This is a genomic window from Mesorhizobium sp. J18 (assembly GCF_007829525.1).
Classification (GTDB): domain Bacteria; phylum Pseudomonadota; class Alphaproteobacteria; order Rhizobiales; family Rhizobiaceae; genus VLJP01.
The window spans coordinates 82,867-138,857 of sequence record NZ_VLJP01000056.1; the positions used below are offsets into that span (position 1 = coordinate 82,867).

Genomic DNA, 55,991 nt, shown 5'->3' on the forward strand with positions numbered 1-55,991 from the left:
GGCTCGCGCGCCAGCCGGATTACGGGCACCTGTCCGTCCGGTTCGATCTCGTGGCGATACTACCGCGCCGCTGGCCCGTACATGTGGAGAACATCTTCTATGGCCGTTCGTAGAGGGGCCTCAGAACATATTTCATATGAAATCAAATTAGCGCCGTGAAACGGTCATAGGAATGCCGCCTTCCGGCTGCGTGGTCAGTTTCTGCACCGGCCACGGCCGGGTTTCCGGCAGCGCATCGAAGCGAAACCGCGAAAACAGGACCGCCAGCGCGATAATGGCCTCCTGCATGGCGAAGCTGGCGCCTATGCAGACCCGCGGGCCTGCGCCGAAAGGCAGATATTGGAAACGGTCGATCCTGTCCCGGTTTTCCGGGTGGAAGCGTTCCGGCATGAAGGCTTCCGGCTGCGGCCAGAGCTTGCGATGCCGGTGAACGGTCCAGGGCATGACAAGGACCTGTGTGCCCTTCGGGATCTTCTGGTCCTTGTAGATGTCGTCTTCAACCGCCTCGCGATTGATGGACGGCGCGGGCGGGTAAAGCCGCAGCGCCTCCTCGAAGGCGGCACGCGTCAAAGGCATCGCATCCGTCCATTTCACCGGATCGGGCTCGGTAGCCAGAACGCGATCGATCTCCGCCTCGATGCGTTCGCGCTCCCACGGTGCCTGTGAAAGGCAATAGAGCATCCAACCGAGAGCGCGCGCAGTGGTCTCATGGCCAGCGCCGATGAAGGTGATGATGTTGTCCTCGATCTCGGCCCGCTTCAGGCCCTCCGGTCCCTCGGCGCGCATGAGCAGGGTCAGGAAATCCTCAGGCACGTCGGTACCCTGTTCCATCTTCCCGCGCCGCATCTCCATGGTGCGGGCGACGATGTCTCGGAAGAAAGCCAGCGAATTGCGGCCGAGCAGCCGGGTGATGCGCGGCAGCCAGTCGGGCGCACCCAGCAAGTCCAGCGGATCGACACGCCCCATGGTCTCGAACAGACGATCCACCTGATGAGCGAAGCTGCCAGGCTCACCAGCGACCTCTCCCGAAAACAACGTCTCTGCGAGGATATCGAAAGTGAGAAGCGTCATATCGCGCGAGACATCGACCGGTCCATTCGCATTTTCGTATTTTTCGACGAAAGCCTGGCTGCGCTTCAGCATTGGCTGGGCGAAACCGGCGATATGGCGTGGTGTGAAGACTGGAGCCATGGCTTTGCGCGAGCGCTTCCAGACCTCGCCCTCGGCCGTCAGCAACCCGTCGCGCAGGATCGGTCGCAGGATCTTCTGACGCACGCGCGCCATCTTGTAGTTCCTGGCATTGTCTATCAGCACATGGCGGATAAGCCCTGGATCGTTGACTATCAGGAGCGGACCGCCGATCCCGTTCACGGAAATCCATGGCTCATTATAGGAGGGTTCGCCCCACAGCTCGAGCGGATTGCGATAGACAATGCGGATCATCTGAAGCGCCGAAGGCGGGCTGCTTCGCGGTTTCGGCGCGGGCGGGACGAAAGGGCTCGGCTTGGTGTCCATGACGGCTCCTTGTAGGCCCGAATTTAGGCCTGCAAGAGTCCATCTTCAAATGAACCTTTCGCAATCAGTCCGCTGGAACAGATGGTCTCTTCAAAAGTTGGGCGGATATGGCGTGTGGTCGCCAGACAGAAACAGGAGATGGACATGAACTGGAATCAGATCGAAGGAAATTGGGAGCAGTTCAAAGGCCAAGTCCAGCAGCAATGGGGCAAGCTGACGGACGACGATCTGGAGATCATCAAGGGCAATCGACGCGAACTCGCCGGCCGTATCCAGGAACGCTATGGCCGGGCCGAGGACGAAGCCGATCGGGAAATCGACAATTGGTTAGCGCGCCATTGATGGATTACCCGACAGGCTGAGCTTTTCGAGCGCCTCCGCGCATGCGCGGAGGTATTTCATCTCAATATGCCGGGCGTTCCCATGAAGGGAAGGGGTCGGCCAGATGCTTCCATTGCTCGGGCAGAAAAGCCGGTGCATCGAGAAGACAACTGTCAAGCTCGGCGCAGATGCGCACCTCATTCATCGGGTGGCAGCCAATAAAGACGATCTCTTGCCGGCGGTCGCCCCACATCGGATCAAAGTATGGTTCCATGGCCTGCCGCCATTCCCGGTCGCGCGGCCATCGCGTTTCCGGTATGGAGGACCACCACGAACCGCGGCGGCTCGTGCGCACCAGTGCCCCGGCCTGGCTGATTTCACCAACATGGTCGGGGCGAGTCGCCAGCCAGAAGAAGCCTTTTGCGCGCAACACGCCGGGCCACTCCTTGCCGATAAAGCGCTGGAAGCGGGCAGGATCGAACGGTTTGCGCTGGCGGTAGACGAAAGAATGGACGCCATATTCTTCCGTCTCGGGAATATGGTCCTTGAAGCCATGCAGTTCCTTGAGCCAGAGCGGATGCATGGAAGCGCGCTCGAAATCGAAGCGACGCGTATCGAGGATGCGATCGACCGGCACTTTCGCGAAATCCGTCTCGATGATCTCGGCGTCGGCATTCAGGGCCCGCACGATCAGGCGGGCATGACGAAGATCCTCACTGCGCGCCGAAGAAACCTTGTTAAGGATGATGACGTCTGCGAACTCGATCTGCTCCACGAGGAGATCGACAAGCGTGCGTTGATCCTCCGCACCGAGCGATTCGCCTCGTTCGCGCAGGAAAGCCTGGGAAGAATAATCCTTGAGCAGATTCGCGGCATCGACCACCGTCACCATGGCATCGAGACGCGCCACATCCGAAAGGCTCCGGCCCCATTCGTCGCGGAAGGCGAAGGTGGAGGCAACCGGCAAGGGCTCCGAAATGCCAGTCGATTCAATCAGCAGACAATCGAAGCGGCCTTGGCCGGCCAAGGCGGCGACCTCCTTCAGGAGATCGTCACGCAAGGTGCAGCAGATGCAGCCGTTCGTCATTTCGACGAGCTGTTCTTCGGTGCGCGAGAGATCCGCCCCGCCATCACGAACCAGCGAAGCGTCAATGTTGACCTCGCTCATGTCATTGACGATCACCGCTACCTTGCGGCCCTCTCGATTGTTGAGAACGTGATTCAACAGAGTGGTCTTCCCGGCCCCAAGGAAGCCAGATAATACCGTAACGGGAAGGCGGCTATTCATCGCACACTCCTTTAGAAATGTTATTACATAACAATCTTCGCCGTGAAAAAAGGGCGCAATTCCGCCCCTTTTTAAGCTCGGCGAGAGAGCGCCGCCCCTCTCAGCTCGCCTCCGAAAGGCAGCTCTTAAGCGATTTTGTGAGATTGCGGATGAGCTGGAAATAGAGGTCCGGCCCGTCCGTCAGTTCAGCACCGAGCGGATCGAGGACGCCAGCCTTCGCATCCGTTCCTTCCGCCACCACATCGACCAGCTTGGGCTCGAATTGCGGCTCGGCGAAGATGCATGCCGCGCCGAGTTCCTTCACCTTTGCCTGTATCTCGGAAACACGCTGCGCGCCGGGCAAGACTTCCGGGCTGACGGTGATCGAGCCCACCGCTCGTACTCCAAAGCGGTTTTCATAATACTGATAGGCATCGTGGAAGACGATGAAGGGCTTGTCCTTGACGGAAGCCAGTTCGCGCTCCGTCTCGGCCACCAGCGCGTCCAGTTGCGCCTTCATTTCCTCTGCGTTGGCAGAGTATTTTTCCGCATTGTCAGGATCGGCCTTGGCCAGGGCTTCCTCTATTTCATGCACCATCGCCTTGGCATTGAGGGGGTCGAGCCAGAGGTGCATGTCGGTCTCGCCATGGGCATGTTCCTCATGACTATGCTCTTCATGTGCATCCTCATCCTCATGCTCATGGCCTTCGGCGGCATGGGCATGATCTTCATGACCATCTTCCTCATGCTCGTGCGAATGCGCCTCGAAGGGCCCGCCTTCGCGGAACTTCAACCGGGTAAGGCCATGCGCTTCGCCAAGCTCCACGATGGTGGCATTGGCGGCAAGACTCTCCAGCGGCTTTTCGAGAAAAGCCTCGAGGTCATGTCCGACCCAGAAGACGAGCTTGGCATTTTCCAACGCGCTCGCCTGCGAGGGGCGCATGGAATAAGCATGCGGCGAGCCGGCACCCTCCACGATCAGATCCGGTGTGCCAACCCCCTCCATCACCGCAGACACCAGCGAGTGAACCGGCTTGATGGAGGCTACCACGCCATCAGCCGCACCAGCTGTCCCCGTGCCGGCTGCAATCGCCAGCAGGGAGGCCAGCAGAATCTTCCGAGTTGCCGTCATCTATAGTCCTTTCCGCAGATAAGGAATGCAATAAGAATGTTATGATATTACATCAATTGCGTAACGCTATAACGTGTGCGATAAGGCGTGGCAAGCTGGAATCGGAAATGTTGAAGTCACATCAACCACGGAAGCGCATCCTTGTTGAAATGCGTGGGGCCGGCGTCTTCCGCGGCGGGCGCTGGCTCGTGCGAGGCGTGGACCTGACCGTAAGCGCCGCCGAGATCGTCACTTTGATCGGACCCAACGGTTCCGGCAAGAGCACGACCGCCAAGACCGCGATTGGTGTTCTGAAACCCGACGAGGGCACCGTCGAACGCGAACGGAACCTACGGGTTGCCTATGTACCGCAGAAGGTCGCCGTGGACTGGACGCTGCCGCTTAGTGTCGAACGGCTCATGACCCTGACCGGCCCGCAAAAACCGGCCGCGGTCGCCGATGCGCTCAAGGCCGTGGGCATTTCCCATCTGGCGAAGGCGGAAGTGCAGACACTTTCGGGTGGCGAGTTCCAGCGGGCCTTGTTGGCTCGCGCTCTTCTGCGTGACCCCGATCTCCTGGTGCTGGACGAGCCCGTCCAAGGGGTGGATTTCAATGGTGAAGTGGCGCTTTATGAACTCATCCGCGACATCCGCGACCGCACCGGCTGCGGCGTCTTGCTCATTTCCCATGATCTTCATGTCGTGATGGCAGCCACGGATACGGTCGTCTGTCTCAACGGGCATGTCTGCTGCCGCGGCACACCCGAAAGCGTGATCGGCAGTCCGGAATATCTGAAGCTGTTCGGTGCTCGTGCGGCAGGCACGCTGGCGATTTATCGCCATCATCACGACCATACCCATCTCGCCGACGGTCGGGTACGGCATGCCGACGGCACGATTACCGACCATTGCCATCCCGGCGATGGCCATCACCATGACCGCCACAGCCATGCGCATGACGACGCTAGGCGGCGCGATGCTTGACGACTTCTTTACCCGCGCTCTCGTGGCCGGCATAGGCATTGCGCTTACGACGGGGCCGCTCGGCTGCTTCGTCGTCTGGCGACGCATGGCCTATTTCGGCGACACCATGGCACATTCGGCACTGCTGGGCGTCGCGCTCGCCTTCCTTTTCGAGATCAATCTCATGGCCGGCGTCTTCGTGATCGCGGCCGCCGCGTCCGTGGCGCTGCTCCTGTTGCAGAGGCGCGGCGCGCTTTCAACCGACGCCCTACTCGGCATCCTGTCCCATTCGACCCTGGCGCTCGGCCTCGTCATGGTGGCCTTCATGACCTGGATCCGTATCGATCTGATGGGCTTTCTCTTTGGCGACATCCTTGCCGTTTCGCGCGCGGACATCGCCTTCATCTATGGCGGCGGCGTTCTGGTTCTTGCGCTGGTCATATGGCTCTGGCGGCCGCTTCTTGCCGCCACCGTCAATGCCGAGATCGCCGAAGCCGAAGGTTTGAGGCCGGAGCGCTCCCGCGTTGTCTTCATGCTGCTCATGGCCGGTGTGATCGCCATCGCCATGAAGATCGTCGGCATATTGCTCATCACCTCGCTTCTGATCATTCCGGCGGCCACTGCGCGCCGATTTGCTTCCACGCCGGAGCGCATGGCCGTCGGAGCCTCGCTGCTTGGGGCACTGGCCGTCACTGGCGGCCTGTTCGGATCATTAAATTTCGACACGCCCTCCGGCCCTTCGATCGTTGTGGCGGCGCTCGTCCTTTTCCTGATAAGTCTGTTGCCGCTGCCGGCGCTGCGCGGCACGGCCATACGAAGCGGGAGCCCGCAAACATGAAAGCACCGGCGGAACTGACCAAGAACCAGGCTCTCGTCCTCGACGCACTCTCACATGCGGAAGGCCCCCTCAGCGCCTATACGATCCTCGACCGGCTGCGCGACGACGGTTTCCGCGCGCCGCTGCAGGTCTATCGCGCACTGGAGAAATTGCAGGAACTGGGCCTCGTCCACCGGCTCGAAAGCATCAATGCCTTCGTTGCCTGCGCGCATCCCCATGACCATCATCAGGAACTGATTGCTTTTGCCATCTGCGAAAACTGTGGCAAGGTCGACGAGTTTTCCGACGAGATGGTGGAAGAACGGCTGGGCCGCTGGGCTAAGGCACATGACTTCCGCCCGTCCAAGACGACGATCGAAATCCGCGGCGCCTGCAGAACCTGCTCGTCGGCTTGAGGAACCCAGCCGGCGCCTCACGCCTTGAATAATTGTATCAGGTTCCCGCAGGTGTCCTCGAAGACCGCCTGATCATCCACGATCACGCTGGTCAATTGAGTTTGATCACGGCGGGTCTCCCTCACTCCGCACCAAAGCGCTTCTTGTATTCGTCTTCCAGTCGGATCACGGAAGACCAGAAGCCGCTGGCTTCCCGGCCTTCCAGCAGTGCCGCGAGCACGGCCAGATGCGCATGCCAGCCGGAGGAGACATTCGCCATTTCCGCCTTGCCGGGCAATTTGCGATGGGTGAGCACGAGAAGCACCTTGTCGCCTTCCGGAAACAATTCGAACATGACTTCGCTGGCATGGCCGTCGTCGGGCCATGTCATGGCCAGAAGCCGTGGCGGATCGAATTCGGTCACCTCGCATTGCGAATGGATGCCCTTTTCCATGAATTTGAACCGTTCCGGCGTCGGCTCGAACGTGATCTCGGAATGATGGAAGAACAGGTTCACCCTCCCGCCGGCACGCAGCTCCATCTCGCCGCCGGCAAGCCATTTTTTCCGTTTCTCCGAATCCGTCAAATAGGCCCAGACGCGTTCTATGGGACCGGGAAGGAGACGTTCCACGCGCACCGTGTCCGAGGCGGTCTGAACGCCATAGGCATTGTTGTCGATCGTGGTCATGTTTCTGTCCTCTTCGCTTCGATCGCTGGTCCTGGCCGGCGGTCATCCCTTTGGGTTTTCCCCTTCGCTTGCCGCTTGATCCTCCGCTTCCAGGAGCGCCTCGAGCGTATCGAGACGGCGGGTCCAGAACCGCTCATAGTAGCGCAGCCATGCCTGCGCCTCGGCGAGACGGGCAGCTTCGAGCCGGCAATAATGCATGCGGCCGGCGATCCGCCGCCGCACGAGGCCGGCTTTTTCCAGCACCTTCACATGCTTCGACGCGCCGGCCAGCGACATGGCGAAAGGTTCCGCCAGTTCGCTCACGCTCTGCTCGCCCTGTGCCAGCCTGTGAAGCATCGACCGTCGCGTGGAGTCGGCGAGGGCGTGGAACACGGCGTCCAGAAATGCAGGGGAATGCTCAACCATATGGTTTACAATAGAGACGCAGCCCCAATTGTCAACCACATGGTTTAATATCGAGCAAAAAGGAAACCCCGGAACCGAAGCTTCGGGGCTTTCTGGTGAATTTTATGCGCCTCAGGCTGAAGGCTGTTTGGTCTTCCTGAGATAAGGCAGGATCGTCTCGAAAGAGCCGAACCGCTTGATCGCATCCTCGTTGGAAACGGCGGCCGTTATGATCACATCCTCGCCCTGCTTCCAGTTTGCGGGCGTGGCGACCTGATGCTTGGCGGTGAGCTGTATTGAGTCGATCGCGCGTAGGATCTCGTCGAAGTTGCGGCCTGTCGTCATTGGATAGGTCAGCACGAGCTTGATTTTCTTGTCCGGGCCGATGACGTAGACGGAACGCACCGTCGCATTGTCGGCGGGGGTGCGTCCTTCAGAGCTGTCGCCGGATTCGGCCGGCAGCATGTCGTAGAGCTTGGCGACCTTGAGATCCTTATCGCCGATAAGCGGATAGTTGGGCGCAAAACCGGTAGCGGTCTTGATGTCCTCTTCCCACTTGGCATGGCTTTCAACCGGATCAACCGAAATGCCGATGATCTTCACATTGCGTTTCTTGAATTCGTCGTTGAGACCAGCCATCGTCCCAAGCTCGGTCGTGCAGACCGGTGTGAAATTCTTCGGGTGACTGAAGAGAACGGCCCAGCCGTCACCGATCCACTCATGGAAATTGATCGTGCCCTGCGTGGTTTCAGCGGTAAAATCAGGGGCGGTATCGTTGATGCGCAGTCCCATCTGGCGTCTCCTTTCCTGCAAGGTCGCGGCGAAACACTGTTCGCGGTTGATTGATTGTGGCCATCATAGCGCAAACGCCGGCCGTTGCGAGAAAGAGAAAGATGATTTTCGTGCTCAAATGGAATGAAGTCGGAAGAAACCACGCCTCCGGAGAATGTTTTTCTCCAGGCGGGGCACGGTTTTCGCACCTGGGAAAAATAATGAAAAATCAGCAGACTATATAAAAAGCAAATGTGGCCGCTCGCGATTTGTGTGACGGTGTATCTCCATAGGAGTTCCCGACATGACGATCGCTCAGAAATTCCCGGTCGCCGATCTCGTCGAAGCCCATATCCGCGCGCACTCCGCCCGCAGCATGCCGATCTCGATTGCCGGTGCGATCCGTGCCGTCAGGCTGTCTGCTCCGCATTGCGAGATGACGGATTGCGAACTTACCAATGTCATCGTCCGCATTGCGATAATGAACGGCCGCAGCATCTTCTTCGACCGGGGCGAGGAGGAATCCGAGAAGCTTCCTCCCATTCGATGACACTGCGTGGACTACGCAGCGTCTCGAACCTGATAGTCCTTGACCGAGGCAAAACGTATCTGTTTCCAGCGGTCAGCCTCGTAATTGAGGCCAAATTCATGCGGAGCGAGAAAGACCGGGTCGCCGTCGAGATCGCGCGCCATGTCCCCGCGATGCGCATCCATGAAACGCTGCAGTTCGCCCCTGTCGTCGGCGGAAATCCACCGGCACACGGAAAAGCGCGCCTGTTCGAAATCGACCGGTAGCTGATATTCATTCTTTAGCCGTTCGCGCAGGACGTCCAGCTGTAGCGCTCCGACCACGCCTACGATGGCCGGCGAGCCGTCCTCCGGCGTGAAGAGCTGAACAACACCTTCCTCGGCCATCTGCTGCAGCGCATCCTTCAGCTTTTTCGCCTTCATGGCATCGCCGAGGCGTACGCGGCGCAGGATCTCGGGCGCGAAGTTCGGCACCCCGCGAAACAGTATCTCCTCGCCTTCTGTCAGTGTATCACCGATCCTGAGCGTACCATGGTTCGGGATGCCGACCACATCGCCTGCATAGGCCTCGTCGGCGGTTATGCGCGAACGGGCGAAGAAGAATTGCGGCGCCGAAAGGCTGATCGGCTTGCCCGTGCGCACCAGCTTCGCCTTCATGCCGCGCTCCAGCTTGCCCGAGCACACGCGCACAAAGGCGATGCGGTCGCGATGATTCGGGTCCATATTTGCCTGTATCTTGAAGACGAAGGAGGTCATCTTGTCCTCCGTCGCCTCCACCTTGCGCGTGTCGGCTTCCTGAGCCCGCGGCTGTGGACCATATTGCCCTAGCGCCTCGATCAGATCCCGTACGCCGAAATTCCTCAGCGCAGAGCCGAAATAAACCGGTGTCAGATGCCCTTCGCGAAAGGCATTCAGGTCGAAGGGACGGCAGGCTTCGCGAGCCAGATCCAGTTCCTCGATGAAAGCAGGCCGCTCATTGTCGGGAAGCAGGCCTGCCACGCGGTTCGAATCCGGCCCGTTGACCTTCGTCCATTCGGTCTCGGCATCGCCGCGCCGCACCGCGTTGTCGGCCAGATGATAGGTTCCGGAGAATGTCTTGCCCCGGCCGATTGGCCAGGTGACCGGCGCGGTGTCGAGGGCCAGCTTCTCCTCGATCTCATCGAGGATTTCGAACGGGTCGCGGCTTTCGCGATCCATCTTGTTGATGAAGGTCACGATCGGAATGTCGCGCAGCCGGCAGACCTCGAAGAGCTTCAGCGTGCGCGGCTCTATACCCTTGGCCGCATCGATCACCATCACCGCGCTGTCGACTGCTGTGAGCGTCCGGTAGGTATCGTCTGCGAAATCCTCATGCCCCGGCGTGTCGAGCAGATTGAATACATGGTCGCCATACTCAAACGTCATCACGGAAGTCACGACCGATATGCCGCGCTCGCGCTCGATCTTCATCCAGTCCGAACGGGTCTGGATCCTGTCTTTCTTCGCCTTGACCTCGCCGGCAAGCTGGATCGCGCCGCCAAAAAGCAGGAGCTTTTCTGTCAGCGTCGTTTTGCCCGCGTCGGGATGCGAAATGATCGCAAAAGTGCGGCGGCGCGCTACCGCGTCGGCAATATTCTCTGCCATTTTTCCTGAAATCCTTTTGGTGGCAGGGGTTTTAGCAGCGCTTTGCTGCAGTGTCGAATGCGAATCTTTGCCCGGTACCGAACTATGCGGTGACGGACTTGCCGAAACCGGTTGATAGCTCCACGACCGTGTTGACGGTCGCGAGTGTCATGGCCATAGCATCGATCATGATCGAGCGCGCCAACCAACCGATACTCGGCATCGTGCGCCTGCCGCATTCCGAGGGACTTCCGCTGCCTGCCTATGAGAGCGAGGAGGCTGCGGGCATGGATTTGCGTGCAGCCGTGCCCGAGGATCGGCCCCTCATACTCCTGCCCGGAAAGCGGTTGCTCGTTCCGACTGGCCTCGTCTTCGAAATTCCGGCCGGTTTTGAGGGACAAGTGCGTCCGCGCTCCGGTCTTGCGCTGAAACATGGCGTCACCTGCCTTAACACGCCCGGCACCATCGACTCGGACTATCGCGGCGAGGTGAAGGTTCTGCTCGTAAATCTGAGCGACGAGGATTTCGAGATCACGCGCGGCACGCGCATCGCACAGCTTCTGATTGCGCCCGTGTCACGCGCCGTAATCGAGGAGCGTAGTCACGCCGGTGCTACGGCTCGCGGTTCCGGCGGCTTCGGCTCCACCGGGACGGCCTGAGCATCAAATTCTCCGAAAACGGATCGAGTTGGGCGGCTGCCCGTAAGGTCACAGGGTGGCAGCAGAATGGCGTGCCACGCTTGACAAGCCGTCGCATGCAGGAGCCAATCTGCCGCCATGCCCTGTTCGGCTTGTTCTTTTTGAAGGTGGCACGATGGCGAGTTCACCCGAAGCTTTCCGCGCCCTGCACGATGGTCCGGGCGCCTTCGTTATACCCAATCCCTGGGACGTCGGTACGGCGAGGCTGCTTGCCTCCTTTGGCTTCAAGGCCCTGGCCACTACCAGCGCCGGCTACGCCTTTTCGCGCGGGCTACCCGACGGAGGCGTGGGCTTCGAGGACATGATGGCCCATTGCCGCGAGATCGTCAGCGCCACAGAACTGCCGGTTTCCGCCGATCTCGAAAGAGGCAAGGGAGATGCACCAGACAGCGCCGCCGAAACGATCTTTGCCGCCGAAGCGGTTGGGCTGGCGGGCTGCTCCATCGAGGACGCCACCGGTGATCCCACCAATCCGATCTACGATTTCTCGCAGGCGGTGGAGCGTGTGGCGGCTGCCGCAGAAGCTGCCCGCTCGCTGAAGCGCGATTTCGTCTTCACGGCGCGGGCCGAGAATTTCCTCTGGGGCCGCCCAGATCTCGATGACACGATCAGGCGTTTGCAGGCCTTCGAAGAGGCGGGCGCAGATGTGCTTTACGCGCCTGGCCTGACCGACATCGGGATGGTGCGAACTCTCTGCTCTTCGGTTTCGCTCCCGGTCAATGTGCTGGCCGTCGATGGCTTCACCGTCTCCGCAGTTTCACAAGCCGGGGCCCGGCGCATTTCGCTCGGCTCCAAGCTGACAACCGCCGCTTTTGGCGTGGTCGAGCGTGCGGCGAAGGAAATCCTTGACGAAGGAAGCTTCACCTTCGCCCGCGAGGCCATGCCTTTCGCGACCCTGCAGAAAATGTTCGCAACGCAGACGAAATGATGTCCCAAGCTCTGACCGTCGTCGACATGCATACGGGCGGCGAACCCTTGCGCATCGTCMCCGGCGGCTATCCGCCGATTCCTTCCGGAACGATCCTCGAAAAGCGTGCTTTTGTGCGCGAAAATCTCGACCATCTGCGCAGGATCCTGATGTTCGAGCCGCGCGGTCATGCCGATATGTATGGCGCCCTGCTGGTCGAGCCGGATTTGCCGGGCGCCGACATGGCCGTGCTCTTCATGCACAACGAGGGTTATTCGACTATGTGCGGCCATGCCATCATCGCGCTTGGCCGCTATGCGGTCGATCAGCGATTGGTGGAACCGAGCGAACCCGTTACGACGGTCAATATCGAATGCCCCTGCGGAATGGTCGTTGCCACCGTCGAGGTCAGGCAAGGAAAGGCCGGCGCAGTCACCTTCGAAAGCGTGCCGGGCTTCCTGTTTGCCCGAGACCGGACCATCGATCTGGCAGGATACGGCCCGATACACTTCGACATCGCCTATGGCGGGGCCTTTTATGCGATCGCGGATTGCGCTCAGTTCGGCCTGGCTTTTGGCCGTGAGCCAATCCGGACTTTCATCGACGCCGCAACCTCTCTCACGGAAAAGGTGAAGGCGGAGATCCCGCTGTCCCATCCGGACCACGAGGATCTGGCCTTCCTCTACGGCACGATCCTGACCGACGGGGACCATGGAGATGGCAAGCCATCGAAGAACATCTGCGTCTTCGCCGATGCGCAGGTCGACCGTTCCCCGACCGGCTCAGGCGTTACGGCGCGGCTTGCGGCCATGCACGCCAAAGGACTGGTCGCGGCCGGAGAACCGCGCGCCTTTGAAAGCATCACCGGTTCCCGCTTCACTGGCCAGGTCAGCCGCAGTGTGAAGGCCGGGAACCTGGATGCGGTCGTAGTCGGCGTTGCCGGCCGCGCCCATTATTGCGGGCAAGCCGAGTTCGTTGTCGAGGAAGACGATCCCCTCGGCGGCGGGTTCCTGGTGCGATGAAAGCCGCACCAGATTCCCGCCGAAGTAACTATCATGCGCCGATCTTGCCGCCACCCTGTTTGGTAATCGCAACCACCGCGGGACGGACGGGCATGTCATCCCGGAAATCCGGCCAGCGGGTCGAGAGATCCTCGTAATAGGACGGACGGCCGAAACCATCCCAATCCTCGCCGCCGTCACCCGGATGCTGCACGGCCACGAAAGCCGTTTCGTCGTCCGGCGTAAAGAGGGGGCCGCAAAGCTCGGCGCCGACCGGCACCCGGAAGAAGAGCTTTGACGTACCGCGCGCCTCGCCTTCGGTATCGACAGCCCAGAGTCCGTCGGTGCGACCGGTATCCGACGGTGAGTTGCCGTCGGTTGCTACCCACAGCCGCCCAACCGAGTCGATGGCGCAATTGTCGGGCATGCCAAACCAGCCGTTCTTCGTCGTCTCCGTGGAGAAGGAGGCACCGACCTCGGCCACCGAGGGGTCGCCGCATTTCAACAGCACTTCCCAGCGGCCCTTGGTGGCGGCGAAATCGCCGCCGTCTTCCGCGATCTCGATGATATGACCGAAGGCGTTCTCCGCACGGGGGTTCGCCGCATCGACCTGGTCGTCCGTGCGCTTGGTATTGTTGGTCAGCATCACATAGACTTTGCCATTGACGCCGTTCGGCTGGACGTCTTCCGGCCGGTCCATCTTCGTGGCACCGAGAAGATCGCCTGCGCGTCGGACTTCGATGACGACATCGGCTTGGCTGTTGAATCCGTTTTCGGCCGTCAGCGGTCCCTGTCCATGGACGAGCGGCAGCCATTCCATGGTGCCGTCTTCTTCGAACTTGGCAACATACAGCGTACCCTCGTCGAGCAGGTCCATGTTGGCGGCGCGGTCGTCCGGATTATAGGTGCCGGCGGTCACGAACTTGTAGACATAGTCGAAGCGCTCGTCGTCACCCAGATAGAATACGACGCGCCCGTCCTGGGCGACGATGGACTCCGCCCCCTCATGCTTGAAGCGGCCGAGCGCAGTGCGCTTCTTCGGCGTAGAGTTCGGATCCAAGGGATCGACCTCGACAATCCAGCCGAAACGGTTCGGCTCGTTCGGCTCCTTGGAAAGATCAAAGCGATCGTGGAAATTGAACCAGGCATAGGTCTCGTCCGGCGCGCCAAGCCGTTCGTAATTCACGACTTCCGGATGCCCTTCCGGAAGCTGGCCACCGAAATAGCCGTGGAAGTTTTCTTCTGCCATGATGTATGTGCCCCAGGGCGTCACACCGCCGGCGCAATTGTTTATCGTGCCAAGCACTTTCGTGCCCGAGGGATCCGCATTGGTTTTCAGCCGATCGTGACCGGCGGCGGGACCGGTCAGCTCCATCTCGGTCGTTGCCGTGATGCGGCGGTTCATGGTGCCATCACGCACTACCTGCCATTTGCCATCGACGCGACGTATTTCCACGATCGAGCCGCCATGCGCGGCCATTTCGATGGCGACGCGCTTCTCATCGGCAGGGGCGATCTCGATCTTCCCATCCTTCACGGTAACGATGCCGGGGAACATCAGATGCTCGTTGGTATATTCGTGGTTCACGACCAGGAGGCCGTGATCGCTTGCTCCCTCCAGGGGGATGAAGCCGACATAGTCGCTGTTGTAGCCGAACTGCTTCACCTGTGCTTCCGGCGTCTGGTTGGCCGGATCGAATTCCGGCGCATCCGCGAAGATCGGGTCACCCCAACGGAGCAGCACATCGGCATCGTAGCCCTCAGCGACGTGGTGGTTCTCGTCGATGCCTGCTTCCACTTCCTTGAAGCTGAAGGCGGAAGCGCTCTGGGCACGCGCTTCGTCGGCAAGCATGAGCGCCATCGGGCTCACCGTGGCGGCGATGGCGGAAACCGCCAGTGAACCTTGCAGAAAACCGCGGCGTGAGAACCGGCGCGAGATGACCTCGCCCATGGTCGGATTTTCAGATCTGTTGGTGCCTGGGCCGTCATTCTCCTCGAGAAGACTGGTGCGGAACGGGCTTTGTGCCGGATTTGCTGTCATGGCATTGACCTCTGGCTGATATACTGGCTGGATCAGCAAGGCCCTACCCTCCATCCATTACAAAGCCATGACAGGCTCGGATTTCGATTGCCACTGGCTTATGCTGGTCCCCAGATGGGAGGATGAGCCCAGGGAGGACAGTGATGGACGGATCAGAAACCGGGAAGCCCAAAGCCGGGCGAGGACGCATCTACGGGTCAATCACAGAGACGATCGGCGACACGCCGCTGGTCAGTCTCGACAAGTTCGCGAAAGAGAAAGGCATTGTCGGCCGGCTCCTTGCCAAGCTTGAATTCTTCAATCCCGTGGCCAGCGTGAAGGACCGCATCGGCGTTGCCATGATCGAGGCGCTGGAAGCCGAGGGGCGCGCCGTGCCTGGTCGCACCGTCCTGATCGAGCCCACTTCCGGCAATACCGGCATTGCCCTCGCCTTCGCCGCAGCCGCCAAGGGCTACCGGCTGATCCTGACCATGCCCGAGACCATGTCGATCGAGCGCCGCAAGATGCTGAAGCTGCTCGGTGCCGAACTTATCCTCACTGAAGGTCCGCTGGGCATGAAAGGCGCCATCGCCAAGGCCGAGGAACTGATGGCGACGCTGCCTGATGCGGTCATCCCGCAGCAGTTCGAGAATGCCGCCAATCCCGAGATTCATCGCCGGACCACTGCCGAGGAGATATGGAACGACACGGCCGGCGCTGTGGACATCTTTGTCGCCGGGATCGGCACCGGCGGCACGATCACCGGGGTCGGCCAGCTCCTGAAAACGCGCAAACCGGATGTGCGTGTGGTCGCCGTCGAGCCAAAGGACTCACCGGTGCTTTCCGGTGGAGCGCCGGGTCCCCACAAGATACAGGGTATCGGCGCTGGCTTCGCGCCAAAGATTCTCGACACTTTCGTCTATGACGAGGTGGTTACGGTTTCGAACGACGACGCATTCGCCAATGCCCGCCTGGTTGCAAGGCTCGAGGGCATCCCCGTTGGCATATCGTCGGGGGCGGCATTGCAGGCCGCCATCGTCGTAGGCAGCAGGGCCGAAAATGAGGGCAAATCCATCGTGGTCATCATACCGTCCTTCGCCGAACGCTATCTGTCGACGGCGCTTTTCGATGGCCTCGACCAGTGAAGATGGGCCGTTATCGGACCTGTGCCTGGAAATAAACACCTTGCATTTCGGCTGCAGTCTCTGACAATGCGCGCGATTTGCGTCCGATATAAGGGAGGAACTGGATGTTGATTGTTAAAACGAAACTGATTGCTGCGGGTGCCGTGGCCCTGTCGCTCGGTCTGGGCTCGATCGCTGCCAAGGCCGATGAATTCATCAACGTGCTGACCGGCGGCACGTCCGGCGTCTACTATCCGCTCGGGGTCGCCCTCTCCAAGATATATGGCGACAACATCGAAGGGGTCCGCACCCAGGTGCAGGCCACCAAGGCTTCCGTCGAGAACCTGAACCTTCTCCAGCAGGGACGCGGAGAGATCGGTTTTGCTCTCGGCGATTCCGTGCAGGCGGCGTGGGAAGGCGTGCAGGAAGCCGGCTTCCCCCAGAAGCTCGACAAGATTCGCGCTATAGCGGCCATCTACCCGAACTATGTCCAGATCGTCGCATCGAAGGAATCCGGCATCACGGATCTCGCCAGCATGAAGGGCAAAAGCCTTTCCGTCGGTGCGCCGGCATCCGGCACCGAACTCAATGCACGGGCCATCTTCGAGGCGGCCGGGATGAGCTATGAGGATCTGTCCAAGACCGAATATTTGCCTTTTGGCGAATCGGTCGAGCTCATCAAGAACCGCCAGCTGGATGCGACCCTTCAGTCGGCCGGTCTCGGTGTCGCGTCGATCAAGGACCTGGCCGTCTCAGTGCCGACCACGGTCGTCGCCGTGCCGGCGGAAGTTGCCGAGACTCTTGGAGCACCCTTCCTTGCGGCCACCATCCCGGCCGGGACCTATGAGGGCCAGACCGAAGATGTGCCGACTGTCGCCATCACCAATATCCTCGTGACCCACGAAGGTGTTTCGGACGAAACCGCCTATCAGATGGCGAAGCAGCTTTTTGAGCATCTGGACGAGATGGTGGCGGCGCATGCGGCCGCAAAAGCCATCACGCCCGAACAGGCGGCAAAAGGCTTGCCGATCCCGCTTCATCCGGGCGCGGAGCGTTATTATAAGGAAGCCGGGCTGCTCTAGAGTCGGAGCTCCTGCCATATGTTTTGCGGCCGGCGCATGGAAGCGCCGGTCGTGTCGTATGATGATAACAAAAGACATTGCCGGAGCTGTTCATGACGGATGTCAGCAGCCAGACCGAAGCCGCCACAGCGGCCGTTCACGATCCTACCCATGGCAGCTTTCCGGATAACCGCGAAGGCCGCCTGCTTTTCTGGATAGCCGTTGCCTTTTCGCTCTATCAGATCGGCACGGCCGCCCATGTGATCAATCTGCCGAGCCAAGTCCTGCGCGCGTTTCATGTCGGTTTTCTCCTCCTTTTGACCTTTCCGCTCGTCGCGGCCATGACCAACCGTTCATTCCCGATGCGGGTGCTGGCATGGCTCCTGGCAGCGGCTGGCATTGCGGTCGCGCTCTATCAGTGGTGGGAATATGCTCCGCTCATTACGCGGGCCGGCTTTCCGTTGACACGCGACATCGTGTTCGGCTGCATCGCTCTTGCGACGGTCTTCATCGCTGCCTGGGTGATCATGGGGCCTGCCCTGCCCATCATTTCCGGGCTGTTCCTGGCCTATTCCTTGTTCGGGGAGTATCTGCCGGCGCCGCTCAACCATCGCGGCTATGATTTTGAACAGGTCATCGACCATATGGCTTATGGCACCGAAGGCATATACGGCATACCCGTCTATGTCTCGGCGACCTATATCTTCTTGTTCATTCTGTTCGGTTCGTTTCTCGAGCGGGCTGGAATGATCCGGCTCTTCACCGATGTATCGCTCGGCTTCGTTGGCCATGCCAAGGGCGGTGCGGCCAAGGTTGCGGTGATCTCCTCCGGGCTGATGGGCATGATCTCCGGGTCCGGCGTGGCCAATGTTGTCACGACCGGCCAATTCACCATTCCGCTTATGAAACGCTTCGGCTATCGGCCCGCATTCGCCGGCGGCGTCGAGGCAACCGCATCCATGGGCGGCCAAATCATGCCGCCGGTCATGGGCGCTGTCGCATTCATCATGGCCGAGACCTTGGGTATCGAATATTACGAGGTGGTCAAGGCGGCGATCATTCCGGCCATTCTGTATTTCAGTTCCGCTTTCTGGATGGTTCATCTCGAAGCAGGCAAGCGAAGCCTCCTCGGCCTGCCGAAATCGCAATTGCCGGCGCCGTTGGAGGCCTTGCGCCGGAGCTGGTACCTGATCCTGCCGCTCGCTGCGCTGGTCTATCTGCTTTTCTCGGGATACACGCCGCTTTTCGCAGGCACGATAGGCCTTTCCCTCACCGTGCTTTTGATCCTCGGTACGACGGTGGCGCTGGGCTTTCCCTCTCAAGTCCTGCGTTTCGTATTCTGGATCGGGCTGGGGCTCGTCGCAGCCAGCTTTTTCCGCTACGGCATCAATGTCATCCTTCTGGCCGCGCTGATCCTTATCCTCGCAAATATCTTCGTCGCCGGCGGCCGCGATACGCTTGCAACATGCCGTGACGCGCTTGCCGAAGGCGCCAAGACGGCGCTTCCGGTCGGCGTCGCCTGCGCGGTGGTCGGAATCATCATAGGCACGATGACCCTGACCGGTGTGGCCAACACGTTCGGGCAGTACATCGTCTCGGTCGGTAAGGCTTCGCTGTTCCTGTCGCTCGTGCTGACCATGATCACATGCCTCATTCTCGGCATGGGCATTCCGACCATCCCGAACTATATCATCACCTCCACCATTGCCGGGCCGGCACTGCTCGCGCTCGGTGTGCCGCTGCTTGTCAGCCACATGTTCGTCTTCTATTTCGGCATTCTGGCCGACCTGACGCCGCCGGTGGCACTGGCCTGCTTTGCTGCGGCGCCTATTGCGCGGGAAAGCGGGCTGCGGATCTCTTTCGAGGCGATCAAGGTCGCGGCCGCCGGTTTCGTCATACCCTTCATGGCAGTCTACACGCCGGCTCTCATGCTGCAGGATGGCGGACCACTGGCAACGGCGATCGGCTTCTGGCCGGCGGTTGCTTATATCGTTATCAAGACCGTGTTGGCGATTGGTCTGTGGGGCGCCGCGGTGATCGGCTTCCTGAAAACGAGACTGGCAATCTGGGAGCGCGTCCTTGCCGCCGCGGCTGCCTTCACGCTTGTTGCTGCGTTGCCTGTCACCGATGAGGTCGGATTCCTGCTTTCTGCTCTCATGATCGGTCAGCACTGGTACAGAACACGGACGAGTGCGCCGGAGGCCAGTCAGCCTGCATCGCCGGAGGCCGGAGGCTCTGGCGAAAGGTGAGCCTTTGTGTCGTCATTGCCGGCGGCAAGACGGTTGCCATCGCGGCGGTTGCCTTCACCCTTTCATGGACTCATTCCGTCGAGAAGGTTCGCTGGGAGGAGGAGTGGCAAGTCAAGCCTGGCGGGCTGAAAATCGTTGAGGCGCGCATCCAAGGTTCCGGCGCCGGCATGGAGCCGCCGCCCGGTTCGGTGCTTCAGGATGGCTGGTGGGTCTATGTTCCCGACTTGCCGCTTCAACCCGAGATCAGCCTTGCCACTTCGGGCGCGACCTCGTCAGCATGGTCGCTCTGTGCTGAAGGGCGTTGCATGACCTTGGGCGCCGAAGCCGGCGATCCGGTCGTGCTGCGCCCCTGCGACGGACAGGGGCGCTGATCCTGCTCAGGCGTGGGCCTGGCCGTTATTGCCACGGCGCGCGCAGGCCGGCCCCGGACCGCGCATATAGTGACGTTCCGGGTGATAGCTTGGCGCCATAAACTGGCGCAGAGCCGCGGCATAGCGAGCTATTTTCTTGAACAGCTTCATTGTTTCGTGTCCCGACTTCGGAGTCCCTTCCGAACGCGTCCACCCTACTGGACAGGTGATGAATCATCGGTGAACGTAATGTTAATCTTTCCCCTCAAACGCGCTCTTTCATGACAAAGCACCGCTGATTCGTGCGGTTGCCGCGATTCAATTCGTACTGTGGCGCCGCGGCCACAGGGGCGGGCGCACTCCTTCCCGCCCGTCGTGTCGAAAATTTTCCCGGAATCTTTGTCCAGGCTTCGGAACACCTCATCCGATCCAAAGTTAGGGGACCATCGGCGAACGGGCAGCCGTAGGGCGGATCATCGCCCGCCGTTCGGCCGAACAACAGCGAAGAAAAGAGAGGCAAGAACGATGGGTTTGTTTTCCAGGGACATCAAGACAATGGACGATCTCTTCGTGCACATGTTGCGCGATATCTATTATGCCGAGAAGCAGATAGTGAAAGCCCTGCCTAAGATGATCGAGAAGGCGACCAATCCGCAATTGAAGCAGGGGCTGGAAATGCATCTTCGTGAGACGGAGGGCCATGTGAAACGTGTCGAGCAGGTCTTCGAGATGCACGGTGCGGAAGCAAAGGCCGTCGATTGTCCGGCCATGGACGGTATCATCAAGGAAGCCAACGAACTGGCGAGCGAGGTGGATGACAAGCAGGTTCTCGATGCCGCAATCATCGCTGCTGCACAGGCCGTAGAGCACTATGAGATCACCCGTTACGGCACATTGATGGCATGGGCCAACGAGCTTGGCCGCAGCGATTGCGCCGCGGTTCTGAAGGAGAACCTCGACGAGGAGAAGGCGGCCGACGAGAAGCTGACGGGTATCGCCGAAGAAAGGGTCAATATGGCCGCGGCCGAATAGGCCCGGCCTTCCTGCTCCCGAGCGCCGGCGGCGTTGTCCGCCGGCTTTCCTTTGCACCTTATGTTTTGAGCAGGAACGCCTCTTCGAAGGCTCGCTGCCCTTTCGGACTGAAGCGCACTGCGCGGCTGCCGGATTCCCGCCTGGCCCATTTTTCGGCAATGATCCGATCGAAGATCGCTGCACCGAGCGAACCGGCAAGGTGCGAGCGCCGTACGCTCCAGTCGAGGCAACTGCGGCAGATGACTTGGCACAAAACACGAAAAAGCATCGCCAGGCACAGAAGGCCGGACGCAGCGGCATCTTCGAAAGCTATAGGGCCACGCACCGCTCATATCGTACGCGACTACGGCATTGCGAGCGGGCAGAGGCGCCGGCGGACAGTCGGGATCATCCATGGCTGACCCGGAAAGGATCAGGCGTTGCCGATGAGCACCCCGGCGCCGAAAACAAGCGCGCCACCCAGCACGACTTGGAAGGTCGCACGCAAGAAGGGCGTTTCCATGTAGCGATTCTGGATGAAGGCGATTGCCCACAGTTCCACGAACACGACCGCCACGGCCAGGGCGGTTGCGGTCCAGAAGCTGGAGATCAGATAAGGCAGGGCATGACCGAGCCCACCGATGGCTGTCATGATCCCGGAGGCAAGCCCGCGTTTGATCGGCGATCCGCGCCCGGAAAGCTTGCCGTCGTCATGGGCGGCTTCGGTGAAGCCCATGGAGATGCCCGCGCCGACCGAGGCTGAAAGGCCGACCAGGAAGGTCTGCCATGTGTCATGGGTGGCGAATGCAGCCGCGAAGATCGGCGCCAGCGTCGAGACCGAGCCATCCATCAGCCCGGCGAGCCCCGGCTGCACATAGGTCAGGATGAACTGCCGGCGTTCCCTAGCCTTCTCCTCGTCCTGCACTTCCGTAGGGGCATGGGTGGCGGTAAGCCGGCGGGCCAGCGACTCATGCGATCTCTCGGCAGCGGCAAGGTCACCCAAAAGTTTTCGTGTCGCCGCATCCGTCGCACGTTTCGCCGCCTCGACATAAAAGCGGTGCGCCTGTTCCTCCATTGCCTCGGCCTGCGTCCGCACCTTGTCGAGCCCCAGCGGCCGCACCAGCCAGTCGGGCTTGCGCTCGTAATAGCCGCGCACATGCTCGCGGCGGATCAGCGGTATGTGCTCGCCGAAGCGGCTGCGGTACAGATCGATCAGAGAGCGGCGATGGCGGTCTTCCTCCTCGGCCATCCCGTCGAAGATCTTTGCTGATTGGGGATAGTTCTCGCGCAGTCCATCGGCATAGGATTGGTAGATGCGGCCGTCATCCTCTTCAGAGGAAATGGCAAGGGCGAGGATTTCTTGTTCGGAAAGCGAATCGAAGGAGCGGCGATTGAAGCCGAAGACACGGGCAAGCATGATGAAAATGACCTAGTTTAGAATTATTCTAAACTAGGCAGGAAGGCGATCGAGGTCAAGATGCACTCCTCCCCTCTTCGTTGGGGACAAGGCGATAGACTCCGCATCTGCCCAGAGGCAAAGCCTCTCCCTCAGCCGCGCTTGTCCCGTCGCGAAGCGACAATTGCCAGAAGATTATCCCTGGTTACATCGAGCACGGCATCGGCTTCGCGCTGGCCGATATCGCGCCAGCCCATGCGCCGCTTCACCACTTCGCGGCCTATCCGGAAGTAGATGACCTGCCCGAACAGCGTAAAGACCGTCAGCTTGGTGCGGTCACTGTCAGCGGGCTCGCCCGTCGCCGCCTTCCACAGGCCGCAGAGCTTTTTGTGAAACGGCTCGAAGACGCCCTCGTAGATAGTATCGAGCGCCTGCGTCGGATGGGCCATCTCGCGCAATATGAATTGCACGATAGCACCTGCTTCCGGCCGCGAGACGATGAAGCCCACCATGCTTTCCAGCACCGGCAGCAGGAAGGCTTCGGCCTCGGCAGGGCTCATCCTGCGCGGATCCGACAGATTGACGCCCGCAAATGCATCACCGGCAATCCCCCCGATGGTCTCGACGATATAGGCCGCACAGGCTTCCCGAAGGCCTTCCTTTCCGCCGAAATGGTAGGCTATCGACCCTATATTGGCTTTGGCCACCGCCGCGATCTCCCGCGTCGACGCGGCGTCGAAGCCTTTCTCTCCGAAAAGCTTCAGCGCAGCATGCAGGAGCGCATGACGCGTATGTTCGACCGAGGTGATCCGTGCGGTTGCGGCCCGGCCTTGTACAGGGTTGGCTTTGGTGGAACCAATTTCGGACGTCGCCATTGCTACCCTCTCGGACGTGATCCTAATCAATCGAATGATTAGTATAAAATAGCCTCAACATGGCGGCTTGTCACAATGCGGCTGAAGGCTTGCAAGCAAATGCGTCGCGCGCTTCTATGGCGGCCATGGCTGAGGAGGTCGAACGGAAATTCCTGATTGCGGGAGATAGCTGGCAGGCGGAAAGCCGGCCGGAGGCCATTGCCATTCGCCAATTCTATGTAGTGGCCGAGCCGGACCGCAGCGTCCGAATCCGGATCATGAACGGTGAAAAGGCCACGCTGACTCTGAAATTCGGTGCTCAGGCGCGGGTGCGCCAGGAGTTCGAATATCCGCTTGCCCTCGATGAGGCCTTGGGATTGCAATCCTTCGCGATCGGCAATGTGATCGAGAAGACCCGCAACATTGTTCCCCATGGCGGCTTCCTCTACGAGGTGGATGTTTTCGGCGGTGCCCTTGCCGGTCTCGTCATCGCCGAGCTTGAAACGGACCAGGACGTCCCGGCCACAAGTCTGCCGCCCTGGCTTGGCCGGGAAGTCACGGGCGATAGCGCCTATTACAACGCATCTCTGGCGCTGAAGGGGTTTCCGGAGACACGCTCATGAGTTTCATGATCGATCCGTCACGGCCGCTCAATTCCGAGATAAGCCGCATCATCCGGGAAGAGTGCAATCGCGCCATCACGGAATTGTCGGACACGAAAAGCGATCGTCACGAGGCGCTGCACGAGATCCGCAAGGGCCTGAAACGGATTCGCGCGCTTCTGCGCCTCATCCGTGCAGGCGACCGGGCTTTCAGCAAGGCCGAGAATGCACGTTATCGGGAGATCGCCGCCAGACTTTCTCATGCCCGCGATGCCGGGGCCCTGGTCGAGACCGTGGATCGCCTGGCCAACGGCGATGCCGCCGGATTGGCAGCGCTTCGAGACGGTCTTGCGGAGCGCCGTGATCGCATCGTTGGAGAAGGCGACGATTCAGCGGAAATGATTGCTGGTGTGCTTGCGCGCTTTCACGTCGGGATCAAGGCAGCCGGTTCGGTGAACCTGGCCGATGACCGAAAGAAAGCGGCGCAAATACTTGCCAGCGGCCTGGAGAGAAATCTCCGCCATGCATGGAAATCCATACGGCGGGCAGAGAAGCACGGCGGCCCGGAAGATTTCCACGAGTTGCGCAAGGCGGCTAAGGATCACGCCATGCATCTCGAACTTGCCGCCCTTGTCTGGCCCGGACGGACGACCAAACGCCTCTCAGCCGCAAAAAAGCTCGGCGACAAGCTCGGCGAACTCAACGACATCGCAGTCATGCGTCATGTATTGGAAACCGAGGGAGCGGAGATCGCACCCGAAACGGAGATCCAGTCGTTGCAGCAACGTATGAAGAAGAAGCAGAAATCCCTGAGCCGGACATGCCTGGCGAATGCGAGGCGGCTTTTCGATATTTCTCCGGGGAAGGTCGCCAAAAAGGTTGCTCTCAACTATCGTCAGGCCCAGTCCCGCCCCGACAGAGCATCGTCAAATGGGCAAATGCCCTCATTGCCGCGGCTGGAGCGTTCCTTGTCGGCGACAGACCGAAAAGCCTGATGTCGCAGCAGGCCAATACCCTTCTCGACCGGATCGGCCGTATTCTCGCTGCATGGCTGCGAACGGAATCCTCCGGCTATGAGCCCTACACTCCGTCCGACTTCGAGACCCTGCACCGCACGCTCCAGCCCGGCGACATACTGCTGATTGAGGGCAATCAGCGCATATCGGCGGCGATCAAATATCTGACCCAGTCGACCTGGAGCCACGCTGCCCTCTATGTCGGCGAGGAACTGCCGGAGCCAGCCGGCGGCGGCGAACGGCCGCGTCTTGTCGAGGTCAATCTCGGCGAGGGTTGTGTCGCAGTGCCGCTTTCAAAATATCGCACCTATAACACGCGTATATGCCGCGCCAGCGGCCTGACGCCTGATGATCGGCAGGCCATCGTTCGTTTCATGACAGAGCGGCTCGGTCTGCGGTACGACATGCGCAACATCTTCGATCTCCTGCGCTATTTCCTGCCCACGCCACCGGTGCCGGTGCGCTGGCGGCGTCGCATGATCGCGCTGGGTTCCGGAGATCCGACACGGGCCATCTGCTCCACGCTCATCGCCCAGGCCTATCAGGCGGTTGGCTATCCGATCCTCCCCGAAATCCCCGCCGAGCCCGGACAGGCTTCCGCGCAGTCGGATTACTCCCGCCGCGAAATCCTCCACATCCGCCATCATTCGCTTTTCACGCCGCGTGATTTCGATCTCTCGCCCTATTTCCAGATCGTCAAACCGACCCTCGTCTACGGCTTCGACTACAAGAAAGTAAAATGGGTCGGGACCGAGGCAGATTCCGAGGCGGGCAGGCTGATCGAGGCCGCATCGCAGAAATTCGACGATCGAATGGGCCCGGCCTCGCGCAATTGATGCGGTCAGCGAGCGAGCCTATCTTCATCGCGCTGCAAAGGCAGAGCCCTCTGCGTGCCTGGCGATGAATATGTGGATAAGGATAAAACCGGCGGACAGGAAGGGACGTTGCTGTCCGCCGGTTTGAACATGGCGCGCCTAACCTGTTCAGAGTCAAGCGCGGCGGTTAACTTCCGATAGGCGGAAAGGTTCCGTCCTCAATCCATATGTGCGACCGCAGCCTCGCCCGAAGGCGCCTGTCCCGGCTTTCTCAGGAGTAGCGCAAGCGGAATGGCACACAGGGTCACGATCATCATGAATTTGAAGTCATTGATATAGGAGATCATCAGCGCCTGTTGATTGATCAGATTGTCGATCATCGAAAGCGCACCGGGATCGCCCGCTGCCGCATCTGGCGAGATTGCCGTCAGGTTCGGATTGAACGGCGAGACGTGTCCGGACAGCACCTCGTGATTGATCTGCGCGTTGCGGGTCAAAAGCACTGTCACGATCGAGATGCCGATGCTCGAGCCGATATTGCGCACCAGGCTGAACAGGCTGGTTGCATCGGTGCGAAAACGCGGATCGAGCGTCGCGAAGGCGACCGTTGACAGCGGCACGAAGACGAGGCCCAGCCCCAGCCCCTGGATGATGCCGGATTCGATGATCAGCCTGTCGTCCATCTGAGGCGAGAAGCCTGCCATCATGTGCAGTGACCAGGCCGTCAGCGAAAGACCTGCCACCACGAGCATACGAGCGTCGATGACTTTCACGAGCCTGCCAACCACGATCATCGAGATCATGGTGCCAACGCCGCGCGGCGCCATTACGAGGCCGGTCAGCGTGGTCGAATGGTTGAATAGCCGCGCCAGCATCGGCGGCAGCAGCGCCAGGCTCGCCAACAGGATCACGCCGACGACGAAGATGAAAATCAGGCCGGTGACGAAATTGCGGTCGCGGAAGATCTGCGCGTCGATGAAAGTGTCGCGGCCGGTCATCAAATGGATCATGAATATCCAGAACCCGGTGATGGAAAGGCCCAGTTCTATCCAGATCTCGGCTGCCGAGAACCAGTCGACCTCGGCTCCCCTGTCCAGCATGAGCTGCAACGCTCCGACGCCGAGGGACAGCATGGCGAAACCGAAGAAGTCGAAGCCGCGCAGCCGCCGTGCGATCCGGGGCAGGTAGGCTGCCGCGCCAAGGAAAGACAAGATGCCGACCGGCAGGTTGATGAAGAAGACCCAGCGCCAGTCGAACGATTCCGTCAACCAGCCGCCCAGCGTCGGACCGATGATCGGGCCGACCATGATACCGGCGCCCCACATCGCCATGGCCTGGCCGTGATTTTCCTTGCGGTTGATGTCGAGCAGGATGGTCTGCGACAGAGGTACGATCGCCGCGCCGAACACGCCCTGGAACAGGCGAAACACCACCATGGATTCGAGGTTCCAGGCCATGCCGCACAGCATGGAGAAAATGGTGAAGCCGACCACCGAGGCAAGGAAGAATTCGCGCCGCCCGAAGCGGTCGGAAAGCCAGCCCGTCATCGGCGTCATGATCGCCGCCGCGACGATATAGGAGGTCAGCACCCAGTTGATGGTGTCGGGCGAGGCGCCAAGGTCGCCCGTCATGGATGGCAGTGCGACATTGGCGATTGTGGTGTCGAGCACCTGCATCACCGTCGCGAGCATGATCGAAATCGTGATCAGCCCGCGATGCGGGACCGCATCGGGATCGACTTCTGGTGCCTGTGCCATTGAAAAAGCTCCGCCGGCGCTCCGTTACTCGGCCGCGTTGGCGGTGCCGAAGATGGCACCCAGACCGCGGCTGGCTTCGGTGTCGACGGTAACGGTCGCGCTCATGCCGGTTCTCAGCAGGTCCTTCGCATTCTCGTCCTCGAGCGTCAGCCGCACTGGAATGCGCTGCGTGACCTTCACCCAGTTGCCGGTGGCGTTCTGGGCCGGCAGCAGGGAGAATTCCGCGCCCGTGCCGGCGCCGATGCTTTGCACGGTGGCCTCAACCGGATGATCCGGATAGGTGTCGAAGATCACCTCTGCCTTCTGGCCGGCGCGCATATGGGTCAGTTGCGTTTCCTTGAAATTGGCCTCGACCCAGCTCTGCCCGGTTTCCACCAGCGAGAAGAGCGGTGTGCCGACGCCGACGAACTGGCCGACCTTGAAGGAGGAGGCCTGCGAAACGATGCCGTCGGCGGGCGCGCGGACGGTCGTCTGGGAAAGCTCGTAGGCCGCCTTGTCGCGCGCCGCCAGTGCCTGGAGCACGCTTGGATGCTTGTCCGTCTCCAAATCGGCGCTGCCCCCGAGAGCTGCCAGTGCGCCAGCCACCGCCTGCTGAGCCGCGGCATGGCTTTCGCGTGCCTTGGCCACGTCGCGCATGGCCGTATCGAGCGATGACCGCGAGCTGATGCCCTTGCCGGAAAGCTCCTGCTGGCGCTTAAGTTCTGCTTCGAGATATTCGACTTCGCTCGCCGCCACCCGTTCCTGCGCCACGGCCTGGCTGTAGGCGGCGCGAAGCTGCTCGACATTCAGCCGTGCGGCAGCGAGCGCCGCCTCGGCCTGTTCCAGCGCAATGCGATAGGGCTCCTGGTCGACGACGAAGAGAATGTCGCCGGCTGACACTTTTGCATTGTCCTGTATGTTCACCTCGACGATCCGGCCCGCCGCCTGCGAGGCGATGGAGACTTTCGGCTGGTGCAGATAGGCGTTTTCCGTTTCCTGGAAGCGGCCGCCCATGATCCAGTAATAGCCGCCGGCGATGACGAGCGCAGTAGGAACCAGGACCATCAGGAAGAGCCGCAGGCCCTTGCGCCTGCCGCGCGGCACGGGCCGCGTTGCCGGGGCAAGCGCACCACCCGGCGCAGCATCTCGCGCCTCGATTTCGACAGCCTCCGCCTTGCCCTCCGCTTTCGTCATCGCATTCATTGTCCAGATCCTTCACTTGTCGTCCGCGGCGCAGAACATCCCGTTTCGCCGTCGGCAAGATTCTCCGCAATTCTTTCCAGCCCGCCGATGAGGCACCGGCGTTCTTCCTCGGTCAGGCCGGCCAGCGCTTCCTCATAGATTTCGCCGGCCATTCCCTTCACGACTCCATAGGCTTCGCGACCCTTCGGCGTGGGGAAGACCATACGCACACGCCGGTCGTCCTTGTCCTTCCGGCGCTCGATCCAGCCCCCCTCTTCCATACGGTCGAGGAGTCGCGAAACGCTGATCGGCTCGATCTCCAGCAGTTCGGCAAGCCGCGCCTGCGCCACGCCTTCTTCCTTGACGAGGCGGAACAGAAGCCGCCACTGCGCAGCCGAAAGACCGTATTCGCTGCCGCGCTTTTCGAAGCGCTTGCGCATCAGCCTCGCCGTGTCGTGGAGGAGGAAGCCCAGTCTGTCGGTGCCGTCTGTTTTCATGAGCAGCATATATTATAAGCGTGCTTATGAAACAAGCGGCATCCGGGTGATCACTGACAGTTGATGTCAATCTGCCGCAGGGTAAGCTGATGGTGACGTCTTTCTGGAACGGTCATGGCGTCGAAAGCTTGAGTCCGATCAGCCCGGCGACGATGAGGCTGACGCTGACGATCCTGAACAATGTGGCCGCCTCGCCAAGAAGGAAGATACCGGCGAGGAAGGCGCCCACCGCGCCGATGCCCGTCCAGATCGCATAGGCCGTGCCGAGCGGCAGGGATTTCATGGCCAACGCCAGCAGGCCGAAACTGATGAACATGGTGACAAAGGTGACGATGCTCGGCAGCAGCTTGGTGAAGCCCGCGGACTGCTTCATCATCGTGGCCCACACGACCTCGAACACGCCTGCCAGAACGAGATAGACCCAAGCCATGATGCTACTCCGAATGGCTTGCCGAAGTGACAATACGAATGCCGTTCGGCGCGGGGCGCCCCCGGCAGACGCCGCTGTTTTCGCTCAGGCGATGCGGTACAGGAATGAGGGGAAAGGGGACCGCTGTCATCCGCGGGAAAAGGACCGTTTTCATGAGGCAACACCATTCTCTATCGAGACAATGGGGCCGTCCCCGATGAAACACCGGCGCGGGTCGTCCCGCGCAACCTTTAACTAGTGACAAGTGGCCACAAGATCAAGCTGTCCGCGCCCTCAGGCCGCCTGCCTGTCCGGCATTCTGGCTTCGCTGGCTGCAAAACGCCCATCCGGCAACGCGGATATATGGCCGTAGCGCGCAAGCGAGACGAGAAGCTGGCCGACGCGTTTCTCGATGCGCTTACCGCCACGTCGGAAGCTGCGCGCGAGTTCCGCTGCATCCATGGGTCGGCTGCTGCGCGCCAGAACGGCTTCCACAGCCAGAACCTGTTCATCACGATCGGTTGGGAAGACAGGCAGACTCTTGTCGGTCGCCATCACCTTCTCCTCCAGGACGAGTTCGCCCGTCTTCGCAGTGACGCCCTTGGCAAAGCGCGGAATCTGATATTCCGGCCTCAGCCATCGCACGTGCCCGCTCGCTTCCTCCCTGGCCCGCTCGGCATTGAGCGCAACCAGGCGCGCCAGGATTTCCTCGTCCGCAAGATCGGATGGCCAGCCATAGGCTTCCGCCGTCAGCCTGTCGATCGTCTCGTGCAGCTCCTTCAGGATGAGAACCAGTCCGCGCTCTTTCACGTCTTCGTCCTTGGCCGAAAGTTCAGTGCCTGCCTTGATCTTTTCGAGCACATTGTAGAGCCCGGTCAGGGTGAGATCGGGATGGGCCTCCAGAACACGCTTGCGCGTTGCGTCGAGTTCCTCGCCCGCAGCGCGAAGGCTTTCGCGCAGCGCGTCTGTAAGTTGAGGAAAGGGGAAGGGATCAAAGCAGCGGGATTTTGAATAGCGCGGATCATTGCCCATTCCCAACCATCCACCCGCAGCCAGCGCCCATCTGCAATGAATCGAACTAGAGAGGATTGCCAGGTGCGCTGCATCTTCGGAGGCGATCGCAATGACCATGTGATCGGGCACCACCTCCGTGGAGATGAACTGGAAGAGCCGGTGCTTTGCTGTCTCGGTCGTTCCGATGTAGCGGTGGAGATCGGCAACAGCCTGCCGCAGATCAGGGCGTGATCTGCCAAAGAGCCACCATCCCTTGCGGAAAGCGGCATCCCGCGCCTTGGCTCGCTCTGGTTTTACGGTTGCCAGTAAATGCGAATATGCAGCCGGTGCAGAAGATGCAGCGCATCAGGAATACCGCCACCTGCTCGGGTTCGTAGTTCTCTTCCAGCGACCGGCTCACCGCTGCGAGCCTCGTCGCGATCTGACGCGTCACCCGCGCGGACTCCCTGGCAGGATCAAGGCTTGTTGGATCAGTCCAGATGCGGGCCAACAGTTCGCGTGTCTCGGCTTGTCGCAAGTCCTCCAGATAGATGCGGAATCCCTTACGGTCGGGAAACTGGCTGTAAGCACGGCCGGTGCCGGTGAAATCGGCGAACAGTTCGAAGGCGTGGCCAACGTCGCAGGTGATGATGAAGGGCGGGGCGGGATGATCCGCGTCGAGCAGAAAAACATATTCTTCGGCCTGCCGCCTCGCATTCTGCATCATCGCGTCCCAGCCCCGCGCGACGCTGCGCCGCCCCAGCCGCTCCGGTTCCTCCGGAATCAGTGCGAGCTGTCCCGGCAGCGCGTTGCGGCCGCCCGGAAGCCGGGACTGCTTGGCTTCCAGAATGAAGCAGCCTTTTTTGTAGAGATCGATGCGCCGGGACGACATGATTTCGTCGCTTGCCCGCCGCCGGACCGCGCGCTCGAAGACATAATCGTTGTGCTCGCGTTCGATGCCTGCCGGATCGGGGCGCGAAACGCCGATCAAGTCGCACAATTCACTGAGAAACATCTGATAGTTGGCCCGCTCCGCGCCGCCCTCGCGCGTGGTCCAGCGGGCGATGAATGCCTCGCAATCCAATCCGCCTTCCCCTCCCAAGGCAATGCGTCCACGCCATCGCTCCGCAGGCGACCGCTTACAGGTCGCCGCAGCGCTCTACATTTCGTTGCATAGTCTGAATTGTTTTTACTGTAGGTTGTAGAAACGAATGGCGCAATCCTGAATTGCATGATCGCCACGTTCCACCCGCCGCAAGGCCGCGCTTGTGAACCGCCGCGCCCCCTGCTAAAGGCGCGGCACATGACGACGCCGCTGAAAAATATCCGCAACTTCTCCATCGTGGCCCATATCGACCACGGCAAGTCGACGCTCGCCGACCGGCTCATCCAGATGACCGGCTCGCTGGAGGAGCGCGAGATGAAGGAGCAGGTGCTCGACGCCATGGACATCGAGCGCGAGCGTGGCATCACCATCAAAGCCAACACCGTCCGCCTGGAATACGACGCCCGCGACGGCGAGCATTACGTGCTGAACCTCATCGACACGCCGGGCCATGTGGATTTCGCCTACGAGGTCTCGCGCTCGCTGGCCGCCTGCGAGGGCTCGCTGCTGGTGGTCGACGCCTCCCAGGGCGTCGAGGCGCAGACGCTCGCCAATGTCTACCAGGCGATCGACAACGACCATGAGATCGTCGTCGTCCTCAACAAGGTCGACCTTCCCGCAGCCGAGCCCGAGCGCGTCAAGGAGCAGGTGGAGGAGGTGATCGGCCTCGACGCTTCGGACGCCGTTATGATCTCGGCCAAGACCGGCATGGGGGTTGACGAGGTGCTGGAGGCGATCGTCAACCGCCTGCCGCCGCCGCGCGAGGGCGATGCCGCAGCCCCCCTCAAGGCCATGCTGGTCGATAGCTGGTACGATGCCTATCTCGGCGTCATCGTGCTTGTGCGCGTCATCGACGGCCGGCTGAGGAAAGGCCAGACGGTGCGCATGATGGGCACCGGCGCCAAATACCAGGTCGATCGCGTTGGCGTCATCACGCCGAAGATGGTCATGGTGGACGAGCTCGGCCCCGGCGAGCTCGGCTTCATCACTGCCTCCATCAAGGAGGTGGCTGACACCCGCGTCGGCGACACCATCACCGAGGACAAGCGCCCGACCGAAAAGCCGCTACCCGGCTTCAAGCCGGCGCAGCCGGTGGTGTTCTGCGGCCTCTTCCCCGTCGATGCTGCCGATTTCGAGGACCTGCGCGCAGCCATGGGCAAGCTCAGGCTGAACGATGCCAGCTTCTCCTTCGAGATGGAGACGTCGGCCGCGCTCGGCTTCGGCTTCCGCTGCGGCTTCCTCGGCCTGTTGCATCTGGAGATCATCCAAGAGCGGCTGGAGCGCGAATTCGACCTCGACCTCATCGCCACTGCGCCCTCCGTCGTCTATCATCTCTATATGACCGACGGCACCATGAAGGAACTGCACAACCCGGCCGACATGCCCGACGTGGTCAAGATCGACCATATCGAGGAGCCGTGGATCCGCGCCACCATCCTGACGCCGGACGATTATCTCGGCGCCATCCTGAAGCTCTGCCAGGAGCGGCGCGGCATCCAGGTAGACCTTTCCTATGTCGGAAAACGCGCCATGCTTGTCTACGACCTGCCGCTCAACGAGGTGGTGTTCGATTTCTACGACCGGCTGAAGTCGATCTCCAAGGGCTATGCCAGTTTCGACTACCAGCTCACCGACTATCGCGAGGGCGACCTCGTCAAGATGTCGATCCTCGTCAACGAGGAGCCGGTCGACGCGCTATCCATGCTCGTCCATCGCTCGGCGGCTGAAAAGCGCGGCCGCGCCATGTGCGAGAAGCTGAAGGACCTGATCCCCAAGCATATGTTCAAGATCCCGATCCAGGCGGCCATCGGCGGCAAGGTCATCGCGCGCGAGACCATCTCGGCCCTGCGCAAGGACGTGACGGCGAAATGCTATGGCGGCGACGTCACGCGCAAGCGCAAGCTTCTCGAGAAGCAGAAGGAAGGCAAGAAGCGCATGCGCCAGTTCGGCAAGGTGGAGATCCCGCAGGCGGCATTCATCGAAGCCTTGAAGATGGGGGACAATTGAGGCCTGCAGCAACGGAATTGAATTGAGCAGGCTTGGCTTCACCCTCACCCTGGGCGGCCGAAGACGCCCGGTCCCGGCAGCATCTCGTGGACGCATCTGCCCAGCACCTCTTTCCTGGGTCGCTATGGCATCGAACAGGCCGCAGACTTTGCCTGAGAAAGCACCGGATGCCGCCCGTCCATCCATGTTGAAAAACCCTGCAAAACTTGGAAAAAGGGGCGGGAACGCCTATATTTCGTGCATATGCGAATATTGATTCGCCTCCTTTTCCTGCGCACCCGAAACGCGCTCCCAGACGAAAGCACCGAATGACCGACACGCCCGAAACACTCCCCGGCGAAACCGCTGAATATGGTGCCGATTCCATCAAGGTTCTCAAGGGCCTCGATGCCGTGCGCAAACGGCCGGGCATGTATATCGGCGACACGGACGATGGATCCGGCCTGCATCACATGGTCTATGAAGTGGTAGACAATGCGATCGACGAAGCTCTGGCCGGCCACGCCACGCTCGTCACGGTAACCCTGAATCCCGACGGGTCCTGCACGGTCACCGACAATGGCCGCGGCATACCGACCGATCTCCATGCCGGCGAAGGGGTTTCGGCCGCCGAGGTCATCATGACGCAGCTCCACGCAGGCGGGAAATTCGACCAGAATTCCTACAAGGTCTCGGGCGGCCTGCACGGAGTTGGCGTCTCGGTGGTCAATGCGCTGTCGACCTGGCTGAAGCTGAAGATCCGCCGCAAGGGCAAGATCCATGAAATGAGCTTCACCCATGGCGTTCCGGATGGTCCGCTCACAGTTACCGGCGAAGCCGGGAACGAGACCGGTACGGAGGTGACCTTCCTGCCGTCGCCCGAAACCTTCTCCATGACCGAGTTCGACTATGCGACGCTGGAGCATCGGCTGCGTGAGCTCGCCTTCCTCAATTCCGGCGTGCGCATTCTTTTGACCGACAAGCGTCACGCGGACGTAAAGGCGCAGGAGTTCCTGTATGAAGGCGGCATCGAAGCCTTCGTGCGCTATCTCGATCGCGCCAAGAAGCCGCTGATCGAAGCTCCCATAGCGATCAAGGCTGAACGGGACGGCATCACCGTCGAGGTCGCAATGTGGTGGAACGACAGCTATCACGAGAATGTGCTGTGCTTTACCAACAACATTCCGCAGCGCGACGGCGGCACACATCTGGCCGGGTTTCGGGGTGCTCTGACGCGGCAGGTGACGGGCTATGCCGAGACCTCCGGCATGTCCAAGAAAGAGAAGGTGAACCTCACGGGCGATGATTGCCGCGAAGGCCTGACCGCCGTGCTTTCGGTCAAGGTGCCCGATCCGAAATTCTCTTCGCAGACCAAGGACAAGCTGGTCTCCTCCGAGGTGCGGCCGGTTGTGGAAGGCTTGGTCAACGAGGCATTGGGCATATGGCTGGAAGAGCATCCGAGCGAAGCCAAGGTGCTGATCGGCAAGGTGGTGGAGGCAGCGGCCGCACGCGAGGCTGCGCGCCGCGCGCGCGAGCTTACGCGTCGCAAGGGTGCACTGGACATCACCTCCCTGCCCGGCAAGCTGGCCGATTGCCAGGAACGCGATCCGGCGAAGTCCGAAATCTTCATCGTCGAGGGCGACTCGGCGGGCGGTTCGGCCAAGAGCGGCCGCTCACGCCAGAACCAGGCGATCTTGCCGTTGCGCGGCAAGATCCTGAATGTCGAGCGCGCCCGTTTCGACCGGATGCTTTCCTCCGACATGATCGGGACGCTGATCACTGCGCTTGGTACAGGCATCGGCAAGGACGAGTTCAGCGCCGACAAGTTGCGCTATCACAAGATCATCATCATGACCGACGCCGACGTCGACGGCGCCCATATCCGCACGCTGCTCCTCACCTTCTTCTTCCGGCAGATGCCGGAGCTGATCGAGCGCGGGCATCTCTACATAGCGCAGCCGCCGCTCTACAAGATTTCGCGCGGCAAATCGGCCCAATACATCAAGGACGAGCACGCTTTCGAGGAATTCCTCATCAATTCGGGGCTCGAAGAGGCTTCCCTTGAACTGGCAACCGGCGAGGTGCGGCGAGGTCATGACCTGCGTTCCGTCATCGATGACGCGCGCGCGGTCCGTTCGCTGATCGAAGGTCTGCATACTCGTTACAGCCGTTCCGCCGTCGAGCAGGCGGCGATTGCCGGGGCGCTGAACCCGGCAGTTCTGGCTGACCCTGCTCGCGCCCATGAAGCAGCCGAATATGTCGCCCGGCGTCTCGACATGATCGCCGAGGAGACCGAGCGTGGCTGGCAGGGGCGCATCAATCCTTCGAACGAGGGCGCAGGCGGCTATCTCTTCGAGAGGACCGTTCGCGGTGTGCGCGAGATCGCCATCCTCGACGCCGCGCTGATCGGCTCCGCCGATGCGCGCGCCCTGGACCGCTACGCCGGCCGTCTGCAGGAGATCTACGCGAAGCAGCCGATACTGCGCCGCAGCGACAAGGCCGAGCCGATTTCCGGCCCGAGGGCTCTTCTCGAGGCGGTTTTCGCTACCGGCCGAAAGGGCCTGACAATGCAGCGCTATAAGGGCCTCGGAGAGATGAATGCCGAACAGCTCTGGGAGACCACGCTCGACCCAAATGCCCGTTCGCTGCTCCAGGTCAAGGTCACTGACGCGACCGATGCAGATGCCCTTTTTGCCCGCCTGATGGGCGATGAGGTCGAGCCGCGGCGGGAATTCATCCAGGACAACGCACTTTCGGTCGCCAATCTCGACGTGTAGGTTTCTGGGCCACGGCAACAGGCCATCACTTCCAAATCAGCCAAAGCCGGGCGCTCTAGCCTGGCTTTGTTTTCAGGAAGGCAGTTTCTCCTGCCTGCGTTTATTCCCGCAGGGAGAGGGAAATAATCATTCGATTGACTGATTTGGTCGAATGATCTAATACTATTTTATGGTTGAGACATCCACGAGGCTAACATCATCCCGAAAATCGCGAGGGGATCGCGGGGATCAGACGCGCGAGAGGTTGCTGAAGGCTTCTATCGATGTATTCGGCCGCTTCGGTTTCGACGGTTCGACCACCAGGATGCTGGCGGATACCGCAGGCGTAAACCTGCAAGCGATCCCTTATCATTTCGGAGGCAAGGAAGGCCTCTACATAGCTTCCGCGGAATATATCGGCGAGGCGATCAGCAGCCATGTTTCCCATGCGCGCGACGAGGTGCGTGGTCGCTTGGCGGAGCTCGAAGCGAGCGGACAAAGGCTGACGCGCGAAGAAGCGCGCAGTCATCTTGCGCTTATCGCGCAGACCATGATCGCGCTTTTCGTCAGCAAGCAATCGGAGCCTTGGGCGCGCTTTCTCATTCGCGAGCAGATGGAGCCGACGGAAGCCTTCTCCCGCGTCTATGGCGGTGTCATGAAACCAATGCTCGAGCTCGTTGCCAAACTTATCGGTGCCATGCTCAAGGAAGACCCGCTATCAGCGCATGTCCGCCTTCGCACGCTATCCTTCGTCGGCAGCATTCTGATTTACCGCATGGCACATGCCGCAGCGCTTGCACATCTTGGCTGGAACAATGTCGGGCCGACAGAGGTGCGAACCTTGCAGGATGTCGCAAAAGAACTGGTGGATTCGATCAGACCACAGGAGCAGGCGACATGAGGAAAAGACTTGTCCGCGCTCTCGCCCTGCTGGTCCTTGTGAGCGCGGCCGCGGCATGGTGGTTCGATGTTCCCGCATGGCTGGGATGGAGAGCGTCGCAGGACTACAATCTGACCCTCTACGGCAATGTTGACATCCGCCAGGTACAGCTCGGCTTCCGGGTCGACGGCCGCCTCGCGGAAACCCTGGTGGACGAAGGAGACGAAGTGTCGTCCGGAACGATCCTCGCCCGTCTCGACGCCCAGCCCTACGAGGATTCTGTCCGCGCGGCCGAGGCTGAGGTGGCCGCATTGCAGGCGACGCTGCGAAAGCTTCGAGACGGACCACGTCCGGCCGAGATCGCCCAGGCTAAGGCTGCGACCGCCGAGCGCGAGGCTGACCTGCAGAACGCTACCCTCGCCTTCGACCGGTCAAACCAGCTCCGCAGGCAGGGAGCGATCTCCCAGGCCAATCTCGATCAAGCAACCGCAGCCCGTGACATGGCGGTCGCCCGCCTTGAATCGGCCCGGGAAGCGCTACGGCTCCTCGAGGAAGGCACACGTGAAGAGGATATAGCCGTAGCGCGCGCCAATTTGCGGGCCGCTGAAGCCAAACTTGCCGCCGCGAAGACATCCTTAGGCGACGCGACGCTCCGGGCGCCATCCGAAGGCATCGTCCTCTCGAGGGTGCATGAAGCAGGCGCGATCGTATCGCCGAGCGACACGGTCTACGTCCTGTCGCTTACCGAACCGGTCTGGGTGCGCGCCTATATCTCCGAACCGCGGCTCGGCACCATCCATCCCGGCATGGTCGTGGAGGTCACGACCGATACGGCGCCAAACAAGCCCTATCGCGGCAAGATCGGCTTCATCTCCCCGGTAGCCGAATTCACGCCGAAATCGGTCGAGACTCCCGACCTGCGCACCGATCTCGTTTATCGCCTGCGTATCACGATCGACCAGCCGGATACCGGCCTGCGCCAGGGAATGCCCGTGACGATCCGCATCCCGCCGAACGGCAATGCCGGAGACGGGTGATGCGGGCCGCTGCTTCGCAGAACGACACTGTCGACGACTTCGTGCGCATGAGGGATGTTACCAAGCGTTTCGGAAGCGCGCCTCCGGCACTCGACGCAGTATCCGGCTCGATAAGAGGCGGTGAGATCACCGGTCTGGTCGGACCGGACGGAGCAGGCAAGACGACCCTGATCCGGCTCATGACCGGCCTGATGCTGCCCGATACGGGTCTTGTCGAAGTCCTTGGCTTCGATACTAGGCGGGCGGCAGCTTCCATCCAGGCAGCGATCGGCTACATGCCGCAGCGCTTCGGTCTCTATGAAGACCTTACCGTGCAGGAAAACCTCAATCTCTATGCCGACCTGCGCGGTCTGCCGAAGGCGGAGCGGCCGGAGGTGTTCGAGGAACTGCTCACCTTTACGGATCTTGGGCGCTTCACCGGCAGGGTCGCCGGCAAACTTTCAGGCGGCATGAAGCAGAAGCTCGGTCTTGCCTGCGCGCTTCTGAAGAAACCGCGCCTGCTCCTGCTCGACGAACCGGGCGTCGGCGTTGACCCGATCTCGCGGCGCGATCTATGGACGATGGTCGAAGACCTGACCAAGGAAGGCATCGGGGTCGTCTGGTCCACTGCTTACCTGGACGAGGCCGAGGCTTGCGATCGGGTGCTCCTTCTCAATCAAGGCCGGCTCCTGTTCTCCGGCACGCCCTCAGGGATGACGGATCGCGTCGAAGGGCGTGTCTTCCGGCTGACCGGCATTGAAGGGCGGCGGCGTCCGATCCTGGCCGAGGCGCTCGATCAGAAGTGTGTCATTGACGGGGTGATCCAGGGAGCAGCGATCCGCCTCGTCCTGGCCCCTGAAAGCAATGCCGTACCGGCCGTTACGGCGCTTGCCGGTGGCCGAGCCAAAGCTGATCTGGCATCCCCCCGTTTCGAAGACGCATTTGTCGATATGCTCGGCGGCGGCCCCGGCGGCCGCTCCAAGCTTGCCGAAGCTGACCAACCTCAGACGACAAAGGACGGAGGCCCGGTGATCGAGGCACACGGGCTGACCAAGCGTTTCGGCGACTTTACGGCTGCCGAGGACATCACCTTCGAGATACCGCGCGGCCAGATCTTCGGGCTTCTCGGTCCTAACGGGGCCGGCAAATCCACGACCTTCAAGATGCTTTGCGGCCTTTTGAAACCCACGGAAGGCGAGGGAAAGGTCGCCGGATTCGACCTGCGTCGCGATACGGCCGAAGCTCGCAACCGTCTCGGCTACATGGCACAGAAATTCTCGCTCTACGGCGATTTGAGCGTCGACCAGAACCTCGAATTCTTCGCCGGTGTTTACGGCCTGCGCGGCGCCCATAAGCGGCAACGCATCGCGCTCATGAAGGAGATCTTCGAATTCGGCCCCTGTGCCGGGATGTCGGCCAAGGACCTGCCGCTCGGCTTGAAGCAGCGCCTCGCGCTTGCCTGCGCCGTCATGCACGAGCCGGAAGCGCTCTTTCTCGATGAGCCTACGTCGGGCGTCGACCCGATCACGCGCCGCGAGTTCTGGACGCATATCAATGCGCTGGTCGAAAAAGGCGTGACCGTTCTGGTCACCACGCACTTCATGGACGAAGCCGAATATTGCGACCGGATTTCGCTGATCTATCGCGGCCGCTCGATTGCGCTCGGCTCCCCGGACGAACTCAAGGCACGTGTGGCCGGCAAGGAGCATCCCGACCCGACCATGGAGGACGCCTTCATCGCGCTGGTCCAGGAATCCGAAAGGCAGGCGGCATGAGCAAGCATGCCGCCGAACGGAAAGATCGTCTCTCGCGGGCACGACGTTTCGCAGCCCTGGTGCGCAAGGAAAGCTATCAGGTCGTACGCGATCCGAGCAGCATCCTCATCGCCTTCGTCCTGCCGCTCATCCTGCTCTTTCTCTTCGGCTACGGCGTGTCGCTCGATACGACCACGACGCGTGTGGGTCTCGTAATGGAGAATGCTACGCCGGTAACGCAGGATCTGGCCGCCAGTTTCCAGGCCTCGCGCTATTTCGACGTGGCGAACGGCCGCGACAGGCGCGAATTCGAGGAAGACCTGCTGATCGGACGGATAAGGGGAATCATCGTCATTCCCGCACCATTCACAGCCGATTACGTCGCCGGCAACAATCCGCAGATTCAGGTCATCGTGGACGGGTCGGATGCCAACACGGCAAATTTCGTGCAGAACTATACGCGCGGAGTCGTAGCCACATGGGCCAGCCTGCGGGCGGCCGAAGTATCGCTTCAGCCGGCCTCGATCGCGGTCGAGCAGCGATTCTGGTTCAACCCCGAACTTACGAGCCGGAACTTCCTCGTGCCGGGTTCCATCGCCATCGTGATGACGCTTGTTGGAACGCTGCTGACCTCCCTCGTCGTCGCGCGCGAATGGGAGCGCGGAACCATGGAAGCCATGATGGCCACTCCGGTGACTGCGGCGGAGCTTCTGGCAGGGAAGATCCTCCCTTACTTCCTCCTCGCGCTCACCTCTATGACGCTTTGCGTGCTGCTTGCGGTCTTCCTTTTCGGCGTACCGTTCCGCGGCTCAGTCATCGCACTTTATGCGCTTTCGGCTACCTTCCTCGTGCCGGCGCTCGGCCAGGGCCTGCTGATTTCGGCTGCAACCAAGAACCAGTTCCTCGCCTCCCAGCTTGCGCTGATCTCGGCTTTCTTGCCGGCATTCCTGCTTTCGGGTTTCCTGTTCGAGATCAATTCCATGCCGCTCGTCATCCAGTGGGTCACGATGATCGTTGCGGCGCGCTATCTGATCCCGAGTTTGCAAACCGTGTTCCTCGCAGGCGACATCTGGCCGATGTTCCTGGCCGATATGGCCGTCATGCTTCTGATCGGCTCCGTGTTCTTCGCGCTCGCTATCCGTAGCACGAAAAAGAGGATCGGCTGATATGTGGACCCGGCTCAAGGCCCTCATCATCAAGGAATTGCTGGCCGTCCTGCGCGACCCGAAGGGCCGCATGATCCTGATCGGGCCGCCTATCCTTCAGTTGCTCGTCTTCTCCTATGCGGCGACATTGGAGGTTCGCAATATCGATGTTCTGGTGCTTAACCGTGACAGCGGATCATGGGGCCAGGAACTCGTGCACAGGATCGAAGGCGCACCAACGTTCCGCGATATCGTCCATACAGACCGGCTCGAGGGAATCCGCGAAGCGATCGACCGCCAGAGGGTGATTGCCGCAGTGCATATAGGCCCTACTTTCTCGCGCGTCATCGAAGCGGGAGGGCCGGCGGACTTGCAGATCATTCTCGACGGCCGCCGCTCGAATGCCTCGCAGATCGTCGCGGGCTATCTCAATCAGATCGTAACAGACCTTTCAGCCGAAACGCCAGCGGGCAGACGCATGGCGGCATCGGCAATCGAGATTGTGCCGCGCAACTGGTTCAACCCAAACCTGATATTCCAGTGGTTCATGGTGCCCAATCTCGTCGCCAGCATCGCGCTCCTGATCGGCCTCATCGTCACGGCGCTCTCCATCGCGCGCGAGCGGGAGCTCGGCACCTTCGACCAGCTGATGGTGTCACCGCTGCGAACGCATGAGATCCTTATCGGCAAGCTGACGCCCCCGATAATGATCGGCTTCTTTCATCTCACGATCTACATCCTCGCAGCCGTCTTCGTCTTCGGCGTTCCGCTGCGCGGCTCCCTGCTCCTGCTCTATGGAAGCGGCATTTTCTATCTTGCGGCGGTTGTGGGTATCGGCCTGTTCATCTCGGCAATGTCTATGACGCAGCAGCAGGCCATACTCGGCGCATTCCTGTTCATGGTTCCCGCCATGCTGCTTTCCGGTTTTGCAACCCCAATCGAGAACATGCCCGCCTGGCTCCAGCCAGTCACGATCATCAATCCTCTGCGCTATTTTCTGGTGATCGTTCGAGGCGTATTCCTCCGCGATTTGCCGCTCGGCGAGGTGATCGGAAACACGATCCCTCTTTTTCTGATAGCCGTCGTGACGCTCGGCGCAGCCGCCTGGCTCTTCCGACGCAGGCTGGAATAGGCGGTAGGCATATTTTAATTCAAATTTTACCCTGTCGCGAAGTTCAGCGGCATGATCGTCTCGTTTCGGAACGATTTTTTATCGCATGGATTAATATTCCAAGCGTGTTCTCAAGAAGAAGACATTGCGTCGCGAGGAAGAGATGGCAGGAAGGAGCAAAAATACGGATACGGCGCCTGAACTGGCGCAGTTGATCCGTCGGCAGATCCGACTTGCCGAAAATTCAAGGTTCCTGCGCGGTCTCCCGGGATTCTCGCTGGACGAGCGCCTGCCGGAAAAATTGAACATGCTGCTCGCCAAGCTCGACGAGGCGGAGAGACGGGCAAGCTGATGGCCAGGGCCCGCGGACGATCCAGCGGGCAACGAAGGTCCGCCGGATCACAATCGGCTACTCAGGACGCGCGGGCGCTCGGACGAGCCGCTGTACGAGGCTTCTTGCGCGGAATGAGGCCTTCGCGCTGAGCCTGCTTGCGTGCCAGCTTGCGGGATCGACGGATCGCTTCCGCCTTTTGCCGCGAACGTTTCTCGGATGGCTTCTCATAAGCGCGCCGGGCTTTCATTTCGCGAAAGACGCCCTCGCGCTGCATTTTCTTCTTCAGGGCCCTGAGGGCTTGCTCGACATTGTTGTCTCTTACGATGACTTGCAATGGTCTTCCTTCTTTCGTGCGTTAAAGAATATCCGTTGCGCTCAATGGCGCCAAATGGCAGTCGAAGCCGCCAACGGAACGACTCGGAATGGAGCGCACCATAGACGGAGCCCGCCCGGATTGCACCCCCGAGAACAAAATATAGGTGCGGGAACGGTTTTTTCGAGTTTGCCTGCGAGATTCAGGCAGGAACCCGCCGCCAGGAATAGCAGCCGACGGCCTGGGCTCCCGATACCGAAGGCTGATATTCGAGGTCTATTCCGCCGAGCTTCCCGACTTCCAGGCGAGCTAGCGCCGTCTTGTTGGACACTTCAAAGGTATCGAAACCGCAGCGCAGCATGTGCGGGATCTGATCGATCAAAACATCGCCCATGGCACGCAATTCGCCTTTGAAGCCATACCGCCCCTTGAGGAGCTGGGCCTTGGAATAGCTTCGCCCGTCATTAAAGGCAGGAAATGACAAGGCGATGAGCGGCAGTGTGTCAAGGAAAGGCAGGATCGGCTCAAGCGTCTCCCCGGGCAGCACGCTCACGCCGATACGGCCAGAACGCTCCGTTCGGATGATCTCGTCCAGCCCAAGGAAGACTTCCAGTGGCAGAATGAAGCGACCATTGCCCGAAAGCACCTCGGCACTTTCCTCATGCCGCCAGTCATCGACCCGGAACCCTGCGGCCGTCCACAGCCGTGTTTCTGTTTCAATATCCGTCATTTCAAATCCTAGAGCGAGGAAGAGGTGAGCGACTGTTCCAGCCCGGACAGATGGATGCCGCATTCGGTCTTCGCCTGGCCGGCCCAGCGGCCGCTGCGAGCATCCTCGCCCGGCTTGACGGGTTGAGTGCAGGGGAAGCAGCCTATCGAGAGATAGCCATAGGCGACCAGCGGATTCTCTCGCAGATTGTTGGCGCGCATATAAGCCGCCTGGTCGGCGGTCGTCCACCGCGCCAGCGGATTGATACGGATACGCCTTCCCACCGCCTCGAAGACAGGCATTTCGGCACGCGTATCAGATTGATGTCGCTTGCGGCCGGTGAGCCAGGCATCAAAGGGCGCGACAGCGCGGGCCATGGGCTCGACCTTGCGTATCTCACAGCAGGCATCCGTGTCGGTCCTGTGCAGCACTCCGTCCCGATCAAGCTCGGCGAGTGTCTCGGGCCGCGGCGTCACGACGCGCAGATTGGTCAAGCCAAGATCCTCAACGAGCCTATCCCGGTATTCGAGCGTTTCACCGAAATGCTTGCCCGTGTCGAGGAAAAGCACCGGGAGATCGGAATTCACCTTCGATATCATGTGGAGGAGTACGGCCGAATCGGCACCGAAGGAGGATATTACCGCGATACCGTTGGCGCGATGAAAGCGACTTACGGACAGGTCAATGATCTCTTCTGCTTCCAACCGGCCATAGCGCGCCTCCAGCGAAGAGGCTGTCTCCAACGCCTCGATCTCGGGGTCAAGCAGCTTTGGCTTCGCTCCCATAGAGAGCCTCCTTGAAAGGGGCGGCGCCAAGCCGGCGATAGGCCGCGAGGAAAGTCTCGGACTTGTCATGGCGCAGTGACAGATAGGTTTCGACGATCGTCTCGACCGCGTCCGCGATCTCGTCCGCCGTGAACCCGCGCCCTATGATCTCGCCGATCGCAGTGTGCTCGTCGCCGGAGCCGCCGAGCGTGATCTGGTAAAGCTCGGTGCCTTTCTTCTCGACACCGAGGATACCGATATGGCCGACATGGTGATGGCCGCAGGCATTGATGCAGCCGGAAATCTTGACCTTCAGATCACCGATCTCGTCCTGCTTTTCCTGCGCGGCGAAACGACGGGAAATCTCCTGCGCCACCGGGATGGAGCGGGCATTGGCCAACGCGCAGTAATCGAGGCCGGGGCAAGCTATGATGTCCGTGACAAGCCCGGCATTGGAAGTGGCAAGGCCGATCTCCACCAGCCGATCGTAGACTGCCTTCAGATCGGCGCGGGCGACATGCGGCAAGACCAGGTTTTGTTCATGGCTGACTCGGATTTCATCGAAGGCATAGCGTTCCGCTATATCGGCGACGGCATCCATCTGATCGGCAGTGATGTCACCGGGGACCTCGCCTATGCCCTTGAGAGAGATGGTGACCGAGGCGTAATCGGAGTTCTTGTGCGTATGAAGATTGCGCCGCAGCCAGGTGGCGAAACCCTTGTCAGCAACGGCCGCCGCGATAACCGCGTCGCCTTCAGGCCTTGCCGGCAAGACAGGGGGCGCGAAGTAAGCCTGGATGGCGCGGATATCGGCATCCGGCAGCTTCAACTCGCTGTCCCTGAGCGCAGCGAACTCCTTCTCGACCTGGGCGGTCAGTTCCACGGTACCGGTCTCGTGAACAAGGATCTTAATGCGCGCCTTGTACTTGTTGTCGCGCCGACCATGCAGGTTGTAAACGCGCAGGATCGCGGTTGTGTAAGACAGCAAGTCCTGTTCCGGCAGAAAATCACGAATCTTCTTCGCCACCATGGGCGTGCGGCCAAGACCACCCCCTACATAGACGGCAAAGCCCAACTCTCCCTGTTCGTTCCGCTTCAGATGCAGGCCGATGTCATGGACCTGGATCGCCGCGCGGTCCCGCTCCGCGCCGGTCACGGCGATCTTGAACTTGCGCGGCAGATAGGAAAATTCCGGATGCACGGAGGACCACTGACGCAGGATCTCTGCATATGGCCTCGGGTCTGCCACTTCGTCGGCAGCCGCTCCCGCGAAATGATCCGCGGTAACGTTGCGTATGCAGTTTCCGCTGGTCTGAATGCAGTGCATTTCGACCGATGCGAGATCTTCCAGGATTTGCGGGATGTCCGTCAGGGCAGGCCAGTGGAACTGGAGATTCTGGCGTGTGGTGAAATGACCATAACCCTTGTCGTAAGTGCGGGCTATGTGAGCCAGCACGCGCATCTGGCGTGACGCGAGCGTGCCATAAGGAATGGCGATCCGCAGCATATAGGCATGAAGCTGCAGATAGACGCCGTTCATCAGCCGCAGCGGCTTGAACTGATCCTCCGTTATCTCGCCATCCAGGCGGCGAGTGACCTGATCGCGGAACTGGGCCACGCGCGCCTTCACAAAGGCATGATCGAATTCATCGTAACGATACATATCGTCTTCCTGGATTCTTCGTCGGTGATGTTCAGGCCGCTACCGGCACAGGTCGGCGGGCTTGCTTGCCAAGCTCGGGATGAATCGTGGGTCCAGCCGCGCGGATGCGCTCACGAAGCCTGATCGGCCATATTTTTCCGTCCACTAGCTCCACATCGATCAGTTCAACATCCACGACCTCATTCTTGAGGAAAGCGGCCTTACCGGCGCGCTCCAGCTTCTCGCGGGCCTCCTCGCTGCAAGCGACCTCCGCGTCATCGATGCGCTCCACCCAGGAATGGTCCGCCGCGAGCCAGACGGCTTCACCGTCACTTAGCCGATTGGCGGTAAGGATCTTCTTCATGGCAGATCTCCTTCAGACCGTGGCAGCAGTGGTACCAATCTTGTGCGCCAACGGCTCGGATCGTTCGAAACGGGCGCCGGCCACAGCATCGCCGATGATTGTCATCACCGGTCCCTCGAGGTCGTTCCGGCTTTCCAGAGACGGCAGATCGGCAAGCGTACCGTGGAACATCCGCCGCCCGCCGAGGCTGGCATTCTCCACCACGCCGACAGCGGTATCGGGAGAAAGCCCTGCATCGATCAGACGGCCGGCCACCTCGGCGGCCGTTGAACGGCCCATATAGACCGCCACGGTGGCGCCGGAGATAGCAAGCTTCGCCCAATCGGGCAGCGCGTGACCCTTGAGATCGTGGCCGGTGGTGAATACCAGGGAGGATGCGACACCACGCAGGGTCAACGGAAGCTCGAAATCGGCGGCGGCGGCGAAGGCTGCCGTGACGCCCGGAACGACTTCATACGAAATCCCGGCATCACGCAGCGCGGCCATCTCCTCGCCGGCGCGGCCGAAGATCAACGGATCGCCGGATTTGAGCCGGACGACACGCTTGCCTTTGCGGGCAAGTTCCACCAGGAGAGCATTGATCTCCCCTTGGCTCTTGGAGTGACAGCCCTTGCGCTTGCCGGCGGCGATGCGCTCCGCATCGCGGCGGCCCATGGCAATGACCGCCTCAGGCACCAGCGCGTCATGGATGATGACGTCCGCCTCCATAAGCAGGCGATGAGCGCGCAATGTCAAAAGGTCTTCGGCGCCCGGCCCGGCACCGACCAGCGCGACGTGCCCCGGCAGCGTACCGGCATCGGACAGCAGCCGGTTCGCGCTGCGGCGGGCGCGGTCATCATCGCCGGTTTCGGTCGCGCGGGCAGGCTCGCCGGTAAAGAAGGTTTTCCAGAAATGGCGCCGGGCGCTGCCTTCCGGCACAAGTTTCTCAACTTTCTCGCGATAGGCCTCGGCAAGCATGGCCAACCGTCCAAGCGACGGTACAAGCATCCGATCGATGCGGGCACGGATCATCTGGGCGAGAACCGGGCCGGCGCCTTCCGTTCCGATGGCCACGGAAACGGGCGCGCGATTGACCAGGGCGGGCGTGTAAAAATCGCAAAGCTCGGGACGGTCGACGGCATTGGCCGGGATGCCAAGGCTGCGGGCATCCTTAATGACCCGCCGGTCGAGGGCTTCGTCTCCGGTGGCGGCGAAGACCAGCAGCGCGCCTGCGAGGTATGCGGCGTCATAGCCCTGGTGTAGAAGCTCTGCACCGTTTGCGGCAGCCCATTCGATCAGAGCCGGCTCCGCACGGTCGGCGATGACACGGATGGCGGCACTCGATTGACCGATCAACCGCGCCTTGGCCAAGGCCTCGTCACCGCCGCCGACAATCACGACGACGCGCTTTTCCACCCGCATGAATATGGGGAATGCGTTCAGCTTTGGTGTCTGGTGCGCCATATCCGTCGTCTTCTCTGGAGAAGTGCCGGATAATGGCTCCTGCGGCGAATTTTCAGAAGAAACCCGCTCGCGCCGGCGCGGCCGTGGAGCAATTGCTTTTGCGCATCCCCAGCCAGGTTGAGAAAAAATATCTCCCATCCGGAAGTCGACCGCCCAAGATGGCCAAAAGGAACCCCTCAATCTTCAGGGCGTTCCAAATGAAAGGCTGCAGCAAAACCACGGAAGAAGGGAGAATGCGATGGGCAACATACGCCTCACCCATGATATGTGGGTACTGGTGGCCGACGGCGAAAAGGCGCTTTTCCTGCGCAACGAAGGAGACGCCAAATACCCCAATCTCGAAGTTGTCCGCCAGATCAACGAAGACAATCCTCCGACGCGCGAACAGGGCACGGATCGACCGGGCCGGTTGAGCGACGGTCCCAGCTCCCACCGGAGCGCCGTCGCCGAAACCGACTGGCACCGCATCGAAAAGGAACGCTTCGCTCAAGAGATCGCCGAGCGCCTCTACAAGATGGCGCATCGGGGAGATTTCGACCAGATCGTTCTCGTCGCCCCGCCGACAGTGCTCGGGCAAATCCGCAAGGAGATGCACAAGGAAGTCGAAGAGAAGGTCAGGGGCGAAATTGCCAAGACACTGACCAACCACACGGTTGATGAGATAGAGAGAATTCTCACCTGACGCAGAAGCAGCATGGTGCCGGTTTGAAGGGCACGGGCGAGAATTACCCCGCCAGAAACTCCCGCAGCAATGCGATTTCGTGCCATGTAGTCAGTGTGGGCGCATGACCGCAATCGTGCATGATCTCGAGCCTGGGCCTCGGGCCCCGGCGAGTCATCTCCTTCGCGACATTGACCGGCAGGACGTCGGAGTCCTCGCCGCGCAGCAGCAAGGTCCTGGCCTCTACGGCGTCGTAGGCGTCCCACACATCGAGGTCAGCTTTGTGATAAGTCAGTTGCGTGACGATCCGCGGATCGTAATGCACCGTGATGCGGCCTTCGTCGGTACGGCGATATGAGGTATCGGCCATACGCCGCCAGAATTCGTCGCTGTTCTTGCCAAAAGGAGCGTAATTCCTGCGCAGCCATGCCTCGAGTTCGCTAACGGTGTCATATACAGGCGGGTTACCCACATAGCTCGCGATGCGTCCGCTCCCCTCGGCGGGAATTTCCGGGCCGATGTCGTTGATGACGAGATGGGTCATGCGACCCTTGAGCCGATCGGCTGCAAGTGTCACACCAATCAGCCCACCCATCGAGGTTCCGACCCAGCGCATCTTGTCGATGCCGTAATGGTCGAAGACAGCGAGCGCAGTATCGCCGAAGGCTTGATAGGAGTAGTCGGCCTCCGGGTCGCTCGCCCAGCTTGAAAGGCCGCGGCCCAAGGTATCCGGGCAGATCACGAAATAGGTATCGGAGAGTGCCGAAGCGGCCTCGTCGAAATCCCGGCCCGTGCGCGCCAGCCCGTGCCACATGACGAGGGCCGGATTTTTAGGATCTCCCCATTCGGTGACATGTATCTCGAAGCCGGCGGCAGCGATATAGGCGGAACGCGGCGTGGTCATTTACGAGCACCTTTCCCATCAGCGAGCCGGTAATTCAGGGCAGAAAGAAATAGACGAGGGCAAAGAAGACTTCGGGGCCTGCTGCCGCATCCCGGCATGATGCCGAACCATTTCCTATACGTGCTGGCCGCCATTGATGTGGATTTCCGAACCGGTCACATAGGAGGATTGGTCGGAGCACAGGAAGAAGATTGTGTCGGCCACTTCGGAGGTCTGGCCGAGCCTTCTCAGAGGGATGGTTTCGACAAGCTTTTCGGTTCCCGGAGACAGGATCGATGTCTCGATCTCGCCCGGGGCGATGGCGTTGACCCGGATTCCGTATGGACCGAAATCGCCCGCCATCTCGCGAGTCAATGCGGCAAGCGCGGCTTTGGATGTCGCATAGGCCGTGCCTGCGAAGGGATGCACACGGCTGCCGACGATCGAGGTGACGTTGACAATGGAGCCCTTGGCGGTGGCCAGTTCCTTGAATAGCCCCCGTGCCAGCATGATCGGTGCGAAGAAATTGACCTGAAACACGTCGCGCCAGACATGCATCGGCGTCTCGATCGAGTTCATGCGTCCGCCGCCTTCGAGCTTGGGCGAGATCGCCGCATTGTTGACAAGCGCATTGAGTCTCCCGCCATTCGCTTCGAGCCTATGGCGGATTTCAGCAATTGCGATGCCGACGCCTTCCTGATCGGAAAGATCAAGCTGGATATGATCCTCCGGCCCCGCTGGCCAAGGACAATCCTCTGAAAAGGCCTGCCTGGAACAGGTAATGACCCGCCAGCCTTCACGCGAGAATCGTTTCACGGCGGCATGACCGATACCCCGGCTCGCTCCTGTCAGTACAAGGGTCTTTCTCTGGTCAGTATCTGTCGCCATAGGGCCTCCATGGGCTTCTATGTAGCCTATGGCTCGACGGATTGCGATAGAGGCCTCTCTCAGTTACCCAGGATGATATCGAGGATAGAGGTCTCGCGGCGCACGGTAGCGCCACCCACCTCGCCCGGAGGCACCGGCCGCCTTATCGAAGAGGTTTGCCCGACCTCCACCCGCGGCCGGGGCGTATCCGGGACAGCCTGGGAAGACCCCGCCGCATTGTCGTATCCCCCGGCGGCCGACGAAACCAGCGGCTCGGAAGGTCTTCGCTCGCGAATGTCATATTGCGGTACCGGGGTCCAGTTGCCCGGCAGATTGGCAATCGGAACGCCCTCATGGGCGGCTGCCATGAAATCGTGCCAGGCGATGGCTGGCAATCCGCCTCCGGTAATTCCCTTTGTGGGCTTGCCGCTGTCATTGCCGAACCAGACGCTGGTAACAAGTTTGGCGGTATAACCGACGAACCAGGCATCGCGCGAATCCTGTGTCGTGCCAGTCTTGCCGGCAGCGGGCCAGCCGAAATCGGCCTTGCGTGCCGTGCCTTCCTTTATTGCCCGTGACATCATCGCATTCATCATGCCGACGATTTCGGAATTGACGACACGCGGCATCCCCTGGTGCTCGTGCTCATAGAGCACCTTTCCGGATTCGGAGGTGATACGGCGGACGAGATGGGGTTCGGGACGATACCCGCCATTGGCGAGCGGGACATAAGCAGCGGTCAGTTCGAGTGGCGTCACTTCGGAAGTGCCGAGAGCGATCGATGCGTTTGCGTTCAGCTTGGATTCGATGCCCATGCGGTGCGCGACTTCGACGACATTCTTCGGGCCGGCCTCCATGACAAGCTGCGCCGCCACGGAATTCAAGGATCCGGCAAGAGCCTCCGACAGCGTAACCTGGCCGTGATATTTGCCGCCATAATTCTGGGGCGTCCATTTGCCGATCTTGATGGGTGCATCGTTACGGATGCTCTGCGGAGTGCGGCCCTGTTCCAGCGCTGCCAGAAAAACAAAAGGCTTGAAGGCCGAGCCCGGCTGGCGACGCGCACCCGATGCCCGGTCGAACTGGCTAGCCGCATAGTCATAGCCGCCCACAAGCGCCCGAATGGCTCCGGTCCCGTCCATCGAGACGAGCGCTCCCTGGCTGACATTCAGTGTCTTGCCGTTTTCGTCTATCAGGTTGCGTATCGTCTTTTCCGCGACCTGCTGCAATCGGAGATCGACGGTCGTCTCGACCGTAATGTCGGCCCGCACCTCGCCGATCAGTTCCGGTAGCTGCTCCATGATGCGATCGGCGACATAGTTTTCCGAGCCGCTCCAGTAGGATGGCGCCCGTATCGGCCGAACACTCATTGCAGTGGCCATTTCCTTGTCCGTTATCTTGCCTTGTTCCCGCATGGCAGCGAGCACCAGTTGGGCACGTTCCTCGGCAGCATGGGGATCGCGCGCCGGCGACAGGCGCGATGGCGCCTTGAGAAGACCGGCCAGCACCGCAGCTTCCGAAAGGGTGACTTCCCGCGCGGATTTGCCGAAATAGCGGCGCGAGGCCGCTTCCACGCCATAGGCACCGGAACCGAAATAGACCCGGTTCAAATACATTTCGAGAATCTGATCCTTCGTGTGCTCCTGCTCCAGCCACAGGGCCATCAGTACTTCCTGCACCTTGCGCTCGATGGTGCGGTCCGGTTCCAGGAAAAGGTTCTTCGCAAGCTGCTGCGTAAGCGTCGAGCCCCCCTGGGTGATCCGGCCGTCCATGATATTCTCCGCCATGGCGCGAGCGAGGCCGATCGGGTCGACACCGAAATGCGAATAGAACCTTCGATCCTCGATGGCGATGACGGCCTGCGGAATATAGGGCGACATCTCATGCAGACCGATAGCCTCGCCGCCAGTCATTCCACGATTGGCCAGAAGCTTGCCGTCAACCGACACGATACGGACGTTCGGAGGCCGATCCGGAACCGTCCAGGTGGTCGCGCTCGGCATTTTTGCGCCGTAATAGGCGACAATGCCGGCGACTACGATCACGGCCCACAAACCGAGGACAAAAGACCAATAAACGCCCTTGCGCAACAGCCCGAAGAAACCTCGCCTCTTGCCCCGGCCTGAGCGACGACGCTTTGACGAACGTCCCCCGGATCCGGATGCCTTGCGCGTTTTTCTGCCGCGAGAAGGCACGACACGATCTGCTTCACTGACTGACAATCCGCCTGCCCCCCCGCGCGCTCGCGGAGCGTCAAAGCTTGGCTCGATCCGTCTCGTCGGCTTTTTCCTTGCCATCCCGCAGCGATCCCCGTGCCTCGTGTCGGTGGTGCCGGTGAAGGCTAAATGCGGCGATTTAAGGGGTCGTTAAGAGACAAATTCGTGGAATCCTTGGAACCGCTGTACCCGATCACAAATTCGGTTCTTTTACGACTCCCAAGGGTTGTTACTTGAAACCGCGGAGCCGGACCACCATAAGATGGGAGAACATTTTGTGACGGAATTATGAACCATTTCAGGTTTGGGCAGCGTTTTAGCATCTGGACCGGTGTCGGTGCAGCCATAATCATAGTAGCGGCATTGGCTATGGCGGCCGCGCTGGGGCTGCGCAACACTTCCCTGGAAGATCATCCGCTTGAGATAGCCCAGGAAATAGCGCTCGTGGCTGCCGTAGTCGTATTTGCCTGGTCAGCCATCCACCAGCAATCGGCCGGCCGTATGGCGTCGATTGGCGCGGCGGTCGTTTCCGCCGTTTTCTATCTCCGGGAGTTGGAACTCCAGGTTGTCGGCCCGGTGACAGACTATCTGAATTCAGGCTCTTTCCGCTTGCACGAAGCAGCACTGGTGGTTCTCATTGCAGTTCCTTATATCGTCCTGCGCTGGCGGTTGATGCCGACACTGGTAGACTATGTACGCAGCCGCGATGTCTGGCCTTTTGCGACGGCAGCAATCCTTCTCATCATCGCGGATCGGCTCGACGGACATGGCTTCCTCTTCGGCATCCGCTCCCTGCCCATTTTCATCGAAGAATTGTTCGAGTTGCTTGCCTATTATCTGATGATGTGTGCGGGTATTCGTGTCCTTGTCACCGCCAGGAAAGCGGCTGACGAGAGCAGTGCCGCGGAGCCTTTAACGCGGCATTAGAGCGAGATGACCGCAGAATAGCGGGAACCGGGTCCGTCAGCTATGGGCGAAGATATCCTCTTCGTCCCAGCCCATCAGATCCAGCCTGGCTCGCGTCGGCAGGAACCTGAAGCAGGCTTCTGCCTCACGCAAGCGGCCGTCGCGCGCCAGACGACCGGCAAGTGCGTCGCGGAGCTTATGCAGGTAGAGAACGTCCGAAGCGGCATATTCCAGTTGCTCGGGCGAAAGTCTTTCAGCCGCCCAGTCCGAAGACTGCTGCTGTTTGGAAAGACTAATGTTCAGGAGTTCCGAACAGATGTCTTTTAGACCGTGCCGATCCGTATAGGTGCGCGTCAGCCTTGATGCGATCTTTGTGCAGAAGACCGGTTCCGCCATGACGCCAAAAGTCTTGTAAAGCACGGCGAGATCGAAGCGTCCGTAGTGAAAAAGCTTGGTGATGCGCCGATTCCTCAGGAGCTGGACGAGGTTCGGCGCCCGCTTCTGACCCGGCGCGATCTGAATTACGTCTGCCGTCCCATCCCCCGGCGAAAGCTGCACCACGCAGAGCCGGTCGCGATGCGGGTTGAGACCGAGGGTCTCGGTATCGATTGCCACGGCCTCGACATCATAGTGAGCAAGGTCCGGAAGGTCCTGCTTGTGAAAGCGGATCGTCATCGGCTTGCCTGCTTACTTCGCCAGTGCGTCGAGAATACGCACCCAGGACCTCTGCCCCTTGTGGAAGGATGCCAGATCATATTTCTCATTCGGCGAATGGACGCGATCATCCGGAAGACCAAAGCCCACAAGCAGCGATTCCATGCCGAGCATCTTTTGGAAATCGCCCACTATCGGGATCGATCCGCCCATGGCGGTCATGACGGCCGGGTTCGGCCATTCGTCCGTGAGCGCGGCTTGTGCCTTCGACAGAAAGGGCGAATCGTAGGCAAGCTGAATCGCCGGCGAACCGCCATGCTTTGCAAACTCGACCGAGCAGTCAGTTGGGATCCGTGCCTTGACGAATTCGCGGAAGGCGGCCCGGATCTTGTCGGGATCCTGGCTGTGAACGAGGCGGAAGGAGACCTTTGCCGAAGCCTCCGCCGCAATCACGGTCTTGAAGCCCTTTCCGGTATAGCCTCCGCTGATGCCATTGAATTCCGCGGTCGGCCTGGCCCAGACCAGTTCCAGAATGCTGCGGCCCTTTTCACCGGCAGGTTCGGAAAGACCGATTGGCCCAAGAAATTTTTCAGGAGTCAGCCCCAACGTCTCCCAGGATTTCAGGATTTGGCTCGGGGTCTCCTCCACGCCGTCATAGAAGCCGGGGATGGTCACGCGGCCGTTTTCGTCGTGAATATCGGCGAGGATTCTGGCCAGGATACGGATCGGGTTTGCCGCCGCGCCGCCGAACTCGCCGGAATGCAAATCCCGATTGGCGGCCTTGACCGTCACCTCCTCGCCGACCAGCCCGCGCAGAGCGGTCGAGATGGCAGGGGTCGCCCGATCCCACATGCCGGTATCGCAAACGAGGGCGAAATCGGCCTTCAATTCCTCCGCATTTGCTTCGAGGAACGGCTTAAGGGAAGGAGAACCGGACTCCTCCTCACCCTCGAACAGGATTGTCACCTTGCAGGGGAGCTTGCCATGCACGGCTTTATAGGCGCGGCAGGCCTCGACAAAGGTCATGAGCTGGCCCTTGTCATCGGCAGAGCCGCGGCCGCAGATCACCTTGTGACCATCCCGCTCTGCGAGCGCCGGGGCAAACGGATCCGCATCCCACAGATCAAGCGGATCGACCGGCTGCACGTCGTAATGCCCATAGAAGAGGATATGAGGACCGTCACCATCGTGATGGGCAACCACCATCGGATGACCTTGGGTATCGCGAACACTCGCTTCAAAGCCTATGGACCTGAGGTCCTCCACAAGCCATTCCGCCGCCTTACGGCACTCGTCAGCAAAGGCCGGGTCGGTCGAGATGGACTTCAAACGCAGGAGCGTGAAGAGCCGTTCGAGACTTTGATCAAGGGACTTGTCGAGATGATCGAGGACCGGTGCAAGCTCAGGCATGACGAAAACCGTTTTGGTAATGATTCTGGAGCGCGACAGTAGAATCTTTCGGGCGACAAAGGAAAGCCAAGATCCACAGCGCAAAAGGGAATAAGCCTCCGGATGCCCCATGGCCGAAACAAAAAGGGAAAAGGGGCTGTGACGGCCCCTTTTCTCGTCTTTCAGACGATCCCTCAGAACGGACAGCTATTGTCCGACATGAAATCGTGAACCTTGATCTCACCGGCGATGATGGCGGCCTTGGCTTTTTCGACCGCGGCTTTCATCTCGTCCGTGACCAGTCCCTCATTGTGTTCGTCGAGCGCGTAGCCGACGCCGTCCTCGGCAAGGCCCAGATTGTTGATCCCGTAGGTGAATTTGCCGTTCTGGGCGTCCATGAAGGCACTGTAGACGGCGACATCGACGCGCTTGACCATCGAGGTCAAGACATTGCCGGGGTGCAGGTAGTTCTGGTTCGAATCGACGCCTATGCCAAGCTTGCCGGCATCGGCCACTGCCTGCAGCACGCCGACGCCCGTGCCGCCGGCAGCGTGATAGACGACGTCGGCGCCCTGGTCCATCTGCGTCTTGGCGATTTCGCCACCCTTGGTCGGATCGTTCCATGCCGCCGGCGTGTCGCCGGTATAGTTGCGGATGACCTTGGCATCCGGATCGGTCTCCTTGACGCCCTGGACATAGCCGCACTCGAACTTGCCGATCAGCGGAACCTGCATGCCGCCGACAAAGCCAATCGTTCCGGTCTTGGAGGCCATGGCCGCGAGCAAACCGACCAGATAGGAGCCTTCCTGCT

56 protein-coding genes and 1 pseudogene (1 of these 57 running past the window's edge) are annotated in these 55,991 nt (G+C 60.7%); 27 read left to right on the top strand and 30 right to left on the bottom strand.

The window, feature by feature from the left end; genetic code table 11:
• Positions 1-147: 147 nt before the first annotated feature.
• Entirely contained in the window at positions 148-1,515 is a 1,368-nt protein-coding gene (locus L598_RS17480; protein WP_144864631.1) for a cytochrome P450, read from the bottom strand.
• Positions 1,516-1,659: 144 nt separating this feature from the next.
• On the opposite strand from L598_RS17480, the gene L598_RS17485 reads away from it, so the two are divergent.
• Positions 1,660-1,857, top strand: a complete 198-nt coding sequence (locus tag L598_RS17485) for a CsbD family protein (protein WP_144864633.1) — start codon at positions 1,660-1,662, stop codon at positions 1,855-1,857.
• A gap of 61 nt (positions 1,858-1,918) precedes the next feature.
• Here the strand turns inward: L598_RS17485 and zigA are convergent, their stop codons facing one another.
• Positions 1,919-3,124: a zinc metallochaperone GTPase ZigA gene (gene zigA, locus L598_RS17490; protein WP_144864634.1), complete on the bottom strand. Its 1,206-nt coding sequence runs from the start codon at positions 3,122-3,124 to the stop codon at positions 1,919-1,921.
• A gap of 100 nt (positions 3,125-3,224) precedes the next feature.
• Complete coding sequence (gene znuA, locus L598_RS17495; protein WP_144864636.1) at positions 3,225-4,235, bottom strand: zinc ABC transporter substrate-binding protein ZnuA; 1,011 nt, start codon at positions 4,233-4,235, stop codon at positions 3,225-3,227.
• A gap of 107 nt (positions 4,236-4,342) precedes the next feature.
• On the opposite strand from znuA, the gene L598_RS17500 reads away from it, so the two are divergent.
• Genes L598_RS17500 through L598_RS17510 form a run of 3 tightly spaced genes read left to right on the top strand, consistent with a single transcriptional unit; the run spans position 4,343 to position 6,409 of the window.
• Positions 4,343-5,197 (top strand): metal ABC transporter ATP-binding protein, encoded by an 855-nt coding sequence (locus tag L598_RS17500; RefSeq protein WP_144864638.1) that lies wholly within the window; start codon positions 4,343-4,345, stop codon positions 5,195-5,197.
• Positions 5,190-6,014, top strand: coding sequence for a metal ABC transporter permease (locus tag L598_RS17505; protein WP_144864747.1), 825 nt, complete (start codon positions 5,190-5,192; stop codon positions 6,012-6,014). The genes L598_RS17500 and L598_RS17505 overlap by 8 nt, the downstream gene beginning before the upstream one ends.
• The gene (locus tag L598_RS17510; RefSeq protein WP_144864640.1) at positions 6,011-6,409 is read left to right on the top strand and encodes a Fur family transcriptional regulator; all 399 of its coding nucleotides are present in this window, start codon (positions 6,011-6,013) and stop codon (positions 6,407-6,409) included. The genes L598_RS17505 and L598_RS17510 overlap by 4 nt, the downstream gene beginning before the upstream one ends.
• Positions 6,410-6,530: 121 nt before the next feature.
• On the opposite strand, the gene L598_RS17515 is transcribed toward L598_RS17510, so the two are convergent.
• From L598_RS17515 to L598_RS17525, 3 genes are all read right to left on the bottom strand, one after another.
• Positions 6,531-7,076: an SRPBCC family protein gene (locus L598_RS17515; protein WP_144864642.1), complete on the bottom strand. Its 546-nt coding sequence runs from the start codon at positions 7,074-7,076 to the stop codon at positions 6,531-6,533.
• Positions 7,077-7,118: 42 nt separating this feature from the next.
• Positions 7,119-7,481, bottom strand: a complete 363-nt coding sequence (locus L598_RS17520) for a metalloregulator ArsR/SmtB family transcription factor (protein WP_144864643.1) — start codon at positions 7,479-7,481, stop codon at positions 7,119-7,121.
• 111 nt (positions 7,482-7,592) lie between these two features.
• Positions 7,593-8,252 (bottom strand): peroxiredoxin, encoded by a 660-nt coding sequence (locus L598_RS17525; protein WP_144864645.1) that lies wholly within the window; start codon positions 8,250-8,252, stop codon positions 7,593-7,595.
• 283 nt (positions 8,253-8,535) lie between these two features.
• On the opposite strand from L598_RS17525, the gene L598_RS17530 reads away from it, so the two are divergent.
• Positions 8,536-8,781: a hypothetical protein gene (locus L598_RS17530; protein WP_144864647.1), complete on the top strand. Its 246-nt coding sequence runs from the start codon at positions 8,536-8,538 to the stop codon at positions 8,779-8,781.
• A gap of 11 nt (positions 8,782-8,792) precedes the next feature.
• Here L598_RS17530 and L598_RS17535 read toward each other — a convergent pair whose 3' ends face one another.
• The gene (locus L598_RS17535) at positions 8,793-10,382 is read right to left on the bottom strand and encodes a peptide chain release factor 3 (RefSeq protein ID WP_144864649.1); all 1,590 of its coding nucleotides are present in this window, start codon (positions 10,380-10,382) and stop codon (positions 8,793-8,795) included.
• Between the two features lie 167 nt (positions 10,383-10,549).
• On the opposite strand from L598_RS17535, the gene dut reads away from it, so the two are divergent.
• From dut to L598_RS17550, 3 genes are all read left to right on the top strand, one after another.
• Positions 10,550-11,020, top strand: a complete 471-nt coding sequence (dut, locus tag L598_RS17540) for a dUTP diphosphatase (protein WP_246658812.1) — start codon at positions 10,550-10,552, stop codon at positions 11,018-11,020.
• A 154-nt stretch (positions 11,021-11,174) separates the two neighbouring features.
• Positions 11,175-11,987 (top strand): isocitrate lyase/phosphoenolpyruvate mutase family protein, encoded by an 813-nt coding sequence (locus L598_RS17545; protein WP_144864652.1) that lies wholly within the window; start codon positions 11,175-11,177, stop codon positions 11,985-11,987.
• Entirely contained in the window at positions 11,987-12,988 is a 1,002-nt protein-coding gene (locus L598_RS17550; protein WP_144864654.1) for a proline racemase family protein, read from the top strand. The genes L598_RS17545 and L598_RS17550 overlap by 1 nt, the downstream gene beginning before the upstream one ends.
• A 31-nt stretch (positions 12,989-13,019) precedes the next feature.
• Here L598_RS17550 and L598_RS17555 read toward each other — a convergent pair whose 3' ends face one another.
• On the bottom strand, positions 13,020-15,008 hold the full coding sequence (locus tag L598_RS17555; protein WP_144864657.1) for a PhoX family phosphatase: 1,989 nt from the start codon (positions 15,006-15,008) through the stop codon (positions 13,020-13,022).
• Between the two features lie 143 nt (positions 15,009-15,151).
• Between L598_RS17555 and cysK the strand changes: the two genes are divergently transcribed.
• The 4 genes from cysK to L598_RS17575 all read left to right on the top strand — a co-directional run bounded on the left by cysK (position 15,152) and on the right by L598_RS17575 (position 19,792).
• Positions 15,152-16,132 (top strand): cysteine synthase A, encoded by a 981-nt coding sequence (cysK, locus tag L598_RS17560; protein WP_186445079.1) that lies wholly within the window; start codon positions 15,152-15,154, stop codon positions 16,130-16,132.
• A gap of 104 nt (positions 16,133-16,236) precedes the next feature.
• Positions 16,237-17,193 (top strand): TAXI family TRAP transporter solute-binding subunit, encoded by a 957-nt coding sequence (locus tag L598_RS17565; RefSeq protein WP_144864661.1) that lies wholly within the window; start codon positions 16,237-16,239, stop codon positions 17,191-17,193.
• 92 nt (positions 17,194-17,285) lie between these two features.
• Positions 17,286-19,421, top strand: a complete 2,136-nt coding sequence (locus L598_RS17570; RefSeq protein ID WP_144864663.1) for a TRAP transporter permease — start codon at positions 17,286-17,288, stop codon at positions 19,419-19,421.
• On the top strand, positions 19,418-19,792 hold the full coding sequence (locus L598_RS17575) for a DUF1850 domain-containing protein (RefSeq protein WP_144864665.1): 375 nt from the start codon (positions 19,418-19,420) through the stop codon (positions 19,790-19,792). Before L598_RS17570 ends, L598_RS17575 begins: the two co-directional genes overlap by 4 nt.
• A 6-nt stretch (positions 19,793-19,798) precedes the next feature.
• On the opposite strand, the gene L598_RS21505 is transcribed toward L598_RS17575, so the two are convergent.
• Positions 19,799-19,942: a hypothetical protein gene (locus tag L598_RS21505; RefSeq protein WP_186445080.1), complete on the bottom strand. Its 144-nt coding sequence runs from the start codon at positions 19,940-19,942 to the stop codon at positions 19,799-19,801.
• A 354-nt stretch (positions 19,943-20,296) separates the two neighbouring features.
• Here L598_RS21505 and L598_RS17580 point away from each other — a divergent pair, with 354 nt between their 5' ends.
• Entirely contained in the window at positions 20,297-20,803 is a 507-nt protein-coding gene (locus L598_RS17580) for a ferritin-like domain-containing protein (RefSeq protein ID WP_144864667.1), read from the top strand.
• Between the two features lie 58 nt (positions 20,804-20,861).
• Here L598_RS17580 and L598_RS21825 read toward each other — a convergent pair.
• The 3 genes and pseudogenes from L598_RS21825 to L598_RS17600 form a co-directional block, all read right to left on the bottom strand.
• Positions 20,862-21,044, bottom strand: a pseudogene (locus L598_RS21825) (transcriptional regulator); the annotation flags it as partial.
• Positions 21,045-21,215: 171 nt separating this feature from the next.
• Complete coding sequence (gene mbfA, locus L598_RS17595; protein WP_144864669.1) at positions 21,216-22,199, bottom strand: iron exporter MbfA; 984 nt, start codon at positions 22,197-22,199, stop codon at positions 21,216-21,218.
• A 131-nt stretch (positions 22,200-22,330) separates the two neighbouring features.
• Positions 22,331-23,053 carry a CerR family C-terminal domain-containing protein gene (locus tag L598_RS17600; RefSeq protein ID WP_144864671.1) on the bottom strand — a complete coding sequence of 241 codons (723 nt, stop codon included), beginning with the start codon at positions 23,051-23,053 and terminating at the stop codon, positions 22,331-22,333.
• Positions 23,054-23,178: 125 nt separating this feature from the next.
• Between L598_RS17600 and L598_RS17605 the strand changes: the two genes are divergently transcribed.
• Genes L598_RS17605 through L598_RS17615 form a run of 3 tightly spaced genes read left to right on the top strand, consistent with a single transcriptional unit; the run spans position 23,179 to position 25,486 of the window.
• Positions 23,179-23,655, top strand: coding sequence for a CYTH domain-containing protein (locus L598_RS17605; RefSeq protein WP_144864673.1), 477 nt, complete (start codon positions 23,179-23,181; stop codon positions 23,653-23,655).
• Positions 23,652-24,629 carry a CHAD domain-containing protein gene (locus L598_RS17610; RefSeq protein WP_144864675.1) on the top strand — a complete coding sequence of 326 codons (978 nt, stop codon included), beginning with the start codon at positions 23,652-23,654 and terminating at the stop codon, positions 24,627-24,629. Before L598_RS17605 ends, L598_RS17610 begins: the two co-directional genes overlap by 4 nt.
• A complete protein-coding gene (locus L598_RS17615; RefSeq protein ID WP_144864677.1) occupies positions 24,629-25,486 on the top strand; it encodes a YiiX/YebB-like N1pC/P60 family cysteine hydrolase in 858 nt (285 codons plus the stop codon). The genes L598_RS17610 and L598_RS17615 overlap by 1 nt, the downstream gene beginning before the upstream one ends.
• Positions 25,487-25,683: 197 nt before the next feature.
• Here L598_RS17615 and L598_RS17620 read toward each other — a convergent pair whose 3' ends face one another.
• The 5 genes from L598_RS17620 to L598_RS21960 all read right to left on the bottom strand — a co-directional run bounded on the left by L598_RS17620 (position 25,684) and on the right by L598_RS21960 (position 30,420).
• A complete protein-coding gene (locus L598_RS17620) occupies positions 25,684-27,222 on the bottom strand; it encodes a DHA2 family efflux MFS transporter permease subunit (protein ID WP_144864679.1) in 1,539 nt (512 codons plus the stop codon).
• A gap of 24 nt (positions 27,223-27,246) precedes the next feature.
• The gene (locus L598_RS17625) at positions 27,247-28,404 is read right to left on the bottom strand and encodes an HlyD family secretion protein (RefSeq protein WP_144864681.1); all 1,158 of its coding nucleotides are present in this window, start codon (positions 28,402-28,404) and stop codon (positions 27,247-27,249) included.
• Positions 28,401-28,880: a MarR family transcriptional regulator gene (locus L598_RS17630; protein WP_144864749.1), complete on the bottom strand. Its 480-nt coding sequence runs from the start codon at positions 28,878-28,880 to the stop codon at positions 28,401-28,403. The genes L598_RS17625 and L598_RS17630 overlap by 4 nt, the downstream gene beginning before the upstream one ends.
• A gap of 112 nt (positions 28,881-28,992) precedes the next feature.
• Positions 28,993-29,310, bottom strand: a complete 318-nt coding sequence (gene sugE / locus L598_RS17635) for a quaternary ammonium compound efflux SMR transporter SugE (protein WP_144864683.1) — start codon at positions 29,308-29,310, stop codon at positions 28,993-28,995.
• Between the two features lie 273 nt (positions 29,311-29,583).
• Positions 29,584-30,420, bottom strand: a complete 837-nt coding sequence (locus L598_RS21960; RefSeq protein WP_348642775.1) for a type IIL restriction-modification enzyme MmeI — start codon at positions 30,418-30,420, stop codon at positions 29,584-29,586.
• On the opposite strand from L598_RS21960, the gene L598_RS21965 reads away from it, so the two are divergent.
• The gene (locus tag L598_RS21965) at positions 30,385-30,534 is read left to right on the top strand and encodes a hypothetical protein (RefSeq protein ID WP_348642776.1); all 150 of its coding nucleotides are present in this window, start codon (positions 30,385-30,387) and stop codon (positions 30,532-30,534) included. The genes L598_RS21960 and L598_RS21965 overlap by 36 nt on opposite strands.
• Here the strand turns inward: L598_RS21965 and L598_RS21970 are convergent.
• A complete protein-coding gene (locus L598_RS21970) occupies positions 30,524-31,366 on the bottom strand; it encodes a type IIL restriction-modification enzyme MmeI (protein WP_348642774.1) in 843 nt (280 codons plus the stop codon). The two genes, L598_RS21965 and L598_RS21970, sit on opposite strands and share 11 nt — an antisense overlap.
• Positions 31,367-31,585: 219 nt before the next feature.
• Between L598_RS21970 and lepA the strand changes: the two genes are divergently transcribed.
• From lepA to L598_RS17680, 8 genes are all read left to right on the top strand, one after another.
• A complete protein-coding gene (gene lepA, locus L598_RS17645; RefSeq protein ID WP_144864685.1) occupies positions 31,586-33,394 on the top strand; it encodes a translation elongation factor 4 in 1,809 nt (602 codons plus the stop codon).
• 308 nt (positions 33,395-33,702) lie between these two features.
• Positions 33,703-36,150 carry a DNA topoisomerase (ATP-hydrolyzing) subunit B gene (gene gyrB / locus L598_RS17650; RefSeq protein ID WP_144864687.1) on the top strand — a complete coding sequence of 816 codons (2,448 nt, stop codon included), beginning with the start codon at positions 33,703-33,705 and terminating at the stop codon, positions 36,148-36,150.
• A 169-nt stretch (positions 36,151-36,319) separates the two neighbouring features.
• Positions 36,320-37,030: a CerR family C-terminal domain-containing protein gene (locus L598_RS17655; RefSeq protein WP_144864689.1), complete on the top strand. Its 711-nt coding sequence runs from the start codon at positions 36,320-36,322 to the stop codon at positions 37,028-37,030.
• Positions 37,027-38,046: a secretion protein HlyD gene (gene hlyD, locus L598_RS17660; protein ID WP_144864691.1), complete on the top strand. Its 1,020-nt coding sequence runs from the start codon at positions 37,027-37,029 to the stop codon at positions 38,044-38,046. Before L598_RS17655 ends, hlyD begins: the two co-directional genes overlap by 4 nt.
• Positions 38,046-39,800: an ATP-binding cassette domain-containing protein gene (locus tag L598_RS17665; protein WP_144864693.1), complete on the top strand. Its 1,755-nt coding sequence runs from the start codon at positions 38,046-38,048 to the stop codon at positions 39,798-39,800. The genes hlyD and L598_RS17665 overlap by 1 nt, the downstream gene beginning before the upstream one ends.
• Positions 39,797-40,945: an ABC transporter permease gene (locus L598_RS17670; protein ID WP_144864695.1), complete on the top strand. Its 1,149-nt coding sequence runs from the start codon at positions 39,797-39,799 to the stop codon at positions 40,943-40,945. The genes L598_RS17665 and L598_RS17670 overlap by 4 nt, the downstream gene beginning before the upstream one ends.
• Before the next feature lies 1 nt (position 40,946).
• Positions 40,947-42,056, top strand: coding sequence for an ABC transporter permease (locus L598_RS17675; protein WP_144864697.1), 1,110 nt, complete (start codon positions 40,947-40,949; stop codon positions 42,054-42,056).
• A 142-nt stretch (positions 42,057-42,198) separates the two neighbouring features.
• Positions 42,199-42,387, top strand: a complete 189-nt coding sequence (locus L598_RS17680) for a hypothetical protein (protein WP_144864699.1) — start codon at positions 42,199-42,201, stop codon at positions 42,385-42,387.
• 61 nt (positions 42,388-42,448) lie between these two features.
• Here L598_RS17680 and rpsU read toward each other — a convergent pair whose 3' ends face one another.
• The 6 genes from rpsU to cysG form a co-directional block, all read right to left on the bottom strand.
• Positions 42,449-42,703 carry a 30S ribosomal protein S21 gene (gene rpsU / locus L598_RS17685; RefSeq protein WP_144864702.1) on the bottom strand — a complete coding sequence of 85 codons (255 nt, stop codon included), beginning with the start codon at positions 42,701-42,703 and terminating at the stop codon, positions 42,449-42,451.
• 181 nt (positions 42,704-42,884) lie between these two features.
• The gene (locus L598_RS17690) at positions 42,885-43,412 is read right to left on the bottom strand and encodes a DUF934 domain-containing protein (protein ID WP_144864704.1); all 528 of its coding nucleotides are present in this window, start codon (positions 43,410-43,412) and stop codon (positions 42,885-42,887) included.
• An 8-nt stretch (positions 43,413-43,420) separates the two neighbouring features.
• The gene (locus tag L598_RS17695; RefSeq protein WP_144864706.1) at positions 43,421-44,176 is read right to left on the bottom strand and encodes a phosphoadenylyl-sulfate reductase; all 756 of its coding nucleotides are present in this window, start codon (positions 44,174-44,176) and stop codon (positions 43,421-43,423) included.
• On the bottom strand, positions 44,151-45,818 hold the full coding sequence (locus L598_RS17700; protein ID WP_144864708.1) for a nitrite/sulfite reductase: 1,668 nt from the start codon (positions 45,816-45,818) through the stop codon (positions 44,151-44,153). The genes L598_RS17695 and L598_RS17700 overlap by 26 nt, the downstream gene beginning before the upstream one ends.
• Before the next feature lie 31 nt (positions 45,819-45,849).
• A complete protein-coding gene (locus L598_RS17705) occupies positions 45,850-46,161 on the bottom strand; it encodes a DUF2849 domain-containing protein (protein ID WP_144864710.1) in 312 nt (103 codons plus the stop codon).
• Between the two features lie 12 nt (positions 46,162-46,173).
• On the bottom strand, positions 46,174-47,604 hold the full coding sequence (cysG, locus tag L598_RS17710; protein ID WP_144864712.1) for a siroheme synthase CysG: 1,431 nt from the start codon (positions 47,602-47,604) through the stop codon (positions 46,174-46,176).
• A 238-nt stretch (positions 47,605-47,842) separates the two neighbouring features.
• On the opposite strand from cysG, the gene L598_RS17715 reads away from it, so the two are divergent.
• Entirely contained in the window at positions 47,843-48,286 is a 444-nt protein-coding gene (locus tag L598_RS17715) for a host attachment family protein (RefSeq protein WP_144864714.1), read from the top strand.
• Between the two features lie 43 nt (positions 48,287-48,329).
• On the opposite strand, the gene L598_RS17720 is transcribed toward L598_RS17715, so the two are convergent.
• The 3 genes from L598_RS17720 to L598_RS17730 form a co-directional block, all read right to left on the bottom strand.
• A complete protein-coding gene (locus L598_RS17720; protein ID WP_144864716.1) occupies positions 48,330-49,169 on the bottom strand; it encodes an alpha/beta hydrolase in 840 nt (279 codons plus the stop codon).
• Between the two features lie 114 nt (positions 49,170-49,283).
• On the bottom strand, positions 49,284-50,036 hold the full coding sequence (locus tag L598_RS17725) for an SDR family oxidoreductase (RefSeq protein WP_144864718.1): 753 nt from the start codon (positions 50,034-50,036) through the stop codon (positions 49,284-49,286).
• A 59-nt stretch (positions 50,037-50,095) separates the two neighbouring features.
• Positions 50,096-52,312 (bottom strand): transglycosylase domain-containing protein, encoded by a 2,217-nt coding sequence (locus tag L598_RS17730; RefSeq protein WP_144864720.1) that lies wholly within the window; start codon positions 52,310-52,312, stop codon positions 50,096-50,098.
• A 207-nt stretch (positions 52,313-52,519) separates the two neighbouring features.
• On the opposite strand from L598_RS17730, the gene L598_RS17735 reads away from it, so the two are divergent.
• The gene (locus tag L598_RS17735; protein ID WP_144864721.1) at positions 52,520-53,158 is read left to right on the top strand and encodes a hypothetical protein; all 639 of its coding nucleotides are present in this window, start codon (positions 52,520-52,522) and stop codon (positions 53,156-53,158) included.
• Positions 53,159-53,194: 36 nt separating this feature from the next.
• Here L598_RS17735 and L598_RS17740 read toward each other — a convergent pair whose 3' ends face one another.
• The 3 genes from L598_RS17740 to L598_RS17750 all read right to left on the bottom strand — a co-directional run.
• Complete coding sequence (locus tag L598_RS17740) at positions 53,195-53,812, bottom strand: ribonuclease D (protein ID WP_144864723.1); 618 nt, start codon at positions 53,810-53,812, stop codon at positions 53,195-53,197.
• Between the two features lie 12 nt (positions 53,813-53,824).
• Positions 53,825-55,201, bottom strand: a complete 1,377-nt coding sequence (locus tag L598_RS17745; RefSeq protein WP_144864725.1) for a M20/M25/M40 family metallo-hydrolase — start codon at positions 55,199-55,201, stop codon at positions 53,825-53,827.
• A gap of 173 nt (positions 55,202-55,374) precedes the next feature.
• Positions 55,375-55,991, bottom strand: partial view of a BMP family ABC transporter substrate-binding protein gene (locus tag L598_RS17750; protein WP_144864727.1) — the 3' portion only. It continues 376 nt past the right edge of the window; only the last 617 of its 993 coding nucleotides appear in the window; the start codon falls outside the window, past its right edge; the stop codon is at positions 55,375-55,377.

Coding starts and splice junctions, on each gene's coding strand:
- L598_RS17555 (WP_144864657.1), bottom strand. CDS start 15,008: ATGACAGCAAATCCGGCACAAAGCCCGTTCCGCACCAGTCTTCTCGAG.
- L598_RS17485 (WP_144864633.1), top strand. CDS start 1,660: ATGAACTGGAATCAGATCGAAGGAAATTGGGAGCAGTTCAAAGGCCAA.
- L598_RS17545 (WP_144864652.1), top strand. CDS start 11,175: ATGGCGAGTTCACCCGAAGCTTTCCGCGCCCTGCACGATGGTCCGGGC.
- mbfA (WP_144864669.1), bottom strand. CDS start 22,199: ATGCTTGCCCGTGTCTTCGGCTTCAATCGCCGCTCCTTCGATTCGCTT.
- L598_RS17695 (WP_144864706.1), bottom strand. CDS start 44,176: ATGGGAGCGAAGCCAAAGCTGCTTGACCCCGAGATCGAGGCGTTGGAG.
- L598_RS17705 (WP_144864710.1), bottom strand. CDS start 46,161: ATGAAGAAGATCCTTACCGCCAATCGGCTAAGTGACGGTGAAGCCGTC.
- hlyD (WP_144864691.1), top strand. CDS start 37,027: ATGAGGAAAAGACTTGTCCGCGCTCTCGCCCTGCTGGTCCTTGTGAGC.
- L598_RS17700 (WP_144864708.1), bottom strand. CDS start 45,818: ATGTATCGTTACGATGAATTCGATCATGCCTTTGTGAAGGCGCGCGTG.
- L598_RS17725 (WP_144864718.1), bottom strand. CDS start 50,036: ATGGCGACAGATACTGACCAGAGAAAGACCCTTGTACTGACAGGAGCG.
- L598_RS17500 (WP_144864638.1), top strand. CDS start 4,343: ATGTTGAAGTCACATCAACCACGGAAGCGCATCCTTGTTGAAATGCGT.
- L598_RS17535 (WP_144864649.1), bottom strand. CDS start 10,382: ATGGCAGAGAATATTGCCGACGCGGTAGCGCGCCGCCGCACTTTTGCG.
- dut (WP_246658812.1), top strand. CDS start 10,550: ATGATCGAGCGCGCCAACCAACCGATACTCGGCATCGTGCGCCTGCCG.
- gyrB (WP_144864687.1), top strand. CDS start 33,703: ATGACCGACACGCCCGAAACACTCCCCGGCGAAACCGCTGAATATGGT.
- L598_RS17690 (WP_144864704.1), bottom strand. CDS start 43,412: ATGACGGATATTGAAACAGAAACACGGCTGTGGACGGCCGCAGGGTTC.
- L598_RS21505 (WP_186445080.1), bottom strand. CDS start 19,942: ATGAAGCTGTTCAAGAAAATAGCTCGCTATGCCGCGGCTCTGCGCCAG.
- znuA (WP_144864636.1), bottom strand. CDS start 4,235: ATGACGGCAACTCGGAAGATTCTGCTGGCCTCCCTGCTGGCGATTGCA.
- L598_RS17630 (WP_144864749.1), bottom strand. CDS start 28,880: ATGAAAACAGACGGCACCGACAGACTGGGCTTCCTCCTCCACGACACG.
- L598_RS17720 (WP_144864716.1), bottom strand. CDS start 49,169: ATGACCACGCCGCGTTCCGCCTATATCGCTGCCGCCGGCTTCGAGATA.
- L598_RS17530 (WP_144864647.1), top strand. CDS start 8,536: ATGACGATCGCTCAGAAATTCCCGGTCGCCGATCTCGTCGAAGCCCAT.
- L598_RS17730 (WP_144864720.1), bottom strand. CDS start 52,312: ATGGCAAGGAAAAAGCCGACGAGACGGATCGAGCCAAGCTTTGACGCT.
- zigA (WP_144864634.1), bottom strand. CDS start 3,124: ATGAATAGCCGCCTTCCCGTTACGGTATTATCTGGCTTCCTTGGGGCC.
- L598_RS17605 (WP_144864673.1), top strand. CDS start 23,179: ATGGCTGAGGAGGTCGAACGGAAATTCCTGATTGCGGGAGATAGCTGG.
- L598_RS17610 (WP_144864675.1), top strand. CDS start 23,652: ATGAGTTTCATGATCGATCCGTCACGGCCGCTCAATTCCGAGATAAGC.
- L598_RS17620 (WP_144864679.1), bottom strand. CDS start 27,222: ATGGCACAGGCACCAGAAGTCGATCCCGATGCGGTCCCGCATCGCGGG.
- lepA (WP_144864685.1), top strand. CDS start 31,586: ATGACGACGCCGCTGAAAAATATCCGCAACTTCTCCATCGTGGCCCAT.
- L598_RS17745 (WP_144864725.1), bottom strand. CDS start 55,201: ATGCCTGAGCTTGCACCGGTCCTCGATCATCTCGACAAGTCCCTTGAT.
- L598_RS17570 (WP_144864663.1), top strand. CDS start 17,286: ATGACGGATGTCAGCAGCCAGACCGAAGCCGCCACAGCGGCCGTTCAC.
- L598_RS17615 (WP_144864677.1), top strand. CDS start 24,629: ATGTCGCAGCAGGCCAATACCCTTCTCGACCGGATCGGCCGTATTCTC.
- L598_RS17735 (WP_144864721.1), top strand. CDS start 52,520: ATGAACCATTTCAGGTTTGGGCAGCGTTTTAGCATCTGGACCGGTGTC.
- L598_RS17600 (WP_144864671.1), bottom strand. CDS start 23,053: ATGGCGACGTCCGAAATTGGTTCCACCAAAGCCAACCCTGTACAAGGC.
- L598_RS17480 (WP_144864631.1), bottom strand. CDS start 1,515: ATGGACACCAAGCCGAGCCCTTTCGTCCCGCCCGCGCCGAAACCGCGA.
- L598_RS17670 (WP_144864695.1), top strand. CDS start 39,797: ATGAGCAAGCATGCCGCCGAACGGAAAGATCGTCTCTCGCGGGCACGA.
- L598_RS17665 (WP_144864693.1), top strand. CDS start 38,046: ATGCGGGCCGCTGCTTCGCAGAACGACACTGTCGACGACTTCGTGCGC.
- L598_RS17675 (WP_144864697.1), top strand. CDS start 40,947: ATGTGGACCCGGCTCAAGGCCCTCATCATCAAGGAATTGCTGGCCGTC.
- cysG (WP_144864712.1), bottom strand. CDS start 47,604: ATGGCGCACCAGACACCAAAGCTGAACGCATTCCCCATATTCATGCGG.
- cysK (WP_186445079.1), top strand. CDS start 15,152: ATGGACGGATCAGAAACCGGGAAGCCCAAAGCCGGGCGAGGACGCATC.
- L598_RS17625 (WP_144864681.1), bottom strand. CDS start 28,404: ATGAATGCGATGACGAAAGCGGAGGGCAAGGCGGAGGCTGTCGAAATC.
- L598_RS17580 (WP_144864667.1), top strand. CDS start 20,297: ATGGGTTTGTTTTCCAGGGACATCAAGACAATGGACGATCTCTTCGTG.
- L598_RS17565 (WP_144864661.1), top strand. CDS start 16,237: ATGTTGATTGTTAAAACGAAACTGATTGCTGCGGGTGCCGTGGCCCTG.
- L598_RS17515 (WP_144864642.1), bottom strand. CDS start 7,076: ATGACCACGATCGACAACAATGCCTATGGCGTTCAGACCGCCTCGGAC.
- L598_RS17525 (WP_144864645.1), bottom strand. CDS start 8,252: ATGGGACTGCGCATCAACGATACCGCCCCTGATTTTACCGCTGAAACC.
- L598_RS17715 (WP_144864714.1), top strand. CDS start 47,843: ATGGGCAACATACGCCTCACCCATGATATGTGGGTACTGGTGGCCGAC.
- L598_RS17655 (WP_144864689.1), top strand. CDS start 36,320: ATGGTTGAGACATCCACGAGGCTAACATCATCCCGAAAATCGCGAGGG.
- L598_RS17680 (WP_144864699.1), top strand. CDS start 42,199: ATGGCAGGAAGGAGCAAAAATACGGATACGGCGCCTGAACTGGCGCAG.
- L598_RS17510 (WP_144864640.1), top strand. CDS start 6,011: ATGAAAGCACCGGCGGAACTGACCAAGAACCAGGCTCTCGTCCTCGAC.
- sugE (WP_144864683.1), bottom strand. CDS start 29,310: ATGGCTTGGGTCTATCTCGTTCTGGCAGGCGTGTTCGAGGTCGTGTGG.
- L598_RS17520 (WP_144864643.1), bottom strand. CDS start 7,481: ATGGTTGAGCATTCCCCTGCATTTCTGGACGCCGTGTTCCACGCCCTC.
- L598_RS17505 (WP_144864747.1), top strand. CDS start 5,190: ATGCTTGACGACTTCTTTACCCGCGCTCTCGTGGCCGGCATAGGCATT.
- L598_RS17740 (WP_144864723.1), bottom strand. CDS start 53,812: ATGACGATCCGCTTTCACAAGCAGGACCTTCCGGACCTTGCTCACTAT.
- L598_RS21960 (WP_348642775.1), bottom strand. CDS start 30,420: ATGGTCATTGCGATCGCCTCCGAAGATGCAGCGCACCTGGCAATCCTC.